Source organism: Pseudomonas sp. MF6394 (genome assembly GCF_002018845.1).
In the GTDB taxonomy this organism is placed as follows: domain Bacteria; phylum Pseudomonadota; class Gammaproteobacteria; order Pseudomonadales; family Pseudomonadaceae; genus Aquipseudomonas; species Aquipseudomonas lactis.
Window position 1 is genome coordinate 1 of the sequence record NZ_MVOJ01000017.1, and the last position, 57465, is coordinate 57465.

The window sequence follows — 57465 nt, forward strand, 5'->3', positions numbered from 1 at the left end:
TCCGGATGCGCCACCAACTTATCAATGTGCAACTCATCATTGTTCAACCAGGTCTCGGTCAGCACCCGATAATGCTCCATGTCGCGGCACCGCATGCGCAGGCTGTAGTCGAACGGCCCGCTGATCAACTGGCATTCGAACACCTGCGGGCAGGCTTTGACGCAAGCTTCGAAGGCCTTTTGCGCCGAGCGCCCGCTTTGGTTGGACAAGGCCACCTCCCCACCCCAGGCAGGGCTTAGGGGGGAGGGGCACCAAAAGGCGAGGGAATTGCTAACGGGGACAGATTTATTTGTTTAAGGCATCTTCAAAAAAAGACGATATGCTTTTCATGGATTTACGGGTTACATCTACTATTGATGCCATGGAAGTTCCACCTTTGTTTTGCGACTCCAGTACACCTAATACAATGATGTAGGCTACTATAAGTGCGTAATATGCGTGGGCATAGGTTTTTATCGACGCCTTGCTACTCCTAAATGGCGAAAATGCTTCCCCGTGAAAACGTTCGTGTCTGTATGTGGAGAGCAATATTTCCAGTAATGATGTCAGTTTTTCTTTTGGTAAAAGTAGGTTGGCTGGATTTGACAAATTTAAGGTTGAAGATGCGTCGTCGGGGTTTTTCGGGATTTTCTTTAATGGTGCAGATTGTCGAAAGAAAAGACACATTAGCCGGCCTGCGTTTCTCCTGTCCTCATAGTTTAGGCTTAAGAATAATTCCGGGGTGTCGGGGGCTGTAATTAGGAACTTTTTGCAAAAATCTTTATATCGCTGTTTTCCTAAACTGCGCTCTGCGCGCTTCTTCATGTGCTCGCTGTGTGGAGGATTGCTCTCTATTTGACAGTCCAATATGCGAGATGCCGCATAGTCAGCAGTTTGTTGCGGTATATGCTCTGATAGAAGCTCTGTAATGACAGTCCACTCAGTAGGATGAACGCTGAAAAAATGGTCTGCCATAGCTTGCATGCGTGAGCGGCTTGGTTTTTCAAAAATGTTTAAGTTTTGATCGATGACTTTGTAAAGGCTATCGAACGCCGCATCTGGACGTTGAGGCAGACAGTCTAAGCAGTCTAATATATGGCCTACTGCGGCATTAAAAGGTTCGTCTTTGTCATCTGGTTTGAGTTTGGCTGTAACAAATATTTGCTGAATATTATGTGTTGCCATCTTCTGTATTAAATCGCGCTCACAAGGGAATAATTCTACGGCAGGCCAGTTGTTATGGTTTGAAACGCGAATGGTGCTAGTGCTATCAGACATGGAATGAGATCCTCCGTGATTTATATGGAAATGTAGCGTGTTCGGTCCGTGTTTTGTAGTGTGCTTTTATCAGTGATAACTGTATTGTTTGTTTTGGTAGTCGGGTGATCGTCAAGCGTTAATGTTTTTTGTTTTTAGATGGTTGTTTTTTTAATTAGAAAGGGATGTCGTCGTCTTGCACGAAATAATCCAATTCGACTTCATATAGCTGAAGTTCGCGCTCTTCCCCAGTCTGGGAGGGAGGTGCTTTTAAGAACGTAATCTTGCCTTCCTCTATATCCAATATGAGTTGAGTCTCAAATGTATCTAAGCTTGCCGCTATGAGTCGGCGGCGTTTCCCTAAGAGTCCTAGAAGGTTGATTGACGTGCCTGATTTATGTTGTGATGCGCAACTCTCCAGCAATCTTATGAAGTCTGCGTAATTTTCTGCTACGGTCTCTAGTCCGGCTGCACGACTTTCTAAAATGAAAACAGTGTTCAAAAGATGTTCAACGATCTCCAGTGCGATTCGAATATCTAATGGTTTTGGTTGTTTTATTTCATGCGCAGCATCATTTCCTAAAAAGCGGATGGCGTGTAATCGTTTTTTATCGCCATTGGAAACATGGCCGGCTTTGAAAAGCTGGTCAATTCTTCGTTGTAGATTTGTGCCTGAGATATCAAGGTGATTACAAACTGCTTCAATGCAGGCCCTTAATCCAATGCTGCCCAATACGTTGTTATATTGGCTCAGTGCTTTCACGCTTTGTAGGTATATTGTGCTGATTAGCGGCGGGAGAAGGTGTGTGTGCGTTAATCCATGGTGATTTTTTACCACGCTGGGATAAACATCGAAAGATACCGCGTGATGGAGGCCGTTTTCATCTTCTTCTATTTCATCAAAGTCTTCATGTTTCATTTGAAAGGAGTAGGTATGACATCCTTGGCAGCGAATAATGCGCCAGCTATCTAACTCGTTAGCCCACCACTCTTCAACTCTGTTTGTCACTTCTGCGGAAATTTCATGCCGAGTGGAGCGGGCGCAAGAACGACAATCACTTTTCACAATCTCAAGGGCCGTCAAAGTAGAACCTCATATCCCGGGAGCTATACTTTATTCGAGTAATGGCCGTACGCTACTACCTGCGGTGCGGCTTGTCCAGCGCCAACTGACACAATGGTCGTAGATCGATAACAGGACTTTTGTTGCGTAGTTTTAGGAGCGCTGCATGCCATGGCGATGCCCCAAAGCAACTTTTGATTACTACGGGAAAGGAGTGGCTCAGGCCAAGTCAGTAGCGGTGTTTTTGACTACCGCGAGTTCCGGATGCGCCACCAACTTATCAATGTGCAACTCATCATTGTTCAACCAGGTCTCGGTCAGCACCCGATAATGCTCCATGTCGCGGCACCGCATGCGCAGGCTGTAGTCGAACGGCCCGCTGATCAACTGGCATTCGAACACCTGCGGGCAGGCTTTGACGCAGGCTTCGAAGGCCTTTTGCGCCGAGCGCCCGCTTTGGTTGGACAAGGCCACCAGCACCAGCAGCGACAGCCCCGGTGAGACCATCTGCACATCGATGATCGCCCCATACCCACGGATCACCCCGCGTCGCTCCAGTTTGCGCACCCGTTCCAGGCAGGGCCTGGGGGTGAGGTGCACCAGTGACGAGAGCTTTTCGTAGGTGATACGCCCCTGATGCCTGAGTACGTCGATGATCGCTTCGTCGATGCGATCCAGCGTAGGGGAAGAATGGGGTCCGTTGGCCTTGGTATCCATGAGTTCACTTCAAACGGTTGGAAAGAAATTGCTGCAAGCGTTCGCTGGTGGGATGGTCGAGGATCTCGGCGCCGCCGTGTTCCTCGACTCGGCCCTGGTGCAGGAACAGCACTTGGCTGGACACCTGGCGGGCAAAGCCCATTTCGTGGGTGACCATCAGCATGGTACGACCTTCCTCGGCCAACGTCTGTATGACTTTGAGCACTTCTCCTACAAGTTCCGGGTCCAGGGCCGAGGTGGGTTCATCGAACAGGATAATCTCCGGTTCCATTGCCAGCGCGCGCGCAATGGCCACGCGCTGCTGCTGGCCACCGGACAGGAACGCCGGATATTGGTCCGCCACGCGGCTCGGCAGGCCGACCTTGTCCAGGTACAGCCGCGCACGCTTCTCGGCTTCGGCGGCGCTCACGTTCAGCACCCGGCGCGGGGCCATGGTGATGTTTTCCAGCACGGTCATGTGGCTCCACAGGTTGAAGTGCTGGAACACCATGGCCAGGCGCGTACGCAGGTTTTGCAGTTGCGCCTGGTGCGGCGCACGGGTGCCGGCGCGGCCTGGTTGCATTTCGATGCTGATACCGTCCAGGGTGATCACCCCGGCGTCAGGCTGTTCCAGAAAGTTGATGCACCGCAGCATCGTGCTTTTGCCCGAACCGCTGGCGCCGATCAAGCTGATCACATCGCCCTGGCGTGCGTTGAGGGACACGCCCTTGAGCACTTCGTGTTCGCCGTAGCGTTTATGGATACCTTCGACTTGCAGCTTGATGGCCGCCGTGGCGGTGTTGCCGACGGGTACATCCATTGGATAAGCGGCCAGGGCCTGCGCGGACTGATTCATGAGTTAGCCTCGGGTAGGAACAAGAAAGCGCATCCAGCGACGTTCGGCCAGCCTGAACAGGCCCACCAGTGCAAAGGACAGCAGCATGTAGAGCAGGGCGGCGATGCCGAACGCCTGGAAGGTCAGGAACGTCTCGGCATTCGCATCGCGGGCGACCTTGAGGATGTCGGCGACGGTGGCGGTGAACGCCAGCGACGTGGCGTGCAGCATCAGGATCATTTCATTGCTGTAGGCCGGCAGGGCGCGACGCAAGGCGGCGGGCACGATCACAAACAGGTTCAGCCGCCAGCCGTGCAAGCCATAGGCGCGTGCCGCTTCGAGCTCGCCATGGGGGATGTTGCGGATCGCCCCGGCGAAGATTTCCACGGTATAGGCGCAGGTGTTGAGCACAAACGCCAACAGCGTGCAGTTCAGCGCATTGCGGAAAAACTGGTTGAGCAGGGCGTTGTCCTGCACCACTTCCAGGCTGTACAGCCCGGTGTAGCAAATCAGCAGTTGGATATACAGCGGCGTGCCACGGAACAAATAGGTGTAGACCTCCACCGGCCAGCGCAGCCAGAAGTGCTCTGAGACGCGTGCCAGCGCCAGGGGGATCGACAGGCCAAAGCCCAGCACCACCGAGATAATGAACAGCCACAAGGTCATGGCAACACCGGACACGCCGCTGCCATCGCTGAACAGGTAGGCCAGGCCGTATTGCTGGAACAGTTCGATCATCGCGCCATCCCCTTGATGCCCAGGTTATAGCGCCGTTCCAGGAGCTTGAAGATGCGGTTGGAGAGGGTGGTAATCAACAAGTACACCAGACCGGCGAGGATCAGGAAGTACAGCGGCTCACTGGTGGATTTGCCGGCGTTCTGCGCGGCCTTGACCAGGTCTGACAGGCCGATGATCGACACCAGCGCCGTGGACTTGAGCAGCACCAGCCAGTTATTGCCCAGGCCCGGCAGGGCAAAGCGCATCAGTTGCGGGAACAGCACCAGGTGAAAGCGCTGCCAGCGGCTCAGGCCGTAGGCGGTGGCGGCTTCCAGTTGGCCCGCCGGCACACTGAGGATCGCGCCCCGGAAGTTCTCGGTGAAATATGCGCCGTAGATAAAGCCCAGGGTGATCACCCCGGCGGTAAACGGGTCGATTTCAACGTAGTCCCAGCCGAACGCTTCGGTCAGGTCGTTGAGCCACAGTTGCAGGCTGTAGAAGATCAGCAGGATCAGCACCAGGTCCGGCACGCTGCGGATCAACGTGGTGTAGAGCGTGGCCGGCACGCGCAGCCATTTGGCGCTGGAGAGTTTGGCACCCGCGGCGACCAGGCCCAGGGTAAGGCTCAGGGCCAGGGCGAGGAACGCCAGCTTGAGCGTCATCCAGGCACCCTGGGCCAGCATGGGGCCGTAGCCTTGCAGGTTGAGGAGGTCGTTCATGGAAAGGAGATCTCTTTTTATGTAGGAGCGAGCTTGCTCGCGAAAAACTCAAGGGCGCCGCGTTCATGCTGGTTTAACGCGTTATCGTTGACGATTTTCGCGAGCAAGCTCGCTCCTACAGGGGATTTTGCTAGCGCGGGGATTACTCGTTGTAGATGTCCTGATCGCCAAAGTATTTCTTCTGGATCTGGGCGTAGGTGCCATCGGCCTGGACGGCGGCGATGCCCTTGTTGATCAGCTCGCGCAATGCCTGGTCGTTCTTGCGCAGGCCCATGGCAATGTCCAGGGGCAGGGTCGGGTCCTTGAAGGCCGGGCCGGTCTTGAAGTCGGCGCCTTCGGGCTTGGACAGGAAGTTGAGCTGGGCTTCGAGCTTGTCCGTCAGGGTGGCGTCGAGGCGGCCGTTTTGCAGGTCGGCGTAGTTCTGTTCCTGGGACTGGTACGCCTTGATCTGTGCACCGAGCTTGGCCAGGTGCGTGCGGGCATAGGCTTCCTGCAACGAGCCTTGCAGCACGCCAACTTGCTTGCCGTTGAGCGACTCGGGGGTATCACCGAAGGTGGCGTTTTTGCGGGTGATCACCGAGGTGGGGCTGAGGAACAGGCGGTCGGTGAAATCGATGACTTTCTCGCGGGCCGGGGTTACGGCCATGGAAGACATGATCGCGTCGAACTTGCGCGCACGCAGGGCCGGGATCATGCCGTCGAATTCGTTGTGCACCCAGGTGCATTTCACTTCGAGCTTGGCGCAGATGGCGTTGCCCAGTTCGATATCGAAGCCTTGCAGGCTGCCATCGGCGGCGACGGATTCGAAGGGCGGGTATTCGGGGAACACGCCAAACCGGATTTCTTTCCAGTCTTGGGCGTGGGCAGCAGTGGCGCACAGTGGCAACAGCAACGCAGCGAAGAGTGATCGCAGAGGAGTCATGTGTCGGTCCCTATATTTTGTAATTGATGTCAGGGGCAGTGAATAACTGGGAGCAGAGAATGCTTCATGATGGTGCGTTTTTTGTGTCGTTTACCCCCTGTGCAAAGCGCAAATTGCGCTGTTAAAACAAGCAATGCAGCGGAATCGGCTGCGGCACCGGCAAAATCGGCTTTCAACCTGTGTAAATCTGGCCTGCCTTGGGCGCAAAGCGGCAGGCCAGAGCGGTCTCAGGCGCGCTTTTTATGCTGTGCCAAAGGTTGCTGGGCCAGGCGTGCAAACAGGTCTTTCGGGTCGGCCAGGTCTGGCACCAGCTCCAGCTCACTGCCCACTTCCAACGCCTTGGCCACGTCCAGTACATAGCGCAGGGCCGAGTAGTCTTCGATGGCGAAACCCACCGAGTCGAACAGGGTGATTTGGCGGTCATTCTCGCGGCCGGGCTGTTGGCCATTGATCACTTGCCACAGCTCGGTGACCGGCGAATCTTCCGGCATGTGCTGGATTTCGCCTTCGATGCGGCTTTGCGGTTCGTACTCGACGATCACCCGGGCGCGCTCGACGATGCGTCGATCCAGCTCGGTCTTGCCCGGGCAGTCACCGCCCACGGCATTGAGGTGCATGCCCGGCTCGATCATCTCGTCAGTCAGGATGGTGGCGTAGGCTTTGTCGGCCGTAACGGTGGTGACAATGTCCGCGCCTTTGACCGCCTCGGCGACGCTGGCGGCCAGGATCACCTTGATAGCCGGGAACGCCTTGAGGTTGGCGGCGAGCTTGGCGGTGGCCTGGGGGTCGATGTCGAACAGGCGGATTTCAGTAATGCCGAGCATGGCGTGGAAGGCCAGGGCCTGGAACTCGCTCTGGCAGCCGTTACCGATCAGCGCCATGCTGCGGCTGTTGGCGCGGGCCAGGTAGCGGGCGACCAGGGCCGAGGTGGCAGCGGTGCGGATCGCGGTGGTGAGGGTCATTTCCGCCAGCAGCACCGGTTTGCCGGTGTCGACGTCGCCCAAGGCACCGAACGCCATCACGGTGAGCATGCCGGCCAGGGTGTTTTTCGGGTGGCCGTTGACGTATTTGAAGGCGTACAGCGAGGCGTCGGATACCGGCATCAACTCGATCACGCCATCCGGTGAGTGGTTGGCCAGGCGCGCGCATTTTTCGAACTCCTGCCAGCGCAGGTAGTCGGCGCGAATGTAGTCGGCCATCTCGGTGATGCAGGTTTGCAGGCCTTTTTGCGAAACCAGGTAGCTGAGGTCGTTGACGTCGATATAACGGGTCATGGCAAGACTCCTTATTGAAATGAGGGACGGGCCGGCAGATGCACTTCGGCCAGCATGCAGCGGGCACTGCCGCCGCCGATGCGTTCGATGTTGTCAATGTTCACCACCACCGGCCGCGTATGGCGCTCCACGTGCTGGCGCTGCGCCGGATGCAGGGCGCCCCAGGCACTGGCGGACATCACCAGCAACGGCTGGCCGTCCCGGTCGTGGACTTCCAGCATGTTGCCGGCGAAGGCTTCCAACTGTTCAAAATCCAGGCTGAGGATGTCCTTGCCGGTGTCGCGCAGGGAGCGCTCCAGGGCCAGGCGCTCGCTGTCGTCGGGCAGGGCTTGCAGGCACACCACCGCGAGGTCACGGCCAACGCTCATCATCACGTTGCTGTGATAGATGGGGGCCTGGTGGCGGTCCAGGGCGTGGAACACGCAGAGTTGGTAATCGAGGCGTTCGGCAAACTGGCGCAACGCCGCGTGGTGGGTGCGCCCCGAATGGCAGGCGTAGCTGATGCGGTGCTGGCGGTCGAGCACCATGCTGCCGGTGCCTTCCAGGAAGATGTTCTGTTGTTCCAAGTGGCTGAGGTCGATGGTGGTGTGGATTGCAAAGCGTTGCTCCAGGACTTGCAGCACGCCCTTGTTGCGCTCCAGTCGGCGGTTCTGGCCTTCCATGGGGTAGAGCACCAGGCTGCCGTCGGCATGGCTGCTCCACCAGTTGTTGGGGAAGATCGAGTCGGGCGTGTGGGGCGCCGGCGTGTCCTGCACCACCAGCACCTCCACACCCTGCTGGCGCAGGGTGTCGACATAACCGTCGAACTCCTCCAGCGCTTTGTGCTGTGCACTGAGCGGGTCCAGCGGCGGGCGTTGGAAACGGTTGTTGATCGCGGTATCCGGGTTGAAGGCAAAGCGCGCCGGGCGGATCATCAGGACGGTGTTGGTGGTTTGCATGGGGGCACGGGTCCGTTGGGGATCTTGTGCCGCTATTTTGTGCGTTGTGGGGAAAGGATCCCGGCTGAAACAGCGGGGTGGCTCAGCCAAGAAAGCTGAAAACGGGAGTGGCGCAGCCGAATCGGCTGTCGGATTGAAATGTGGACCAATGTGGGAGCGGGCTTGCTCGCGAATGCGGTCTGTCTGCACTGAATCTGGTGACTGACACTCCGCATTCGCGAGCAAGCCCGCTCCCACATTGGTATTGTTGTGGCTGTTATAGCGCTGTCAGCCAGGAGGAACCATGTCTACCGCTGTTCGCCTTGCCCAACCCTCAGATGCCGAGGGCATCAGTGAAGTCATCCTGGCTGCGCTGCACAGCAGCAACGCACGTGATTACCCCGCAGATGTGATTGCGCGGGTTGCCAGCAACTTCACCCCCGACGCGGTGCTGGCGTTGCTCCAGCGGCGGGTGGTGCTAGTGGCAACGGAGGATCAACTGATCGTCGCTACGGCGGCGCTTGATGGCAATGTGGTGCGCTCGGTGTTCGTCAACCCGGCGCTGCAAGGGCAGGGCATCGGCCGGTTATTGATGATCGAGATCGAACTGCGCGCCCGTGAAGCCGGCGTGACGGTCTTGAGCGTGCCGTCCTCGCTGACGGCGCAAGCCTTCTACGCCAAGCTGGGCTTTCACAACGTGCGTGACGTGTACCACGGCAACGAGCGCACGTTGGTGATGGAAAAGGCGCTGTTGTCCCGCCACCCCATCGGGCCGTATCGCGACCGTGAGCATCGTGCCCAAGTGATTGAGTTATGGCAGCAGGCGTTTGGCTATGACACGGCCCATAACCTGCCGAGCCTGGCGATTGATAAGAAACTGGCGGTCAATGACGGGTTGTTCTTTGTTGCCACCGACAACAAAGCTGTGATCGGTACCATCCTCGCCGGCTATGACGGGCATCGTGGCTGGTTGTATTCGGTGGCGGTACATGCCGACTATCGGCGCCATGGCCTGGGATCGTCGCTGGTGCGCTATGCCGAACAGGCATTGACGGCGCTGGGTTGCATGAAGATCAACCTGCAGATCACCGGCGGCAATGACGCGGTGGTGGGGTTTTATGAGGCGCTGGGGTATGGGGTGGAGCCGAGGATCAGTATGGGCAAGAAGATTGCCGAGAATATTGCGCCACGCTCTTGAAGGCGCAGAAACCAGTGTGGGAGCTGGCTTGCCTGCGATAGCGGTGTGTCTGTAGCCAATATGCTGGCTGACAGATCGCTATCGCAGGCAAGCCAGCTCCCACAGGGTTTTGTGGTGCAGCTGGCTTTTGTGGCTATCAGACCTTGACGATCCAACCCGCTGGCGCTTCCACGTCACCGGTCTGCACACCGGTCAGCTCTTTGTAGAGCTTCTGGGTGATCGGGCCCACTTCGGTCTCGCTGTGGAACACGTGCAGCTTGCCGTTGTACTGGATGCCGCCGATCGGCGAGATCACCGCAGCGGTACCGCAGGCGCCGGCTTCCTTGAATTGGTCCAGCTTGTCGATGAACACTTCGCCCTCGACCACTTCCAGGCCCAGGCGGGTCTGGGCCAGTTCGATCAGCGACAGGCGGGTGATGCCTGGCAATACCGAAGGCGAACTCGGCGTGATGAACTTGTTGTCGTGGGTGATCCCGAAGAAGTTGGCCGAGCCGACTTCTTCGATTTTCGAATGGGTCATCGGGTCCAGGTAGATCGCGTCGGCGAAGCCGAATTTCTTCGCTTCCGAACCGGGCATGAGGCTGGCGGCGTAGTTGCCACCGACCTTGGCGGCACCGGTGCCTTGCGGTGCGGCGCGGTCGTAGCCGGAAATCTGGAAGTTGTGCGGCACCAGGCCGCCCTTGAAGTAGGCACCGACCGGGATGCAGAACACCGAGAAGATGAACTCCGGCGCGCTACGCACGCCGATGTTGTCACCGGTGCCGATCACGAACGGGCGCAGGTACAGCGCGCCGCCACTGCCGTACGGCGGGATGAAGCGCTCGTTGGCCTTGACCACTTGCTTGCACGCGTCGATGAACGCGTCGGTCGGCACTTGTGGCATCAGCAGGCGGCCACAGCTGCGCTGCATGCGGGCGGCGTTCTGGTCAGGGCGGAACAGGTTGATCGAACCGTCCTTGCAACGGTAGGCCTTCAGGCCCTCGAAGCATTGCTGGCCATAATGCAGGGCAGTGGAGCCCTCGCTGATGTGCAGCACATTGTCGTCGGTCAGGGTGCCTGCTTGCCATTCGCCGTTTTTCCAGACCTGGAGAAACCGCTTGTCGGTCTTGATGTAGTCAAAACCCAGCTTGTCCCAATTGATGCTCTCGTTACCCATGACACCCTCTATCTCTGGTCAAGTCGGATTTTTTTCTGGATGGGCGAACAATACTGCATTCACAGGGCTGTTCGCATCCCCTGTAGGAGCGAGCTTGCTCGCGAAGAACGCAAAGGCGCCGCGTTTAATCTGCTGGCCCGCGTTATCGTTGGCGATTTTCGCGAGCAAGCTCGCTCCTACAGGGGGTTGTGTTTTTACAGGTGCAACGCGTGGCCCAACGCCCGCAACGCCGCTTCCTGCACCGCTTCACCCAGGGTCGGGTGGGCGTGGATGGTGCCGGCCACGTCTTCCAGGCGTGCGCCCATTTCCAGGCTCAGGCCGAACGCGGTCGACAGCTCGGATACCCCAGCCCCCACGGCTTGCCAGCCAACAATCAGGTGATTGTCACGCCGCGCCACCACCCGCACGAAGCCGGCTTTGGACTCCAGCGTCATGGCCCGGCCATTGGCGGCGAACGGGAAGCTCGACACGATGCAGTCCAGGCCGGCCGCCTTGGCCTCGTCCGGTGTCTGGCCGACCACCACCAGTTCCGGGTCGGTAAAGCACACCGCGGGTATCGCCGCCGGGTTGAATTTGCGGGCTTTGCCGCTGATCAGTTCGGCAACCATTTCGCCCTGGGCCATGGCCCGGTGCGCCAGCATCGGCTCGCCACTGAGGTCGCCAATGGCATACACGTTACGCATGCTGGTCTGGCAGCGGCTGTCGATCTTGATCGCCGCGCCGTTCATGTCCAGGTTCAGCGCTTCGAGGTTCCAGCCTTGGGTGTTGGGTTTGCGCCCCACGGCTACCAACACCTGATCGGTGTCCAGCGCCAGGGTGTCGCCGTTGGGCGCACGCACTTGCAGTTTGCCGTCGGTAAAACCGGTGACGCTGTGTTCCAGATACAGCTTCACGCCGAGTTTCTTCAGGGATTCAGCCACCGGCAGGGTCAGTTCGGCGTCGTAGGCCGGCAGGATGTGCGCTTGGGCCTCGACCACACTGACCTCGGCACCGAGCTTGCGGTAGGCGATACCCAGCTCCAGGCCGATATAGCCACCGCCCACCACGATCAGGCGCTTGGGCACGCGGGTCGGTGCCAGGGCCTCGGTGGAGGAGATGATCGGCCCGCCAATCGGCAGCATCGGCAGGTTGACGCTCTTCGAGCCGGTGGCCAGCAGCAGGTGTTCGCACTGGATGCGCTGCTCGCCCACCTCGACGGTCTTGCCGTCGATGACCTTGGCCCAGCCATGGATCACCTGCACCTTGTGTTTTTTCAGCAGTGCGGCGACGCCGGTGGTCAGGCGGTCGACGATGCCGTCTTTCCATTCCACGCTCTTGCGGATGTCCAGGGTCGGCACATCCACTTCAATGCCCAGCTGCGAGCCCTGGCTATGGTGCACGGTTTGCTGGAATTGTTCGGCCACATGGATCAGCGCCTTGGAGGGAATGCAGCCGATGTTCAGGCAGGTGCCGCCCAGTGCCTGGCCTTCCACCAGGATGGTCGGGATGCCCAGTTGGCCTGCGCGAATCGCCGCCACATAACCGCCAGGGCCGCCGCCGATAATCAGCAGCGTAGTGTGCAATGTCTGAGTCATGCCCTTACTCCAGGAACAGGCTGGCGGGTTGTTCGAGCAGGCCGCGAATGGCCTGGATGAATTGCGCCGCGTCCATGCCGTCGACCACGCGGTGATCGAAGGAGCTGGAGAGGTTCATCATCTTGCGCACCACGATCTGGCCCTTGATCACCATCGGCCGCTCAACAATGCGGTTGACGCCGACGATGGCCACTTCCGGCAGGTTCAGCACCGGCGTGCTGACGATGCCGCCCAGAGCGCCAAGGCTGGTCAGGGTAATGGTCGAACCGGACAGCTCTTCACGGCTGGCCTTGCCTGTACGTGCGGCATTGGCCAAACGTGCGATTTCTTCGGCAGTGCCCCACAAGCTGCGGGCTTCTGCATGGCGTACCACCGGCACCATCAGGCCCACGTCGCTCTGGGTGGCGACGCCCACGTGCACGGCGCCGAGGCGCGTGATGACCTGGGCTTCGTCGTCGTAACGGGCGTTGATCTGCGGGAAGTCGCGCAAGGCGACAACCATGGCCCGCACGATAAACGGCAGCAGGGTCAGCTTGCCGCGTGTCGCACCGTGCTTCTCGTTGAGGTGCACGCGCAACTCGTCGAGGGCGGTGACGTCGATCTCTTCCACGTAGCTGAAATGCGCGGCGCGGCGGGTGGCGTCCTGCATGCGCTGGGCGATCTTGCGGCGCATGCCGATCACCGGGATCTGGTGTTCATCGTTGCGCTCGGCGTAAGGGTTGGCGGCGCTGGCACCCGTTGCCGGGCCCTGGCGCAAGTAAGCCTCCAGGTCTTCATGCAGAATCCGGCCCGCAGGCCCGGTGCCCTGCACCAGGCGCAGTTGAATCCCGGCATCCAGCGCGTGTTTGCGCACGGCAGGGGAGGCCAATGGGCGTTCGCTGGCTTCACGGGCCACGGGGGCTTGCGGTGCTTTCACTACAGGAGCGGGCTTGCTTTCTACCGGCGCTTGTACCGGTTTGGCTTCTGCCACAGGCGGGGCGACCTTCGCAGGTTCGGCAACCACCGGCACATCCTTGGTATTGCCTGCGCCTTCCACTTCAATGCTGATCAAAATACTGCCCACTGCCATGACCTCACCCGGCTCACCGCCCAGAGAAATCACCTTGCCATGGACCGGCGACGGAATATCCACCATCGCCTTGTCGGTCATTACGTCCGCCAGCACCTGGTCTTCAACCACCAGGTCGCCGACCTTTACATGCCATACCGACAATTCAACTTCCGCGATGCCTTCGCCAATGTCCGGCATCTTGATAACGTGCGTGCCCATTCAGACCTCCATGACCCGTTTCAACGCCGCGCCCACTCGGGACGGCCCTGGGAAATACGCCCACTCCTGCGCGTGCGGGTAGGGGGTGTCCCAACCGGTGACGCGTTCGATCGGCGCTTCCAGGTGGTGGAAGCAATGCTCTTGCACCAGCGAAACCAACTCGGCACCAAAGCCGCAGGTGCGCGTGGCTTCATGCACCACCACGCAACGGCCGGTCTTTTTCACCGACTTGACGATGGTCTCCAGGTCCAGCGGCCACAGGCTGCGCAGGTCGATGACCTCGGCGTCGATGCCGCTTTCTTCAGCGGCGACTTGCGACACATATACGGTGGTGCCGTAGGTCAGCACGGTCACGGCCGAGCCTGGGCGCACGATGGCGGCCACGTCCAGGGGCACGGTGTAGTAACCGTCCGGTACCTGGGCTTGGGGGTGTTTGGACCACGGCGTTACCGGGCGGTCGTGGTGGCCATCGAACGGGCCGTTATACAGGCGCTTGGGTTCGAGGAAGATCACCGGGTCATCGTTTTCGATGGAGGCAATCAGCAGGCCCTTGGCGTCATAGGGGTTGGACGGCATCACCGTGCGCAGGCCGCACACTTGCGTGAACACCGCTTCGATACTCTGGCTGTGGGTCTGGCCGCCATAGATGCCGCCGCCGCAGGGCATGCGCATGGTCAGTGGCGCGGTGAATTGACCGGCCGAGCGATAACGCAGGCGCGCCGCCTCGGAAATGATCTGGTCGGTGGCGGGGTAGACGTAGTCGGCGAACTGGATTTCGGCCACCGGGCGCAAACCATAGGCGCCCATGCCCACGGCCACACCGTCGATGCCGCTTTCCGAGATGGGCGCGTCAAACACCCGCGAGCTGCCGTACTTGGTCTGCAAGCCTTCGGTGCAACGGAACACGCCGCCGAAGTAGCCGACGTCCTGGCCGAACACCACCACGTTGTCGTCACGTTCAAGCATCACATCCATGGCCGAGCGCAGGGCCTGGATCATGGTCATGGTGGTGGTGGTCATGGCGGTTTCCAGTTCGATACTGTTGTTGTGGTCGTTCATGTCACACCCCCAGCTCTTGACGCTGGCGCTTCAAGTGCTCCGGCATCTCTTTATAGACATCCTCGAACATGGTCGCGGCGCTTGGAATCTGGCCACCGGCCAGGGTGCCGTACTGTTCGGCTTCCTTCTGCGCCTTGACCACTTCGGCTTCAAGTTCGGCACTGACCGCCGCGTGTTCCTCTTCGGACCACTGGCCAATCTTGATCAGGTGCTGCTTGAGGCGGGCAATCGGGTCGCCCAGGGGGAAGTGGCTCCAGTCGTCGGCGGGACGGTACTTGGACGGGTCATCGGAGGTGGAGTGTGGGCCGGCGCGGTAGGTGACCCATTCGATCAGGGTGGGCCCCAGGTTGCGGCGCGCACGCTCGGCAGCCCAGGCCGAGGCCGCGTACACGGCGATAAAGTCGTTGCCGTCCACGCGCAGGGAGGCGATGCCGCAACCGACGCCGCGTCCGGCGAAGGTGGTGGCTTCACCGCCAGCGATGGCCTGGAAGGTGGAAATCGCCCACTGGTTGTTGACCACGTTGAGGATCACCGGCGCGCGGTACACGTGGGCGAAGGTGAGGGCGGTGTGGAAGTCCGATTCAGCAGTGGCGCCGTCACCGATCCAGGCCGAGGCGATCTTGGTATCGCCCTTGATCGCCGAGGCCATGCCCCAGCCCACGCCCTGGACGAATTGGGTGGCAAGGTTGCCGGAAATAGTGAAGAAGCCCGCCTCCTTGACCGAATACATGATCGGCAACTGGCGGCCCTTGAGCGGGTCGCGCTCGTTGGACAGCAGTTGGCAGATCAGGTCTACCAGCGGCACGTCGCGAGCCATCAGGATGCTTTGCTGGCGGTAGGTGGGGAAGCACATGTCGTCGATATTCAAGGCCAGGGCCTGGGCGCTGCCGATGGCTTCTTCGCCAAGGCTTTGCATGTAGAACGACATTTTTTTCTGACGCTGGGCGACCACCATGCGGTTGTCGAAGATGCGCGTCTTGAGCATGGCGCGCATGCCGCGGCGCGTGATCTCGGTGGAGACACCCTCGGCCCACGGGCCCAGGGCCTGGCCCTGGTCGTCGAGCACGCGGATCAGGCCCTTGGCCAGGTCGGCGGTGTCGGCCGGTTCTACGTCGATGGCGGGTTTGCGTACCAGGCCGGCGTCGGTCAAGCGCAGGTAGGTGAAGTCGGTCTTGCAACCTGGGCGGCCCGAGGGTTCGGGAACGTGCAGGCGCAACGGTGCATACGGCTGGGTCATGGCTTTCTACGCTCTATCTTGTGAATTTCTTGTAGTGGGCGCGCTAGCTGACAGTCAGTCTTCGGGTAGAAGAAATCTTGTCCTACAACAATCATAGGCGTGGCGTAGAAGAATATTTATCTGTGTTTCGTTGCGCTGCCGGCCATTTGCGGATAAAAAAACTGCATAAACATAATAAACAGGTGATTTTGTCTCATGCGCAAACTGGACCGTACCGATATCGGCATTCTCAACGCCCTGCAGGAGAATGCCCGGATCACCAATGCCGACCTGGCCCGCTCGGTCAACTTGTCGCCCACGCCGTGTTTCAACCGGGTCAAGGCGATGGAAGAACTGGGGTTGATTCGGGAGCAGGTCACGCTGCTGGATGCTGATTTGCTGGGGCTGCACGTGAATGTGTTCATCCATGTGAGCCTGGAGAAACAGAACGAGCTGGCGCTGCAGCAATTTGAAGGGGCGATCTCGGACCGACCGGAGGTGATGGAGTGTTACCTGATGGCGGGTGACCCGGACTATTTGATCCGCGTGTTGGTGCCCACGATTCAGTCGCTGGAGCGTTTCATGATGGATTTTTTGACCAAGGTGCCGGGGGTGGCGAACATTCGCTCCAGCTTTGCCTTGAAGCAGGTGCGCTACAAAACCGCATTGCCATTGCCAGCCAACGGCATCAGCCTGGGTTCCTGATTCAATACGGGGCAAAATGTGGGGCTTGCCTGCGTGCCAGCCGACGTCAATCTACCTGACACTCCACGATCCAACTGTGGGAGCTGGCTTGCCTGCGATGACGGCCTGCCAGCCTACACCTATGTACCTGACACCCCCGCAATCCAACTGTGGGAGCGGGCTTGCTCGCGAAGGCGGTCTGACAGTCAACACAGTTGGATTGTGTACATAGCCATTGCTGCGGTAACGGCCACTTAGGGTTCCGCTCTGACAGCGGGTCACTTTTGGAAAAGAGCCCGGAATGCCGGCCCAGCCAAAAGTAACCAAAAGGGCTCTTGCCCCACCACTCGGCACCTCGCTTGGGCTCGGTGTGCCCGTAATCCGCCAGTGATTTGGGGGGCCGCCGCCACGCGCCATCCATGGCGCGGGGCGGCTAAACCGGCGTCCCTGCCGGTTTACCCCCCAAATCCCTGTCGAATTCCGGCCAGCGTGGTTTGACGGGGCGCCTAAGATCAAGATCAAAAGCAGAGCAAGAGCAAGAGCGACTCGCTTCGCATCGTGGTTACCGTTGATCGCTACAACGCTGTGCTTCTAGAGTTGGTTGAGGGGGATTTTCAGGTAGGTCACGCCGTTTTCTTCCGGCGGCGGCATATTCCCCGCCCGCACATTTACCTGTATCGCCGGCAGCAACAACGTCGGCATGCCCAATCCAGCATCGCGCTGGGTGCGCATCTGTACGAACGCCGCTTCATCCACGCCGTCATGCACATGGATATTGCCCGCCCGCTGTTCCGCCACGGTGGTCTGGCACTTCGCCTCTCGACCCTCGGGTGGGTAGTCATGACACACGTACAGCTTGGTGTCTGAAGGGAACGCCAGCAGCTTGCGCATCGACGCGTACAACTGCCGCGCATCACCGCCGGGGAAGTCGCAACGGGCGGTGCCGACGTCGGGCATGAACAGGGTGTCGCCCACCAGGATCAAGCGGCCGTCGATCAGATAGGCCATGTCGGCGGGGGTGTGTCCGGGCACATGCAACGCCTGGGCCTTCAAGTTGCCGATATGAAAGATCTCATCCGGCGCAAACAGGTGATCGAACTGCGAGCCGTCCACTCGAAATTCCGGCTCCAGGTTGAACAGGTTCTTGAACACCCCCTGCACCTTGCTGATGGATTCGCCGATCGCGATCTTGCCGCCCAAGGTGCGACGCAGGTAGGGCGCGGCGGACAGGTGGTCAGCATGGGCGTGGGTTTCCAGCAGCCACTGCACGTGCAGGCCATGCTCTCGCACAAAGGCAATCACCTTGTCGGCCTGGGCGGTGTCGGTGCGCCCGGACGCCGGGTCGTAATTGAGCACCGAGTCGACGATGGCACAGGGGCCGCCATCGGCTTCATAGACGATATAGGTGTAGGTCGACGATGCGTCATCCAGAAAGGCTTGAATCAACGCTGGCATGGCGGCCGCCTCTGTTAGGAAAAAGTGCTGAAGAAAAAAGTGGTTACAATCAGTTTACGTTTACACATAATGTTTTGAGCTTAAGTGACATAAAGGACCCGAGGCAAATGGAATCTACGTTGAGTGAGGGCGAGGTCGCCCAGTTGCGTGCATCGGCGTCCAAGGCCTGTGCCTTGCTCAAGGCCCTGGCCAATGAAGACCGCTTGTTGATCCTGTGCCAGTTGACCCAGGGCGAGCGCAACGTCGGTGAGCTGGAAGCCTTGACCGGCGTACGCCAGCCCACCCTGTCACAACAGTTGGGCATCTTGCGCGATGAAGGGTTGGTCGCCACCCGTCGGGAAGGCAAATACATTTTTTACGGGCTGGCCAGCCATGAAGTGATTCAAGTGATGAAGACCCTGTCCGGCCTGTATTGCGGCGCGGTCATAAAAAGCTGGGCGTGACGCCATCCGGCAGCGACCCTTGTGTGCATTGACTCAAAAAGGCAGTAGACAATGACCGAACAACACTGGGGACCCACCATCAGTGGCGATATCGTAGTCATCGGCGGCGGCTCGGCAGGCATCGGCCTGCTGGCCAGCCTGCTCAAGCGCGACCCGCACCTGAACATCACCCTCATCGAACCTAACGACTACCACTGCTACCAGCCGGCCTGGACCCTGGTCGGCGGCGGCGCCTACGACCTGCAAAAGACCCGCCGGCCCCTGGCCGATGTGCTACCCAATGGCGTTAGCTGGGTGCAGGCCGCCGTCAGCGAACTGCTGCCCGATGAGAACACCCTGGTGCTCGACAGCGGCCAGCGCGTCACCTGGAAGAACCTCATCGTCTGCCCCGGCCTGCGCCTGGCCTGGGAAAGAATCGAAGGCCTGCAAGACACCTTGGGCCAACACGGCGTCACCTCCAACTACAGCTATGAGCACGCCGCGTACACCTGGCAGTTGGTGCAGCAGCTCAAGGGCGGCAAGGCGTTGTTCACCCAGCCGGCCATGCCGATCAAATGCGCCGGCGCGCCGCAAAAAGCCATGTACCTGTCCTGCGACCACTGGCTCAAGCAGGGCAACCTCAAACACATCGACGTCGAATTCAACCTGGCCGGTGCCGCGTTGTTTGGTGTGCCGACCTTTGTGCCGCCTTTGATGAAGTACGTCGAAAAATACAACGCGCGCCTGGCGTTCAATTCCAACCTGGTGAAAGTCGATGGCCCGGCGCGCAAAGCCTGGTTTGAAGTCAAAGACGCCGAAGGCAACGCGACGGTCGAAGAGAAAACCTTCGACATGCTCCACGTCGTACCGCCGCAGGTCGCCCCGGATTTTATCCGCGAAAGCCTGCTCGCCGACGCCGCCGGCTGGTGCGAAGTGAACCCACACAGCCTGCAGCACCTGCGCTACCCGCACATCTTTGGCCTGGGCGATGTATGCGGCACCACCAACGCCAAGACGGCGGCAGCGGTGCGCAAGCAAATCGTGGTGGTGGCCGAAAACCTGCTGGCCCTGCGCAAACAGGCACCTTTGCCGCTCAAGTACGACGGCTACGGTTCCTGCCCACTGACGGTGGAGAAGGGCAAGGTGGTGCTGGCCGAGTTTGGCTATGGCGGCAAGTTGCTGCCGACTTTTCCCCTTGATCCTACTCGGGCACGCCGTTCGATGTGGTTCCTCAAGGCCACGCTGCTGCCGTGGTTCTACTGGAACGGCATGCTCAAGGGCCGCGAGTGGCTGACCCGCCTGAGCAAGGTGGACTGAATGCTGCTCGCCAGTCTGTTAGGGGTATTGATGGGCCTGGTCATGGGTTTGACCGGCGCGGGCGGCGGCATCCTCGGAGTGCCGGCGCTGGTGCTGGGGCTGGGCTTGACCATGACCCAGGCCGCGCCCGTGTCATTGCTCGCGGTGGGCGCAGCGGCAGCGGTGGGGGCCATCGATGGTTTACGCCATGGCCTGGTGCGTTACCGCGCGGCACTACTGATCGCGTTGCTCGGTGCACTGTTTTCGCCGCTGGGCGTGTTCGTCGCCCACCAACTCTCGGAACCGGTGCTGATGGGCCTGTTCAGCGCGCTGATGGTGCTGGTGGCCTGGCGCATGCTGCAACGGGAAAAGCGCGAGGCCGGGCCGAGTGACCATGGCGCGGCGTCGTGGGGCCAGAAGAATTGCATGCTCAACCAGCAGACCGGGCGCCTGGCCTGGACCGCCAAATGCAGCGCCACCCTCGCAGCGTTGGGCGCGGTGACCGGCGCCGTGTCGGGTTTGCTGGGCGTGGGTGGCGGCTTCCTGATTGTACCGGCGTTCAAGCAACTGACCGACGTGCAGATGCGCGGCATCGTCGCCACTTCCTTGATGGTGGTGAGCCTGCTGTCGCTGATCGGCGTGGCCGGTGCCTTTCATGCGGGCGTGAGTATCGAGCCAGTGGGTTGGGTGTTTATCGGCGCGAGTATCGTCGGCATGTTGGCGGGACGGCGGTTGTGTTCGGTGATCCCCGCGCGGGCCTTGCAAGTGGGGTTTGCTAGCCTGTGTGTGGTGGTGGCAGTCGGTATGTTGCTTAAAGCCTCTCTCTAAGAACGGCATGGATTGCAGTGTGGGAGCGGGCTTGCTCGCGAAGGCGTCGTGTCAGTCAATGCATCAGCAACTGATCTACCGCATTCGCGAGCAAGCCCGCTCTCACATTTAGCTGTGTCTGCCTGGGGATCAAATGCGTCCACGAGATGGCAAGATGAACGCCTCTCAGGTTACTGTTCCTCTGTGTAACGGATTCACCGGCCTTGCACCCCGGCTTACCAAGGTCACCGAATGGATAAATACACCCCCCACACCTGGCAACCCCACGAGCGGCCGAGCCTGCCTGGCTCGCCCTCGACGCCGCTGCACCCTACGCATAAGCGCTGGCTCTTCGCGATGGTCGGCGTGCTGGTGGCAATTACCGGCGGCCTGGGTAACGCCCTGGTTATCGCCAACCTGCAATACCTGCAAGGCGCCCTGGGCGCGACCACCGCGGAAATGGCCTGGCTGCCCGCCGCCTATGTGATGACCAACGTGTGCATGAACCTGCTGCTGGTGAAGTTTCGCCAGCAGTTCGGCCTGCGCGCGTTTACCGAGGTGTTCCTGGTGCTCTACGCGCTGGTGACCTTCGGGCATTTGTTCGTCAATGACCTCAGTTCGGCGATTGCGGTACGGGCCGCCCATGGCATGGTGGGTGCGGCGCTGAGTTCGTTGGGCTTGTACTACATGATCCAGGCATTCCCGGCCAAGTGGCGGTTGAAAGCCCTGGTGCTGGGGCTGGGCACCGCGCAGTTGGCGTTACCGCTGGCGCGGCTGTTTTCCGAAGACTTGCTGCAAATCGCTGAATGGCGCGGGTTGTATTTGTTCGAGCTGGGCCTGGCGCTGATCTGCCTGGGTTGTGTGTTCCTGCTCAAGCTGCCGCCGGGCGATCGCTTCAAGACCTTTGAAAAACTCGACTTCCTGACCTTTGCCATCCTCGCCAGCGGCGTGGCCTTGCTCTGCGCAGTGCTGTCTTTGGGGCGCATCGACTGGTGGCTGGAAGCGCCGTGGATCGGCGTGGCCTCGGCCTGTTCCCTGGTGCTGATCATGGCCGGGCTGGCCATCGAGCATAACCGCAGCAACCCCATGCTGATGACGCGCTGGCTGGGCAGCGGCGTGATGATCCGCCTGGCGCTGGCGGTGGTGCTGATTCGCATGGTGCTGTCCGAGCAATCCACCGGTGCGGTGGGGTTCATGCAGATGCTGAACATGAGCTACCAGCAGATGCATACCCTGTACGTGGTGATGCTGGCCGGCGCGATTGCCGGGCTGGTGGTCAGCGCGCTGACGATCAACCCGGCGCACCTGCTGATGCCGCTGATCATCTCCCTGGCGCTGATGGCGACAGGTTCGGTGATGGACAGTTTTTCCAGCAACCTGACCCGCCCGCAGAACCTCTATATCAGCCAGTTCCTGCTAGGCTTCGGCGGTACGTTCTTCCTGGGGCCGACCATGGTGCTGGGTACCAAGAATGTGCTGACCAACCCACGCAACCTGGTGAGCTTCTCGGTGATGTTCGGCATCTGCCAGAACCTCGGTGGCCTGATCGGCGCGGCGTTGCTGGGCACCTTCCAGATCGTGCGCGAGAAGTACCATTCGAGCATGATCGTCGAGCACCTGACCCTGATCGACCCGCTTGTGGCGGCGCGGGTGCAGAGTGGTGGGGCGGCCTATGGCAAGATCGTCGCCGACCCGGAACTGCGCAACCTCATGGGCATCCGCAGCCTGGCCACGGCGGCCACCCGTGAGGCGAACGTCATGGCTTACAACGATGTCTTCATGCTGATCGCGATTATCGCGATCCTGACCATGCTGTGGATCTTCACCCGCAGCCTGTGGCTGATGAGCACTACCAAAGCAACTCCTCCTGTTCAACCCAGCGGCGCGACTTCATGACCGAACCTTCAACCACCACCACGACCGCCATTGCCGCCACGCCGGAAGGCAGCACGCCACCGGGCGCGGTGCCCACCCAGTTACGGCCTTTGCGCGTGCGTATCATCTCGTCCCTGGGCTTTGCCGCCATCGCCATCATCGGTGTGCTGATCGTGCTGTACGCCTGGCAACTGCCGCCGTTCAGCAGCGCGGTGGAAACCACCGAGAACGCCTTGGTGCGGGGGCAGGTGACGATTATCGGCCCGCAGCTCAGCGGCTATGTGTTCGAAGTGCCGGTGCAGGACTTCCAGTACGTCAAGACCGGCGACCTGCTGGTGCGCCTGGACGACCGCATCTACAAGCAACGCCTCGACCAGGCCCTGGCGCAACTGGCGGTGCAGAAGGCCTCGTTGGCCAACGTGGTGCAGCAACGCAACAGCGCTGAAGCGACCATCAAGCTGCGCCAGGCCGCGTTGGTCGACAGCCAGGCCCAGGCACGCAAGAGCACTGCGGACTTGCGCCGCAATGAAGAGCTGATCAGCGATGGTTCGGTGTCCAAGCGCGAACTGGACGTGACCCGTGCCGCCAATGCCCAGACCATTGCCGCCGTGGCCCAGGCCCAGGCCAGCCTGGAAATTGCCCGCCAGGATTTGCAGACGGTGATCGTCAACCGCGGCTCCCTGGAGGCCGCTGTCGCGAGTGCCGAGGCGGCGGTGGAACTGGCGCGCATCGACCTGTCCAATACCCGCATCACGGCACCACGGGATGGCCAGCTCGGGCAGATCGGCGTGCGCCTGGGCGCTTACGTCAATTCCGGCGCGCAACTGATGGCGCTGGTGCCCAAGCAGTTGTGGGTGATTGCCAATATGAAAGAAACCCAGATGGACAATGTGCAGGTCGGCCAGCCGGTGACGTTCACCGTAGATGCGCTGAACCACCGCAAATTCCATGGCACGGTGCAGCATATTTCCCCGGCGACCGGTTCCGAGTTCAGCCTGTTGCAGGCCGACAACGCCACCGGCAACTTCGTCAAGATCGCCCAGCGGGTGCCCGTGCGCATCACCGTAGACCCGGACCAGGCCGAGAGTGAGCGCTTGCGACCGGGGTTGTCGGTGGTGGTGAGTATCGACACGGCGGGGCGCCTGAAAAACAGCCCACCCTGACTTTGACGCATCCTCTGACTGTAGGAGCGAGCTTGCTCGCGAAAAACGTCAACGATAACGCGTGTTTTCTGAATGAACGCGGCGCCTGTGAGTTTTTCGCGAGCAAGCTCGCTCCTACAGTTCAGGCATTTGGAGTGTATTTCAGGTTGAATGCCAGGTGGGTTGACTGGTCTTGCTCCAGCAGTTTCAGGCCAGGCCTGCCTGGCAGGTGATGGGCATTCACCGGATGGCTCACCGGCTCGATGCAAAAAAAATCCAACCCCGGCGGGCAGTACAGCAGGAAGTAATCGGCGCCGCTGGCCTGGCATTCAAGGCGGTAGCCAAGCTCCGGTTGCTCGATCAGGCAGTGCCCATCCCAGCCGCAAAAGCCGTTGTCCACCAGCCCGTCTGGCAGTTCCTTCAGTTGCCGGAAATCCCAATCTTCTGGAACCGATGCCAACCCTGTGGGCAGCTTGGCTGCATCACTCCTCCACACCTGCCCAGCCCTGGCCTGCAGCCGCGAACCCGGCCGACGCGGCAAGTACGGATGCAAGCCCAGCCCATGCCACGCCGGTTGCTCGGCCAGGTGAGTCACGCACAAATCGATATTCAACTCACCGTTGTTCAAGCGCACCCGCTGACGGGCGTGATAGGCGAAGGGCGTTTCGCAGCGCAACTCCAACACCACTTCATGTTCTGACTGGCTTATCACCTGCCACGGCTGCTGCCAGGCCGAGCCGTGAATCGGCAGGGGATCAGTCAGGCTATTGGCTGCCAGTGCCAGCCAGCCACCGGGGTTGTCGAACCCACCTTGGGCGATGCGGTTGGACCAGGGCGCTAATGGATAACAGCCCAGCTTGCCCGGCAGCCCGGTATTGATCGCCTGTGCATCGCTGTGCCGTAACAGCGGTTGCCCGGTGGCGCGTACCGTCCAGTTGACGAGGCTGCCGCCGATGGCGGGGGCGAGCACCAGATGGGTGAATTGATCAGTAAGCTCAATCACGATTGACCTGCCCTCTGTAGTCAAAACAAACAGCGCCGATCAAAGGTGGGAGCGGGCTTGCTCGCGAATGCGGAGTGTCAGTCACCGAATCTTCCAACTGAAACACCGCATTCGCGAGCAAGCCCGCTCCCACATTTTGACTTTTTGTGATCTCAAGGTCGGTTTACAGCACCAAATGGGGCAACCACAGCGACAACGCCGGGATGTAGGTCACTGCAATCAGCACCAAGAACAACACCGCATAAAACGGCAGCAGGGCCTTCACGGTTTTTTCAATGCTGGTCTTGCCCACCGCCGCGCCGACGAACAGCACCGCGCCCACCGGCGGGGTAATCAGGCCGATGCCCAGGTTCACCAGCATGATCATGCCGAAGTGCACCGGGTCGACGCCAATGCCCAGGATCACCGGCATCAGAATAGGCGTGAGGATCAGAATCAGCGGTGCCATGTCCATCACCGTGCCGAGCAACAACAGCATGACGTTGATGCACATCAGGATCACGTAGCGGTTGTCCGACAGGGTCAGGAACAGCGTGGTGATCTTCGCCGGGATCTGCATCAGGGTCATGATGTAGCCGAAGCTGGCGGCGAAGGCGATCAGGATCATCACGATGGAAATGGTGCGCACCGTGCGATGCATCAGCTTGGGCAGTTCGCGCCATTTGTAGTCGCGGTAGATGAACATGGTCACGAAGAACGCCCACAACACTGCAATCGCCGCAGACTCGGTGGCGGTGAAGATGCCCGAGAGGATGCCGCCCAGGCTGATCACCATGGCCATCAAGCCCCAGAGCGCATCGGCGGCGATCTTCAGCGCCTGCTTCAAGGGGATGACTTCGCCTTTGGGGTAGTCGCGCTTTTTCGCGAAGATCAGGCACAGCACCATCAGGCACGCGCTCATCATCAGGCCCGGCACCACGCCGGCCATGAACAGCGAGGCGATGGAAACCGTGCCGCCCGCTGCCAGGGAGTACAGCACCGAGTTATGGCTGGGCGGCGTCAGCAGCGCCTGCACCGAACCGCTGACGGTCACTGCAGTGGCGAATTCGCGTGGGTAACCACGTCGTTCCATTTCCGGAATCAGCACCGAGCCGACCGAGGCGGTATCGGCCACGGACGAACCGGAAATCGCGCCAAAAAACGTCGAAGCCATGATATTGACCAGCGACAACCCACCGCGCACAAAGCCCACCAGCACGCCGGCAAAGGCCACCAGGCGCCGCGACATGCCGCCCTCGGCCATGATCGCCCCGGCCAGCACGAAGAACGGAATCGCCATCAGCGAAAATTTGTTCACCCCACCGGCAATCTGAATCATCAGGGCCTGGAACGGAATGTCGATCCACCACGCGCCAATCAACGCCGACAGCCCCAACGCATAGGCCACCGGCATGCCAATCAGGATCAAGGCTACAAAGCTGCCCAACAGAATCAATGCGTCCATATCAGGCAGCCCCTTCGTTTTCTTCAACCAGGTCGAAACGTACGACCTTGCGGTTGCTCTGGTCACCGAGCAGCAGCTTTTCGACCACGAACACCAGGGTCAGCACGCCGCCAATCGGGATCGGCATATAGGTAATGCCCACGCGCAGGGTAGGGATGGCGCTCATGAACTGGTTCCAGGTGGACAGGCACAGCTTGGCGCCCCAAATCGTCATGAATACGCAGATGGTGCCCATCAGCAGTTGCGAGAGGATGCCGACGAAACGGCGTTGGGCGGGCGGCAAGCGGTCAGTGAACATCGCCACCGACATGTGCGCACCGGCACGATAACTGGCAGCGGCGCCGATAAAGGTGAACACCAGCATCAGCAGGATGGCGGTGGGCTCCGGCCAGCTGGAACCGGTGCCGAGGGCGTAGCGGGTGAAGATACCCCAGGGGATGATCAAGGCGACCCCCAATACCGAAAGGCCGGCGACCCAGATGCAGGTCATGTAGAGGCGGTCATTGAAGCGCAGCAGTAAAGTCTTCATGGCGTTCACCGTGACCGGGCGCGTCGATACCGACCGCGCCGGGCCTTATGCAGGGGCAGGGGAGGTTATTGAACCGCGTCGATGCGCTTGATCATGTCCGCGTATGGCTTGCCGTACTTGGCACGCACCGCGGCGGTCGCCTCATAGAAGGGCTTTTTATCGACCGTGATGAACTCCACGCCGGCCTTCTTGAGTTTCTCTTCACTGCTGGCGGACTTGGCGTCCCAGAGCACGCGCTCATCGGCCTGGGCGGCCTTGGCGGCGGCCTTGACCATGTCCTGTTGGGCGGGATTGAGCTTGTTCCAGGTGATTTTCGACATCACGATAGGTTCAGGCAGGATCAGGTGTTCGGTGAGGGTGTAGTACTTGGCGTTCTGGAAGTGGTTGTGTTCCAGCAAGGTCGGCGGGTTGTTTTCCGCGCCGTCGATGACCCCGGTCTGCAGGGCGCTGAAGATCTCGCCGGTGTCCATGGCAATGCCGTTGGCGCCCATGGCGTTGAAGGCTTCGATGAAAATCGGGTTGCCTTGCACGCGGATCTTCATGCCCTTGAGGTCTTCGATCTTGCGCACCGGTTTTTTGGTATAGAGGTTGCGCGTGCCGCCATCCATCCAGGCCAGGGCCACCAGGCCGAACTCGGAGTTGGTGATCTTGGCGAGGATCTCGTCGCCGATCTCGCCATCGATGACCTTGCGCATATGTGCCTGATCGCGGAACACGAACGGCAGGTTGAACACGTTCACGTCCGGCACCACCGGGCCGACGATACCGAGGCTGACGCGGGTCATCTGCACGGCGCCGACCTGGGCCTGTTCGACCACTTCCTTCTCGGAGCCCAGCACACCGCCGGGGAAGTACTTGAAGGTCAGCTCGCCGTTGCTCGCCTTGGTCAGGGCCTTGCCCATGTTCTCTTCGGCGACCACGGTGGGGTAGCCGGCGGGGTGGATGTCGGCAAACTTGATTTCCAGCGCGTGGGCGGCGCTGCAGAGGGTGAAGATTGCAGCGGCGAGCAAGGTGCGTTTGAAGTCCATGGAAGTCACTCCTGTCTTGTTATTGTTGTATTCAAGGCACAGCGATTAAACGATGAAGCGGGGTTCGGGCAGCCCTTGGACGCCGGGGTTGAGGGCGAACACGCCTCCGGACAGCGACTGTTCACTCGGGTCGTCACGGATGGAGGTGACGTACAAAGTGTCCAGGCGGCTGCCACCGAAGGCGCACATGGTGGGTTTTTTCACCGGCACGCTCAGGGAGCGGTCCAGGCGACCGTCGGGGGTGAAACGGTGAATCAGCCCGGGGTCGTTGGCGCAGATCCAGTAGCCGCCCTCGGCGTCCACGGCCGCACCGTCGGGACGCCCGGGGAAGTCGTTCATATCAATGAATACGCGGCGATTGGACGGCGTGCCGGTCTCGATGTCGTAGTCGAACGCCCAGACCTGTTGCACCTTCGGGTGCGAATCGGAGGCGTACATCGTGCGGCCATCGGGGCTGAAGGCCAGGCCATTGAGGGTGATGAACCCGTCCAGTTGCGCGTGGGGCGCAGCCCCGGACGCATAGCGATAAAGGACGCCCTCGGCGGCGTTCAAGCCCATGTCCAGCACCATGCTGCCGGCCCAGAAGCGGCCCTGGCGATCGCAGCGGCCATCGTTCAAACGCATGTCCGGGCGTGAATGCTCGATGCTGGCCAGCGGCGTGGTGTCGAGGCTGCCGTCGTTGTGGGGCGTGAGCTGGAAGAAGCCAGTTTCCATGCCGGCCACCCAGTTACCCGTGTTGGTGCGGGCAATACAGGCGAGCATTTGCGGGGCTTTCCACGCCGCCAGATGGCCGGTGGCGGCGTTCCAGCGTTGCAGGCCGCCGTTGGGGATATCCACCCAATACAGCGCGTTTTCTTCGGGCACCCACACCGGGCATTCGCCCACGGCGTTACGGGCGTCGACAATCAATTCAGCACGCATGGTCATTCCCTTGGGTTGCTGGGCACTCAGTCACCGAACGGCCCCGCCGCGCAGAACGCACCGCCCTGGTAGACCTTGGCCGGGTCATCGGCGGCCACGGGCGGTTGGGCTTCGACCTCGGCGCGGAACACTTCGGAGCTGTCCTTGGGCGCAAAGCCCAGATGCGCGGCGTAGCGGTTGTCCCACCAGGTATCGAGGTTGGCCGACATGCCGTACACCACGGTATGGCCGACGTTGGGCGTGTACAGCGCGCGTTCGAGCAGTTGGGTCAGGTCGTCGAAGCTCAGCCAGGTGTGCATCATCCGGCGGTTCTGCGGTTGCGGGAACGAGGAGCCGATACGGATGCTCACGGTCTCGATGCCGTAGCGGTCGAAGTAGAAACTGGCCATGTCTTCGCCGTAGGATTTGGACAGGCCGTAGTAACTGTCCGGACGGCGAGGGGAGTGGGCGTCGAGTTGTTCACCCTGTTTGTAGAAACCGATCACGTGGTTGGAACTGGCGAAGATCACCCGCTTGACCCCGTGGCGGCGGGCGGCTTCGTAGATATGGAAAATGCCACTGATGTTCGCGCCCAGCACCTCTTCGAACGAGCGCTCCACGGACACGCCGCCAAAGTGCAGGATAGCGTCGACGCCCTCTACCAACTGATGCACGGCGTGTTTGTCGGCCAGGTCGCAGGTTTGCACTTCTTCGCGAGCATCGGTGGCGGGGGCCATTTCAGCGATATCCGAAAGGCGCAGCACCTGGGCATAAGGCCGCATGCGTTCACGCAGGACTTTGCCCAGGCCGCCGGCGGCACCGGTAAGCAGCAGGCGGTTGAAAGGAGTGGGAGTGGTGAGGGTCATGGGCCTTCCAGATTTTTGTTGTAGGTTGTCGTATGACTATAGGGAAATAGTGTTAGGGATTCCTGGTGTTGTCAACTTCCTTCCAGGCGCATGAGATCAAATGTGGGAGCTGGCTTGCCTGCGATAGCGGTGAGTCAGAAAAGAATGTGGTAACTGACCCGCCGCTATCGCAGGCAAGCCAGCTCCCACATCGATATGTGGCACCTTTGAGATCGGATTTGCCTTTGGAGCTACAGCAACGAAATCGGATAGCTGATAAAAATCCGGTTCTCATCGAACTCGTTATTGCTGAAGTCCCGGCGCATGGTCGAGTTGCGCCACTTCACATTGAGGTTCTTCAGCGCACCGCTCTGCACCGTGTAGGCCAGCTCCGACTCACGCCCCCATTCCTTGCCGTCGGTGATCGCCCCGGTGTGTACGTTGCTGCCGCTGATATAGCGGTTCATCAGGGTCAGCCCCGGAACCCCGAGCACCACAAAGTTAAAGTCATGGCGCACCTGCCAGGACTTTTCCTTGGCGTTGTCGTAGCTGGCGTTGTAGCTGTCGTTGGCCAGGGTGCCGCCGCTGGTGCCGTTGATGCGCATCCAGGCGCTGTCGCCACTGAGTTTTTGCAGGCCAACGTAGAAGGTGTGGCCGTTGTATTTGGCTGAGAGCAGGGCGAACAGGGTTTTGTTATCGAGGTCGCCGGCCAGGGCGCTGCCGTCTTCCTTGCCGTTGAAGAAACCGAGGTTGGCCCCCAAGGTCCAGTCGCCCACCGGCTGGCTGTGGGTGAGGTTGAGGTACTGCTGCTGGTAGATATCAGTCAGTTCGGCGTACCACAGGCCGACCTGGGTATGTTTGTCATTGAAGGTGTATTCGCCGCCACCGAAGTTGAAACGGTCCGAGGTGAACGCGGCTTTGCCGTTCATGAACATGTCTTCCATGCTCGCGTCGTTGCGCGGGCTGTTGCCGCGAAACTGGCCACCGTAGAGCGTCAGGCCGGCGATTTCATTGGAGGTGATTTGGCCGCCGCGAAAGGTCTGGGGCAGGGAACGGCCATCATCGGAACGCAGGATCGGCAGCACCGGCATCCATTCGCCAACCTTCAACTCGGTTTTCGACAGCCTGGTTTTCAGTGCGACACCCAGGCGCCCGAAATTGTCGGCGGGGCGGCCATCGTCATGTACCGGTAGCAGTTGCGTGCCGGCGGTGCCTTTGCCGCCATCGAGCTTTTGCGAATACAGGCCCAACACGTCTATCCCGAAGCCGACCGTGCCCTGAGTAAAGCCGGACTTGGCATCGAGGATAAAATTCTGCGTCCACTCTTCGGCCTTGCCCTGGGGGTTGGTCGGGTTGGTGAAGTTGCGGTTGAAGTAGGCATTACGCAGATTGAGCGTGGCCTTGGCGTCGTCGATAAAGCCTTCGGCATGGGCACCCAGCGGCAGGGTGACGGCCAGGCTGCCGAGACCGAGAAGGCCCAGGCGCGTGCAGGAATGGCGGGCGGATTGACTCACAGTGAGGCTCCCTTTGTTTTGTTGTTTTTATTATTTGTTATACGTCGTCGTACAACATTGAGCGCGATATTTGCGAGGTTTTCTGGGCGTGTCAAGCAGAAGTTATACGATGACTTGGGTGAAACGATTCAACGCAGCGGCACGGTCGCCCCCTGTAGGAGCGAGCTTGCTCGCGAAAAACGTCAACGATAACGCGTGCTTCCTGAATGAACGCGGCGCCTGTGAGTTTTTCGCGAGCAAGCTCGCTCCTACATGGATTGCATTGCAACGCAGGTTTCAGTCAGCCATCACCATCGGCGGTAACGTTCCAAGCAGGGAAACCGCCGCCACCGCTGCAAGGCCCAGCAGCCACTCCATCATCACACTGGCTTTCAAACTGCCCAGGCGTTGCTCGCATCGCTTGATACGCAACCGGTTCAGCAGCGCCAACCCCAGCATGCCCAGTACCAGCCCCACCTTGATCAGCAAAATCAAGGCAAACCCTTGGAAGAACGGTGTGGGCCACAGTTGTCCGGTGAGCACGCGTACGTTGATCAGACCGGTCACCAGCAGGCCGCCGACCAGGCCATATCCCACACCACTGAAGCGACGCAAAATCGGCTCCAGGCGCTGGCCTTGCGCATGCCTGAAGATCAGCACCAACACCAGCAACCCCCCGAGCCAGGCCCCAACGCACAGCAGGTGCACCACCTGGTTGAGAATCAGCAACTGTCCACTCAGCCCGTCAAGCATGGCGCCGTGACCTACGGGTGCCAGGGTTGCCAGCAGCATGGCGAGCAGCGGCAAGCGCAAGGACGGCCAGGGCTTGATCAGCACGATCACCAGCAGCAGGTTCAGCAACAGATGCCAGGCCCATACCTGGCCAAAAAAGGTCTTGCCCAGCACCAACTGGAGGGTGGCCGGTTGTAGCGCCGCGTCCCAACTGCCTGCCATGCTGGCGGTGATCAACAGCAACCACACAACCCCGGTGACGAGCCCCAACCCCGCCAGACCGCGGGTGATGCGCAGCAGTTGCCGGTCCAGTGTCGGTTGCACATGAGCGCCGAGCAGCCAGGGCCTGAACACCCAGGCCCCGAACATCAACAGCACGACGATGAAATGCAGGAAGCGGCACAGCACCAGCAGGGTTGCCATGGGTTATTGGCCGACCTTGAAGCCGTAAGTGCCTTCGCTTTTGTGAGTGTCGACGGACACTGCATGCCATTCGACTTTATAGGTGCCGCTTGCCAGCGCAGCGGCAGGCGTGACCACCAGGGTTTTCTTGTCGGCGTCCGGGGTTTCCAGGCCCTTGATCGCAATTTCGGTGCCGTCCTTGCTCAGGGACACCTTGGTGAAGGTGGCTTCGACGCCTTCGCTGAAGGTCAGGCGCAGGTCTTTCGGCGCGGCGACGGTGCTGTCAGCCGCAGGCTCCGCGCTCTTGAGGTGGGCGTGGGCAAACGCCGTGGAGGCGCCCAGCAGGGCAGTGAACAGGACAGCAGCGGTCAGGGACTTCTTGAGCAACATTGTTCAATACCAATCAGAGGACAGGAGCCGGCAGTGTACGAAGTTTCGGCTTGGCCTGTCGCCCCGATCTAGAGCCGGTGGTAGTCTTTAGGCCGTGTTGTTGTCAGGGAGCCCTTATGGGCAATCACAAGATCGGAATTCGTCGGGTCAACGTCGAGAAAATCCTGCTGGCGGCGGAGAAGGTCTTCGCCAACAAGGGCTATGGCAGCACCGCCATGGCCGACATCGCCGAAGAAGCGCAACTGCCGCGCTCCAACCTGCATTACTACTTCACCACCAAGGGCGAGCTGTACAGCGCGGTGCTGTTCGACCTGCTGGAGTTGTGGAAGCAGGACGCCCTGAGCTTTGAAACCTTCGACGACCCCCGTGTAGTGCTCAGCAGCTACATCCGCGCCAAGATGCAGCGCTCGCGCACGCGCCCCTATGGCTCCAAGGTCTGGGCCAATGAAATCATCCACGGCGCGCCCACACTCGGTGAAGCCCTGGATGAAAGCCTGTACGACTGGGCCAAGATGAAGGAAGCGAAGATTCGCCAATGGGTGCAAGACAAACGCATCCTGCCGGTGGAACCGTCGAGCCTGCTGTACATGATCTGGGCCTCGACCCAGCACTATGCCGACTTCGACCACCAGGTGAAGATTTTGAATGATCACCAGCCGTTGTCGGACAGGCAGTTCGAGAAGGCCATTCAGACCGTGACCGGTGTGATTTTGCGCGGGATTGGCTTGGAGCCTTGAGCCTTATAGTGAGGCTCAGGGCCGTATCGCAGCATAGGTATCTACACAATTTTGGTGCGACGCCGGATCTGTGGCGAGGGAGCTTGCTCCCGTGACGGCCCTGCAGCCGACGCTTATCTATCTGACGCGCCGTAGTCCAAATGTGGGAGCTGGCTTGCCTGCGAAGACGGCCTAACAGTCAACACAGTTGGACCGTGTACATATCCATTCCTGCGGTAACGGCCACCTAGGGTTCCGCCCTGACGGCGGCTCACTTTCGAAAAGCGCGAAAGTAAGCAAAGCGCTCTTGCCCCACCACTCGGCACCTCGCCTAGGCTCGGTGTGCCCGTAATCCGCCAGTGATTTGGGGGGCCGCCGCCACGCGCCATCCATGGCGCGGGGCGGCTAAACCGGCATCCCTGCCGGTTTACCCCCCAAATCCCTGTCGAATTCCGGCCAGCGTGGTTTAACGGGGCGCCTAAGATCAAGAGCAGATCAAGAGCGACTCGCTTCGCATCGTGGAGTGTGTGGCCGGGCGCGGTCAACTGTGGGAGCTGGCTTGCCTGCGATAGCGACCTAAAGAACTACACTGCCTCCCGATAAGGATTGCGCGGGTCCTGCGTCCAGTTCAAAAACGGCTTGCCGGTATCGATCGGCACCATCTCGATGCAGTCGGCCACCGGGCAAGTGATCTGGCACAGGTTGCAGCCCACACACTCATCGTCGATCACCTCATACAGATGCGTCCCATCGGCCTGCTTCAAGCTGGCAATGGCCTGGTGCGAGGTGTCCTCGCAGGCGATATGGCAACGCCCACAGCCAATGCACGCCTCTTGATCAATCTTGGCGATGACCTGGTAGTTGATGTCCAGGTACTTCCAGTCCGTGGTATTGCCCACCGCCCGCCCGGAAAACGCCTGCAGGTTGGCATGGCCCTGGCTGTCCATCCAGCGCGACAAGCCGTCCTTCATCTCTTCAACGATGCGAAACCCATGCAGCATCGCCGCCGTGCACACCTGCACCGCGCCGCAGCCCAGGGCAACAAACTCCGCCGCATCCCGCCAGGTGCCGATACCGCCGATGCCGCAGATCGGCAGGCCGTGGGTCTGTGGGTCGCGGGCGATTTCGGCAACCATGTTCAACGCAATCGGCTTGACCGCCGAGCCGCAGTAACCGCCATGGGTGCTCTGGGTGCCGACCACCGGCAGCGCGACCATACGCTCCAGGTCCACGCTGGTGATGGAGTTGATGGTGTTGATCAGCGACACCGCATCGGCGCCGCCGCGATAGGCCGCCCGCGCCGCCACGCGGATGTCGGTGATGTTCGGCGTGAGCTTGACGATCACCGGCAGCGAGCAATACGTCTTGCACCAGCGCGTCACTTGCTCCACGTACTCCGGCACCTGGCCGACGGCGGCGCCCATGCCCCGTTCGGGCATGCCGTGGGGGCAGCCGAAGTTCAGCTCAATGCCGTCGCAGCCGGTCGCCTCCACCAAGGGCAGGATGTTTTTCCAGGACGCTTCGACACAGGGCACCATCAGCGAGACGATCAGCGCGCGGTCCGGCCAGTCCTTTTTCACCTGGGTGATTTCCCGCAGGTTGATCTCCAGGGAACGGTCGGTGATCAGTTCGATATTGTTAATGCCCAGCACTTCACGGTTGGCGCCATAGTGCGCGGAGTAGCGCGACGACACGTTCACCGCTGCCGGGTCTTCCCCCAGGGTTTTCCACACCACGCCACCCCAGCCAGCCTCGAACGCACGCACCACGTTGTAGGCTTTGTCGGTGGGCGGCGCGGAGGCCAGCCAGAACGGATTGGGCGCTTTGATACCGGCGAATACAATCGAGAGATCGGCCATTACGCAGCCTCCACAGTCAGCATGAGTTGGGCATGCATGGCTTCGGCGGCCCGCTTGCCATGTTGTACCGCCTGCACGGTGAGGTCCTGGCCGAGGCTGACGCAGTCGCCGCCGGCATACACCCCTGGGATGCTGGTGCGCAGTTGCTCATCGACGAAGATGCGCTCGCCGACGCGATGCAGTTGCTGGGCCAGCGGATCGTGCAGGGCGTCGTTGTCGAAGCCTTGCCCGATCGCCTTGAAGATCGCGTCGGCAGCCAGTTCGAAGGTTTCCCCGGTCGGCAGCAGGCGACCGTTTTCCAGGCGGGTGCGGGCAAAGCGCATGCCGCGCACGCGGCCTTGGTCGTCGAGTAGCACCTCGTCGGGTTGGGCCCAGGTCAACAGCCGGACTTGATTGGCCTTGGCGATGTCCTGTTCGTGGTGGGTCGCGCCCATGTCGGCCAGGCCACGGCGGTAAACCAGGTTGACATCGCGGGCACCGAGGCGGGCCATCTGCACGGCCATGTCGATGGCGGTATTGCCGGCGCCGAGCACGATGCAGCGGTCGGCCAGGGGCAGTTGGGTTAGGTCATCGGCCTGGCGCAGTTCGCGGATATAGTCGGTGGCGGCGAGCAGGCCAGGGGCGTCCTCAAAGGGCAGGCCCAGCTGTTTGCTGGCCGCGAGACCCAGGCCGAGGAACACCGAATCGAACTGCTGGTGCAGTTCGCTCAAGGTCAGGTTGTCGCCCAGGCGCTGGCCGTGGCGAACCTCGATGCCGCCAATCTGCAGGAGGAAATCCAGCTCCTTCTGGGCAAAGTCGTCCACCAGTTTGTATTTGGCGATTCCGTATTCATTCAGTCCGCCGGCTTTTTCCCGCGCTTCGAAAATCACCACGTCATGACCGTGCAAGGCGGCGCGGTGGGCGCAGGCCAAACCGGCAGGCCCGGCACCGACCACGGCGATACGCTTGCCGGTGGGCGCGGCGCGTTGGAACGGGTGCTCGCTGAAATGCGCATTGTCGATGGCGTAGCGTTGTAGCAGGCCGATCAGCACAGGGGCGCATTCTTCGGCGTTATTGCGTACGCAGGCTTGTTGACAGAGGATTTCCGTCGGGCACACCCGCGCGCAACTGCCACCGAGGATGTTGGCCGAGAGGATCTTCTGCGCGGCGCCTTGTACGTTGTCGGTGTGGATATTGCGGATGAACGACGGAATGTCGATCTCGCTGGGGCACGCATTCACACAAGGCGCGTCGTAGCAGTACAGGCAGCGCGAGGCTTCCAGTTGGGCCTGGCGGGCGTTGAGCGGCGGTGCCAGGTCGGTGAACTGGCTGGCGAGGGTGGCCCCGTCTTCGCGGGGGTGGGGGAGGTGGGTCAGGGTCTGGATCACGGTGTCGGCCTCACGGTTATTGAGGTGCTGCCTCTGATGGGCATTGGTTTTTTGTTGCCTGTACTGGCCTCTTCGCGAGCAAGCCCGCTCCCACATTCCACCGCATTTGTCCTGTTGAAATGGGATCAAATGTGGGCGCGGGCTTGCTCGCGAAGGGGGCTTCAGCGGTTCACGGCCACCGGCTTGGAAAGCGCGGCCCGCTTGCTCAACTGCTCGAACACCGACGGATACGCCGGCCGCTCTACATACCGTCCGGCGCCTCGCTCGGCGCGCAGGTCACCATCGGCCCACACCAGCTTGCCCTGGCTGATGGTGTGGCTGGGCACGCCGCGCACGGTCTTGCCTTCGAAGATGTTGAAGTCCACCTGCTGATGGTGGGTCTTGGCCGAAATGGTCCGGGTGCCCTCCGGGTCCCATAGCACCAGGTCGGCATCGGCGCCTACGCGTATCGCGCCTTTGCGGGGGTAGAGGTTGAAGATTTTTGCGGTGTTGGTGGAGGTCAGCGCGACAAATGCCTGCATCGACAAACGCCCGGTATTGACGCCTTCGTGCCACAGCAGCGCCATGCGGTCTTCAACGCCGGCGGTGCCGTTGGGGATCTTGCTGAAGTCATCACGCCCGGCGGCTTTTTGCTCGGCGCAGAAGCAGCAGTGGTCGGTGGCGGTGGTGTGCAGGTTGCCCGCTTGCAGGCCATGCCACAGTGCCTCCTGGTGCCCGCGCGGGCGGAATGGCGGGCTCATCACGTAGCCAGCGGCGGTCTGCCAGTCGGGGTGCTGGTACACGCTGTCATCGAGCAACAGGTGGCCGGCGAGTACTTCACCGTACACTGCCTGGCCCTTGCCTCGGGCATAGGTGATTTCATCCAGGGCTTCCTTCGTCGACACATGCACCAGGTACAGCGGCGTGCCGATGGTCTCGGCAATCCGGATGGCGCGGCTGGCCGCTTCGCCTTCCACTTGGGAGGGGCGCGACAGCGGATGGGCTTCCGGCCCGGTGATGCCCTGGGCCATCAACTTGCGTTGCAGGTGATACACCAGCTCGCCATTTTCAGCATGCACGGTGGGCACCGCGCCGAGTTCCAGGCAGCGTTCGAAACTGGCAACCAAGGTGTCGTCGGCCGCCATGATCGCGTTCTTGTAGGCCATGAAATGCTTGAAGCTGTTGATGCCGTGATGGCTGACCAACTCGGCCATTTCCTCGCGTACCTGTTCGCTCCACCAGGTGATCGCTACATGAAACCCATAGTCGGCGGCAGACTTTTCGGCCCAGCCGCGCCACTGGTGGAAAGCTTCCATCAGCGACTGCTGCGGGTTGGGAATCACGAAGTCGATGATCGACGTGGTACCACCGGCCAAGCCTGCCGCCGTGCCACTGAAAAAGTCTTCACTGGCCACGGTGCCCATGAAGGGCAGTTGCATATGGGTATGGGGGTCGATGCCGCCCGGCATCAAGTATTGGCCGCTGCCATCGAGTACTTCGCAGCCTGCGGGAATATCCAGATTCGTGCCAATGGCGCGAATTAGACCCTCTGCACATAACACGTCGGCGCGGTAACTTTCATCATGGGTAATAACGGTGGCGCCACGGATCAACAGCGACATGTCGAGTTCCTCACAGGCTTGACCGGCTTGTGCCAGTTCTAAGTGTTGTAATACTGCGTACCGATGACGGGTTAATTCCTGTCATCGGTGACAGGAATAGAAACTAGCCCGAGTTTTTCGAATGAGCAAGAAGATTTTTCGCAAGCCTTTATAGTTTTTATCTTATTGATATACATAAGAAAAATACTATTTTCACCAAAATGAAGCACGCCCACCCTGTTTTGACGCACTTGACAGGTTCTTGATCTGATCAATATTTCTTATTGCAAATCAGGCGCTTGAGATATGCCGCTTGACGGCGTCGAGAAATAAAAATAATTGTGATGCACCAGATTGAGACCTGAGGGTTCGAGCAACGTGTGAGTTGTTTAGCCTGACGCAGACGGCAAGTACCGCAGGCTCAATTGGAAAGCTGATAAACATCAGTACGTTATATAAGCGGTACGGGCTCAGAGGCGGTTGTCGGCACGGTTATTGAGTGCACGGGCAGTTGGCCGGAACCCTGGATGTCATGTTGTCGATGCGGTACTCCGGCCACCTGAACCTAGCGTGCAGGTGAGCAACAATAATTTTAAAAAAACCGTGGAGCGGCCATGCAACAGAACAGATCGCAAGTCATCGAGCGCAACGGCCTGTACGAACTCGACGCCGGCCCCGACGTCCTCGACAGCCCTCGCTACAACCACGACATGGCACCTACCAAAGTGCACGAGCGCACCTGGAACAAATGGCACATCACCGCGCTATGGGTCGGTATGTCGATCTGCGTGCCCACCTACACCCTGGGCGGGGTGCTCACTGCCTATTTCGGGCTGTCGGTGGGGGAGGCGCTGGTAGCGATCCTGCTGGCCAATATCGTGGTGTTGATCCCGCTGACCCTCAACGCGTTTCCCGGCACCAAGTACGGCATTCCGTTTCCGGTGCTGTTGCGTTCGTCCTTCGGCATCCTCGGCTCCAACGTACCGTGCCTGATCCGCGCGCTGGTGGCCTGCGGCTGGTTTGGTATCCAGACGATGTTCGGCGGGCTGGCGATCCACCTGTTCCTGGGCTCGATTTTCGACGGCTGGAAAGCCCTCGGCGGTACCGGTGAGGTGATCGGTTTCATGCTGTTCTGGTGCCTGAACCTATGGGTGGTGCTGCGTGGCGCCGAGTCGATCAAGCGCCTGGAAACCTTGTCGGCGCCGCTGTTGGTCGCCGTGGGCGTTGGGCTGTTGGTATGGGCGATGCCGAACGTGTCCCTCAGCGAGCTGATGGCGATCCCACCCAAGCGCCCCGAAGGCGCCAGCCTCACCGGTTACTTCATGGCGGGGCTTACGGCGATGGTGGGTTTCTGGGCCACGTTGTCGCTGAACATTCCCGACTTCAGCCGCTACGCCAACAGCCAGAAAGACCAGATTCTGGGGCAGATCTTCGGCTTGCCGTTGACCATGTTCCTGTTCGCCGCCCTCGGCGTGGTCATGACCGCCGCCTCGGTGAAACTGGTGGGGGTCAGCGTCTCCGACCCGGTGAGCCTGATCGGTCATATCCAGAGCCCGGTGTGGGTGGCCATCGCCATGGCGCTGATCATCGTCGCCACTTTATCCACCAACACCGCGGCGAACATCGTCTCGCCCACCAACGACTTCCAGAACATCGCCCCCAAGCTGATCAATCGCACCACGGCGGTGATTCTCACCGGCCTGGTAGGGCTGGCGCTGATGGCCCATGAACTGCTGAAAAAACTCGGGCTGATCGTCTCGGACGTGAGTCTTGAAACCGTGTATTCCAATTGGCTGCTGGGTTATTCGAGCCTGCTGGGGCCGATTGCCGGGATCATGGTGGTGGACTACTTCATTACCCGCAGACAACAGTTGGACCTGGCCGGCCTGTACCGCGATGACGTGTACCCGGCCTGGAACTGGAGCGGCTTTGTCGCCTTTGGTGTACCGGTGGTGCTGACGTTGCTGTCGCTGGGCAGCGATGCGTTCAGCTGGTTCTACAGCTACGGCTGGTTCACCGGCTCGGCGTTGGGCGGGGTGTTGTATTACGGGCTCAATGCCAAGCGCGCTAGCAGTCCACTCACCGCCAAATCCCCGTTGTAAACACGGTTCAGGTGGGAGCTGGCTTGCCTGCGATAGCGGACTATCAGTTAAAACCGTGTCGCCTGACACACCGCTATCGCAAGCAAGCCAGCTCCCACAGTTGACCGCGTTAATTCATAAGAACCTGTAGCCTGAGGAGACCCCCATGAACGCTGCCCTCGACGTTCTGCAATCGACCCATCAGCACATCAACCGCGACCGTCTGTGGCAGTCGCTGATGGACCTGGCCAAACTTGGCGCCACCCCCAAGGGCGGTGTGTGTCGCCTGGCCCTCACCGACCTCGACCGCAAGGCTCGCGATCTCTTCGTGCAGTGGTGTGAAGCGGCCGGTTGCACGGTGACCATCGACGGCATCGGCAATATCTTTGCGCGCCGCCCCGGTCGCAATCCCGACCTGCCACCGGTGATGACCGGCAGCCATATCGACACCCAGCCCACCGGCGGTAAGTTCGACGGTTGCTTCGGCGTGCTGGCCGGTGTGGAAGTGCTGCGCACCCTTAACGACCTCAAGGTGGAAACCGAGGCGCCGCTGGAAGTGGTGGTATGGACCAACGAAGAAGGCTCGCGCTTCCCGCCGTGCATGATGGGCTCAGGCGTGTTTGCCGAAAAGTTCACCCTGGCCGATACCCTGGCCAAAGTGGATGCCGATGGGGTCAGCGTGGGGGATGCGTTGAACGCGATTGGCTATGCGGGAACGCGGCCGGTCAGCGGGCATAAGGTCGGCGCGTATTTCGAGGCGCATATCGAACAAGGGCCGATTCTGGAGGATGAACACAAAACCATCGGCGTGGTGCTCGGCGCCCTCGGGCAAAAGTGGTTTGACCTGAAGCTGCGCGGTGTTGAGGCCCATGCCGGCCCTACACCCATGCACTTGCGCAAGGACGCCCTGGTAGGCGCGGCCGCAGTGGTGGCCGCCGTGAACGCGGCGGCGTTGGCGCACCAGCCCCATGCATGCGGCACGGTGGGTTGCCTGCAAGCGTATCCGGGATCGCGCAACGTGATTCCCGGTGAAGTACGCATGACCCTGGATTTTCGTCACCTGGAACCGGCACGGCTGGACTCGATGATTGCCCAGGTGCGCCAGGTGATCGAGGACACCTGCGCCAAACATGGCTTGAGTTTCGACCTGCAGCCCACGGCGGACTTCCCGCCGCTGTACTTTGACAAAGGCTGTGTGGAGGCGGTGCGCGATGCGGCGAATGGCTTGGGCTTGTCGAACCTGGATATCGTCAGCGGGGCAGGGCACGATGCGATCTTCGTGGCTGAGCTGGGCCCGGCGGGGATGATCTTTGTGCCGTGTGAAGGCGGCATCAGCCACAACGAAATCGAAAATGCCGCGCCGGATGACCTGGCGGCAGGGTGTGCGGTGTTGTTGCGCGCCATGCTAGCCGCTTCAGCGGCCATCGCCAGCGGCAAACTCGCGGCCTGAAATACGCTAAAAATGTAGGAGCGAGCTTGCTCGCGAAAAACGCCAACGATAGCGCGTGCTTCCTGAAGAAACGCGACGCCTGTGAGTTTTTCGCGAGCAAGCTCGCTCCTACAGGGTATTAGCCCGGTTGCCAGCCGCCACCGAGTGCGGTCAAAAGTGCCACACTCGCCTGCAATTGCCGGGTCTGCACTGCCTGCAACGTCCTCTGTGCCTGCAAGGCGGCGGTTTGGGCGGTGACCACGTCCAGGTAACTCACCGCACCGGCCTGATAGCTGTTCATCGCCAAGGCCTGGGTATGTTGCGCTGCCTCTGCCGCCGCTTGCTCGTCCTCGGCTTGCTGCTGCAGATCTCGCAGTTGCGCGAGGTTATCTTCCACCTCGCGCACGGCTTTCAATACGTGGCTACGGTACTGTGCCGAGGCCTCCTCGAACTCGGCCTTGGCCTGGTGTTCGTTGGCGCTCAAGCGCCCCCCGTCGAAGATCGGCAGGTTCATCAGCGGTCCCAGTGCCCAATACCGGCTGCCGGCGGACAGCAGGTTGCCGACGCCTTGGGTCTGCCCGCCCAGCACACCGGTCAAACTGAAATCCGGAAACCACGCCGCCTTGGCCACGCCGATAGTTGCATTGGCCGCAAACACGCGGCGTTCAGCGGCGGCAATGTCCGGGCGACGCTGCAACAGGTGGCTGGGCAACTGCGCTGGAATGCCGGGCAACGCCATTAATTGCGAGCTGGGCGGCAATGAAAAATCACTGGCCGTCACGCCCACCAATTCGCCGATGGCATGCTCGGCGAGGTTGCGTTGACCACGCACTTCATCCAGCTGCGCCTTGGCTTCGGCCAGTTGGTTTTGTGCGCGGGTCAGGTCCAGTTCCGACGCAATCTGGCCTTCATAACGGCTGCGGGTCAGTTGCAGCGCCTGGCTGAAGTCCTGCAACGAACGGTCCAGGATTCGGCGCTGTGCATCCAGCCCATTGAGCTGCACATACAGGCTCGCCAACTGCTGTTGCAGGCTCAGGCGCACCACCGCCAGATCATCAAAGGACGCTTGCGCCTGGGCATCGCCCGCAGCGACCTGGCTGCGGATTCTGCCCCACAGGTCGAGGTCGTAACCCAGCGAGAACCCAGCGGTATTGCTGTTGTACACCGACGGCTGTGTCGTGCCGCGCAACGGTCGTGAATCCGATTGACGCTGGCGTTGCGGTTGCGCGCTGGCGGTGATTTGCGGGAAAAGGCCCGCGTGCAGTTGACTGGCATAGGCCTGGGACGCATCGAAGTGCGCCAGCGCCGCGGCCAGGTCCGGGTTGGCCTTGAGCAGTTGCTGTTGCAGCGCGTTCAGGCGCGAATCGTGGTAGAGCTGCCACCACTGGGGCGCCAATTGGTCCGACGGTTGCGCGCTGTGCCAGGGGCCATCGCTGGTTTGTTCGCGGTAGTGGGCGGGCAGGTCAATTGACGGCACTGTATAGGTGGGCGCCATCGAGCAACCCTGCAACGCCAGCAGCACCAACGCCGCCAGCGGCTTAAGCTTTGGGTGCATGGGCACCTCCGGTGGCGTCTGCCAGTTGCACCGGGTCGCCTTCACGCAGGGCGTCGGGCGGGTTGTCGATAATACGGTCAGCAGGTTTCAGGCCTTGGTCGATCACCAGGCGCTCGCCGAGGTCCAGGCCAATATGAATGTCTTGCAGGTGCACATGGTTGCGCCCGTCCAGCACCGCCACCTGGGTGCCCTGGGCGCGGAAGATCAAGGCGCTGGCCGGGATGCTTACACCATGGGTGTCAGCCGGAATCGGCAGGGTGACTTCGGCGTAATCGCCCGGCAGCAGTTCGCCGTTGGGGTTGTCGGCGACGAACTGGGCGAGCAGGGTGCCGGAGCGGCGGTCGATGGCGGTGGAGTCACCGATCAGGCGCGCCTTGAAGTGCTCGCCGGGGTGCTCGGGGACGGTCAGTTCGGCCTCAAGGCCTGTATGAATGACCGCTGCATAGTTCTGCGGTACCGGCACATACAAACGCAGTTGGTGGGTGTCGGCAATGTTGAACAGTTCCGGATCGCTGGCGTTATCGGCCTTGATCAACTGGCCGATGTCCGTGTTGCGGGCGGTGATGGTGCCAGCGAACGGCGCGCGAAGGGTCTTATAGCTTTCCAGGGCGCACAGTCGCGCATAGTCTGCTGCAGCGGCTTCGGTGTTGGCCTTGGCGGCTGCGGCGTTGGAGGTTTTTTCATCGGCATCCTGGCGCGATACCGAATGGCTGGCCAGCAGGTTTTGCCAGCGGGTCGCGGTGGTGGCTGCCAGGTGTGCATTGGCTTGTTGCTGGATCAGGCGCGCATGGGCCTGGGCCAGTTGTTGGTCAAGGTCGGGGCTGTCGATTTCGGCGAGGAGTTGCCCGGCCTTGACCTGGGCGCCAATGTCGACTTTCCAGTCCTTCAAGTAGCCGCTGACCCGTGCATGGATCGCCGCCTTGCTCCACGCCTCCAGGTGGGCGGGCAGGCGCAGGGTATCACCGGCGGCGTTTGGCTTGGGCTGGAACACCATCACCTGGGGGACAGCGGCGGCTTCGGTCCAGGCAGTGACCGATTGTTCGTGCAGCCTGCGCGCATGCAGGCCGCTGGCGACCAACAGGGCAGCCAGCGTCAGGCCACCGACACCCATGAGCATCAGACGCTTGCGCGAGGGTTTTTGATCAGGCGACATGGGGCGTTTCTCCAGCAGTTGCGCGAGTAGGGTGACGGCCGTGGACCAGGCTGAAGACCACGGGAACAAACAACAAAGTGGCGATGGTGGCGAAGATCAAACCACCGATGACCGCTCGACCGAGCGGGGCGTTCTGCTCCTCGGAAATCGCCAGGGGCAGCATGCCGATGATCATCGCCAGGGCGGTCATGCACACCGGGCGAAAGCGTGTGTAGCCGGCTTCCAGCGCGGCTTTCAACGCATCGCCATGTTCGGCCAGGCGCTCACGGCAGAAGCTCACCACCAGGATCGAGTTGGCGGTGGCCACGCCCATGCACAAGATGGCGCCGGTGAGTGCCGGTACCGACAACGAGGTGCCGCTGAGGAACAGCATCCACACGATGCCCGCCAATGCTGCCGGCAACGCCGTGATGATCACAAAGGGATCGGCCCACGACTGGAAGTTGACGACGATCAGCAGATAGATCAGCACCACCGCGCCGAGCAACCCGAAGCTCAAACCACTGAACGCCTCATGCAGCGCATCGATCTGCCCGTGCAGGCTGATGGTCGCGCCTTTGGGACGCATGGACGCCGTGTCATCCAGCACCTTTTGCACATCGCGGGCGACGCCGCCGAGGTCGCGGCCTTGCACGTTGGCGTACAGGTCCAGGGTCGGTTCAATGTTGTAGTGGGTCACCACGGCCGGGCTTTGTACCCGGGAGATGGTTGCCACACCGCCGAGAATTTGCGCCTGCCCATTGGCCCCCGTCACCGGCAGTGCTTCCAGGGACGGCAGGCTGTCGAGACGGTACTGCGGGGTGGCGGCGACGATGGAGTAAGACACGCCGTTGGCCGGGTTGAGCCAGAAGGTCGGCGCGGTTTGTGAGCTGCCGGCGAGGGAGGCGACCATGCTGTTGGTGACGTCACGCTCGGTGATACCCAGGCCATTGGCGCGCATACGGTCCACGTTTACTTGCAGCGAGGGGTAGCCGGTGGACTGCTGGATGCGCAGGTCGGCAATCCCCGGTACATGCTGCAGGCGCCGTTCAAGTTCGACGGCATAGGTGCGGTTGTCTGCGTCACTGCGCCCGGAGATTTTGACGTCCAGCGGGGCGGGGGCACCGAAGTTGAGGATCTGGCTGCTGATGTCGGCGGGCAGGAACGCAAAGTGGCTACCGGGGAAACTTTGCGGCAGGGCTTCGCGCAGTTTTTTCACATAGTCGGCGGTAGGTGCGTGGTGCGTTTTCAAGCTGACTTGAATATCGCCATCCTGCGGGCCGATGGTGCCGCTGCTGCTGTAGGCCATGTCGATGCCGCTGAGCGGAATGCCGATATTGTCGACGATGGTGTCCAGTTCTTCGGCGGGGATGACCTCGCGGATCCGTGCTTCGATGCGGTCGAACGCCGCGGCGCTTTCCTCGATGCGCGTGCCCAGGGGCAAGCGCACATGCAGGGCCAGGGCACCCGCATCGGTGGCCGGGAAAAAGTCCTGGCCCAGGCTCGGCAACAGCAGGAACGACGCCAATACGCACGCCAGGAACCCGACAATGAAGCGCTTGCGTGCGCCCAGTGCCAGCGTCAGCAGGCCATGGTAGGTGTCACGGATATTGGAAAAGTGCCGCTCGAAACCCTGCTGAAAATTCAGCACCGATTGCAGCAACGCATTGCGCGGTTTCAGGTGCTGTTCACCCTCGTGGTGGTTGATGAATGCATCTTCCGGATGATGCCCCGCGCCTGGCTCGGGCCTATGTGGTTTGAGCAAAAACATCGCCAGCGTCGGCACCAGGGTGCGCGAGAGAATGAACGAACTGGCCATGGCGAAGATCACCGCCAGCGCCATGGGCCGGAACAGGTAACCGGCGATGCCTTGCAGCAAAAACATCGGCACGAACACGATGCAGATGCACAGCAGTGAGACGAACGCCGGGCCGACGATTTGCGCGGCGCCGTCGAGAATCGCGGTCTTCACCGCCTTGCCTTGCTCCAAGTGCCAGTTGATGTTTTCGATGGTCACCGTGGCGTCATCCACCAGGATGCCCACGGCCAACGCCAGTCCGCCCAGCGTCATGACGTTGAGGGTTTGCCCACTGACGGCCAACAGCGCGATGGCCGACAGCACCGCCAGGGGAATCGAGGCGGCGATGATCAAGGTCGAGCGCCAACTGCCGAGAAACAGCAGGATCATCGCACTGGTGAGCAATGCGGCAATGATGCCCTCCTGGGCCACGCTGCCCACCGACTGTTTGACAAATACCGAGGCATCGCCCAGCAGCGAGGTTTTCAATGACGGCGGCAGGGTTTCGTTGATGCGCGGCAGCATCTGGCGGATACCGTCGATGATCGACAGGGTGGAGATACTGCCGTTTTTCAGCGCCGGCATCAGCACGGCGCGATGGCCGTCGACCCGCACGATGTTGGTTTGCGGCGGTGAACCGTCGCGCACGTGAGCCACTTGGCCGATGGTGATCAGCGCCCCATCGACGGTCTTGATCGGCAAGTCGTTGAGCTCATCAATGGCCTTGGGGCTGTTGTTGAGCAGGATTGTGTATTCGTCGGGGCCAAGCTTGGCGGTGCCCACCGGAATGATCTGGTTCTGCAGCGCCAGGGCATTGCCCACATCCTGGGCCGACAAGCCTTTGGCGGCGAGGGCTTGGGGGTCGAGGTCCAGCGTAATCTGCCGTTGCTTGCCGCCCATCGGCGTGGGCATGGCCAGGCCGGGCAGGGCGCTCAAGGGCAGGCGAATATTGTTCTGCACCAGGTCGCGAATTCTGGCTTCCGACAGGCTGGGGCTGGAGAACGCCATTTGCAGGATCGGCACCGTGGAGGCGCTGTAGTTGAGGATCAGCGGCGGCGTGATGCCCGGCGGCATTTGCTTGAGCACGGTTTGTGACACCGCCGTGACCTGGGCATTGGCGGTACGGATATCCACGCCAGGCTGGAAGAAGATCTTGACGATGCCCATGCCGGGCAGTGATTGCGACTCGATATGTTCGATGTCGTTGACGGTGGTGCTCAGGGAGCGTTCGTAGGTGTAGATCACCCGGCCGGCCATGGCGTCCGGGGACAGGCCGTTGTACTGCCAGACCACGGCGACCACGGGAATGCCGATATCGGGAAAAACATCCGTGGGCGTGCGCAGGGCCGCCATCGGCCCGATGATGCAGATGAATATAGCCAGCACGATGAAGGTGTACGGCTTTTGCAGTGCGGTCTTTACCAGCCCGAGCATGCGTGAGTCTCCGAGAAGAGCAGGATTGCAAACCCCGGCAGTCTTGCCCGACCCACCTAACACGCACCTTTCAGCCAGGTGAAGGAAGTTTTAGTTAACGGCTGAAGATCCTTTCATAGGGATTCATTTGTTCCAGGAGGGGCGGCTCATCAAGCTTGTCAGCCATCGGATACGACCTTTTCATTCATTCCCTTTGGAGCGCTGTCATGTCACTTAAACCACTGTTGTTAGTTCCCGTTCTTGGCTTTGTCTGCTTACTGTCGGCATGCGCTGGCCCGATCCCCAAGGCGGACCCCAGCCAAGCCTGGATCGGCTTGCAGGAAGAAGCGCCGAATGACCTGATGGCCGAGCGTGTCGATGGCAAACGTGTGGACGATGGGCGCTATTTTGAAGTGACCCCGGGGGATCATCGCCTGGACGTGACCTTATTTGAAGACGAGCCGGGTGACGACAACCAGCAGGACTGCCAGGGCCGCATCGAGTACAAGCATTTCAAGGCGGGTGAGCACTACACCCTGGTGGAGTCGAGCCTGGGCACCACGGTGCGCGCGTCGCTTGAGGACGGCCACGGCAAGGAAATTGCCGCAACCCAGGACTTCAATTGCATGCCTGGCTAGGCGTGATGCGCCGTCGCCTTGCGCGGCTCGGCGGGTTCAGCAGGTTTGACGTGGGGGTGATGATGCCGGCGCGTCACGCGCATGACCCCCCACAGCATGGCGGCGGCGACGGCCAGCCAACCACAGATCAACAGGAAAATCGTTGTCGCAAGGCTCATTCGGGCCTCCTTTCGCCCACTTGGGGCACACACAGTCTTCTCAATGGACAGTCTAGTCAGCTGACGGTTGCCTGCTATTGACCAATGGTCGAGTCCGTCCAACTTGTTTGCTCTATCGTCACCGCTTTATTGCACGCGTCGGCTATAGATATCTTGCGCCGCCCCCTGTAGGCGCGAGCTTGCTCGCGAAAAACGTCAACGATGACGCAGGCTTCCTGAATAAACGCGGCGCCTGTAAGTTTTTCGCGAGCAAGCTCGCTCCTACGGGATAGAGAAAGCGCGATTGGGCTATGATCGGGGCCTTTACCGGCAGTTGATCAAGAGAGTGAAAAAATTGCGCTTACGGTCGAACCTTAAAACTTCCTTGCTACTGGCCGTTGCCCTTGGGTTGGCGGCCTGTTCCAGCAACACTCCATCCAAACTGCCTGGCTTGCCCGAGCGCGTCGAACTCAATGGCGTGCCGACCTTTCGCAGTGAGGCTTATCAGAGCGGTCCTACGGCACTTGCCAGCATGCTGTCGCAACAAGGCATTGTCATGACACCGGGTTTGCTTGATAAGCCGCTGCGCCTGCCCGGCGCCGAGGCGGACCTTGAGCGCAACATGCAGGTGCTGGCGCGTGAGTACGGGCTGATGGTGTACCCATTGGACGCCAAGCTGACCGCCGTGCTGGCGCAGGTGGCGGCGGGTTACCCGGTGATGGCGCGGATCAACGCCAGCTATTGGTCCGGGGCGCGTTATGTTGCGGTGGTGGGGTTCAACCAGCAGAAGAGTACGGTGCTGTTGCGCTCAGGCAATGAGCGCCGCTTGAGCATGAGCTTCAGCGACTTTGAGTCGGCGTGGAAGGGCGCGGGCCATTGGGCCATCCTGACCCAGCGCCCGAGCCAGTTGCCCGCCAATGTGGACGCGCAACGCTGGCGCGATGCGGCCAATGCCACCGCGCCGGCGGGGCAGGAGCAGGCAGCGGCGCAGGCACTCAAGGTGCTGGCAGAAAAGAAGTGAAGCTCAAATAATGTGGGAGCGGGCTGTGGGAGCGGGCTTGCTCGCGAAGGCGCCGTACCAGTCGCTGAATGCTTAGGCTGACCCACCGCATTCGCGAGCAAGCCCGCTCCCACACTAAAAACGCATCGTTGCTTATCGACGTACTTCCGTAGCGGTCGCTCGATTCTTGAGGTTTTTATCGGCCTTGTAACGCAGCGCCACATCCGGCACTGCGCCGCCTTTGCCAGTTTCGACCCAGCTACGAATACGGCTGGCATCGGCAAAGTGGGTGAACTTGCCAAAGGCATCCAGGATCACTAGCGACACCGGGCGATTGCCCATGCTCGTCACCAGCACCAGGCAGTGGCCGGCCTGGTTGGTGAAGCCGGTCTTGGTCAGCTTGATATCCCAGTTGGCGCGGTTGATCAGGTGGTCGGTGTTGGAGAAGCCCAGGGTGTAGTTGGGCTTGCGGAACGACACGGTCTTTTCCTTGGTGGTGCTCAACTGGCTCAGCATCGGGAATTTGCGCGCATAGGCCAACAGCTTGCTCAGGTCGCGGGCGGTCGACACGTTATGGATTGACAGGCCGGTGGGCTCCACGTAGTGGGTGCTGGTCATGCCCAGGGATTTGGCCTTGGCGTTCATCGCCGCAATAAAGGCCGCGTAACCGCCAGGATAATGGTGGGCCAGGCTCGCAGCGGCGCGGTTTTCCGAAGACATCAGAGCGATCAGCAGCATTTCCTTGCGCGGCATCTGGCTACCGATCTTCACGCGGGAGAACACGCCTTTCATCTCGGGCGTGTCGGTGATGTTGATGTCGATGTACTCGTCCATATTCTGCTTGGCCTCGAGGACGATCAGGCCGGTCATCAGCTTGCTCACCGAAGCGATGGGCACCACCACGTCGGGGTTGCTGGAATAGATGACCTTATTGGTCTGCAAATCCACCAACATGGCGCGGCCGGAGGCAATCTGCAGCTTGGAGGCGTCACGCGGAGCCAGGGTGGTTTCGGCGGCGTGGGCGAAGGTGCCTGTCAAAGCAAAAAACAGGCTGACAATAGAAAGACGAATTTTCACGCGGATGAACTCGCTAAAAAGTAAGGAAATGCCGTTGTAGAACGGATCTTGTGACAAATGACGTTACATTTTAGGAGTATGGATCAGAAAGCGATAGAGAGCCTTTAAATAAAGGCTCTAAGCCGATGATTGGTTGAGGTTGTAGCGATTTTGTACCCATCACTGCGCGCTCAAGCTTTCCAACTTCTGATGGCCCGTGGTTGCCGAAAGCCATTTTGCATCTGGCCTCAACCGAGGAGCTCAGACATTGGCAAGGCCCAAGCGTTCGCCATCACCACCTGCGGCGATCCCGCTGCTGCCCAGCGAAGCGCGTCAGTCACCCGCGCCGCTATGGTGCTCTCCGAGACGCCTTTAGCTTAGGGCGCGAATAAAGCCTATGCATTGTAGCCGCAGGCTAGCATCGAGGAGAGCGAAAAAAAGGTGCAGATTGTATAGCTGGATCTAGAAAGGGCTGCAAATTTAAGGATCATCTTATGTCGCAGGTGAAATTATCGTGGTGATATGCGCGACTGAAATGTAAGTGGAGTTATTATGAAGAAGTGCGAGTGGTTTGTAAGCTCTATGTTTAGGGGGGTAGGCGCACGGGTATCAAATATAATGTTGGTGTCGTTGCTAGTGTTATCTGATTTGTCATTTGGGGGCGAAACTCCTAGGTGTGGAAATAACCCAGTGAGCGTGCCGTTGGAATTGGCATTTAATGGTCCAAACAATCTTCAGGTAGGCAGAGATGTACCTTTGGGGACAGTTATCTATGAGGAAACGATTTCTGCCGGAGAGGTTCTTTTTCTATGTAAAAACATAACTCATTCAATCGGGATTCAGGATGGTCCTGCGTCTATGCATGGGAACGAAAACACCTTCCCTCTATTGGGGAGCAAAAGTTTATCATGGAGAATTCGTTTGTCCGGCTCTCCGGAGGTTGAAGGCATTGCAACTCGCCCTTATGGCCCAGGCTTGATGTCAAATACTATCTACTCGCTGGGGCCGGGGGTATTTACTCTATACTTGGTCAAGGCTGGAGAGTTTACTAATGATACTGTTGTGCCGACAGGCATTATTGGTACGGTGCGCGGTGGCTCTGGGTATGGGAATACGCTCGGATTGCTCGCCAATATTAAAATTAGAAATGGAAGTCGCCCTATTGTTTCGTCTTGCAGCACTCCAGAGTTTATAGCGGTGAATATGGGGACGTATGTTTCATCGGATTTTGACAGTGGAGAAAGTAAAGCAGTTCCGTTTAGTATTAAGTTGAGTGAGTGTGATGATAGTGTGGCTATTGTTAAATACAGTTTTTTGCCAGCTACCCCAGTGCTCGATCAAAGTAAAGGCGTGGTTTCACTTAATCGAGGATCTACTGCCCGAGGAGTTGGACTAAGGATTACACGGGAGAATGGCGGTGCTGTTATTTTTGGCAACAGCTATCGTGTAGATGGCTTTACTTCTGGTCTTACAAATTTCGATATCCCGTTTCATGCGACGTATTCTCGATTAATAGGTGAGACATTAATATCGGGTACGGCTGATACTGAGTTGACATTTGTCATGACGTATCTATGAAAGTATGAATTCTTGGCTCGGACGGTGGGAGGGGGCGCCCTCTGTAATTGGATGGACTCGCCCAAGCCGAGGCGTCTATGCGCCACGGTGGCATTCTTATAGAAGCCAACGACAGCGAGGGCGAGCCCATGAAAAAGCATACGATGATCAATCAGTCTTTGTCAGCCGATGTATCTACTTGCGTAAACGTCGCGGTAGACCTTGCCAAAAAGGTCTTCCAAGTGGCCGGTGAGAATGCGCTCGGCCAGGTCATATTCGAGGATCGGATTAAGTCACGAGAGGCCTTTCAAACCTTTTTTCTTAAGCTTCCAGCAAACGTGACGGTGCTGGTGGAAACCGGGCCAGGTGCTCAGGCATGGACGCGATTACTGCAAGCACAGGGCAATTCTGTTCGCATCCTACCCTCTCAGCATGTGGCCAATCATCGCAGCGGCCCGAAAAATGATCGCAACGATGCATTGGCGATCCTGCGCGCCGGACGCGACTGTGCGATATCAGCCGTACCGGTCAAAAGGCCTGCGGCGCTTGCAATGCAAGCGTTGCATCGGGCTCGGCAGGGATATATAGGGCGACGTACGGCGGTCGGTAATCAGATGCGTGGCTTACTCCTGGAGCAGGAAGTTTCCATGCCCCAAGGCGAAATGGCCATCAGCCAACGTATCCTCGAATACTGGAAGACGCCACTCAGCCATTACCCGATTTACTGCGCGAACTAATCGCCGAACTGTTAGTTGAATGTGGTCATTTGGGCGAACGCGTCAACGTGTTGACCGGTCGGCTCGAAACAGCGGCGAAGAACGATGAGACAGCCAAGCGATTGATGACGGTGCGCGGAGTTGGCCCGATCATGGTCAGAGCACTGTTGGCCAAGCAGGCTGAGCCTGAACGCTTCGCAAATGCTCGACAGTTCGCTGCCTACTTCGGGCTGGTGCCCAGCCAGCACAGCAGCGGAGAAAAAATCCGGCTCGGCAAGATGGGCAAGAACGGTGATGCGTATTTGCGCAGCCTGGCGGTCCAGGGAGCCCGCGCCGTGTTAAGACACGTGCGACCGGATTCAGAGCAGTCCGACGACCAGCGGCTACAGCGTTGGGTATCTCGCCTAGGGCGCAAGGAGGTGGCGGTGCGTTTGGCCAACCGCAACCTGCGTATCCTCTGGCGGCTCTTGCAAAACGACCAGACTTTTCGACGTCAGCCAGGTAATAGTCAGGAGGCTGAGATGAGCCACGGATTTACAGAGTTCTGCCACCGGGCGTTTAGCCGCTCCAACCCGTGCTGACGAACATTGACCCCTGGTCAGACCGGCGTGAATTGATGCCTGCGCTCCTACCGGCCCTTGAGGCCTTTTTGTAATGGGCAGATCGCGAGCTGATCCAATGTTGGCCAGAAGCTGTTTGGAGCTTCCTCGGATAGGCCTGATACATAGAAGCAACCGGGTACCAATGTTTTAAAAGCGGGTTGAAAGTGGGGGCGAGTCCATACATAGGAGCGAGCTTGCTCGCTCCTACAAAAAGCCTTAACTGAACGGCATTATGCGCTAAGGCAGGGCTTTTTCATTACGCCTGGTTATTAACCGTGCAGGGTTTCCGCTGCATATAAGGTGTTTTCCAGCAGGCAGGCCCGGGTCATCGGCCCGACACCGCCTGGAACCGGCGTGATCCAGCCGGCACGGGGCAGCGCGGTTTCATACACCACGTCACCCACCAACTTGCCGTCTTCCTGGCGGTTGATGCCCACGTCGATGACGATGGCGCCTTCCTTGATCCACTCACCCTTGACCAGGCCTGGCTTGCCAGCCGCGACCACCACCAGGTCGGCGCGGCCAACGTGGCCGGCCAGGTCCTTGGTGAAGCGGTGGGTGACGGTCACGGTGCAGCCGGCCAGCAGCAGCTCCATGGCCATCGGGCGACCGACGATGTTCGATGCGCCCACCACGACAGCGTCCAGACCATATAGATCGACACCGGTGCTTTCCAGCAGCGTCATGATGCCTTTGGGGGTGCATGGGCGCAGCAGGGGAATGCGCTGGGCCAGGCGGCCGACGTTATAAGGGTGGAAACCGTCGACGTCTTTGTCCGGGCGGATGCGTTCCAGCAGTTTGGAGGCGTCCAAATGCTCTGGCAGCGGCAGTTGCAGGAGGATGCCGTCCATGGCCGGGTCATCGTTGAGGCTGTCAATCAGGTCGGTCAGGGCCTGTTGAGTGGTGTCCGAAGGCAAGTCGTAGGCCTTGGAAATAAAGCCGACCTCTTCACAGTCTTTACGCTTGTGCGAGACATAAACCTGAGAGGCAGGATCGCTGCCGACCAGGATCACCGCGAGGCCAGGCGTGCGCAGGCCTTGCTGGCTGCGCTCGGTGACTCGTTTGGCGATCTGCTGGCGCAGGCTGGCGGCGATTGATTTGCCGTCGATAAGTTGTGCAGTCATTACGCGTGATTAACCATCGAGAGGGGGAAGAAAAGTGCGCGCATTCTCGCACGCCAGGGCGCGAGGGCAAAGGCGCTTGGTCTGCAAATTGCCCTAAGCCCTTAAATAAAATCAGTTTTTTTCAAAAAAGATTTGACGGGTATCAGGACGCTCTATACTATTCGTCGCACTTGTCGGGCACAGCCTAGCACTGGTTAAGAAGGTCGAGCAGAATAGTTGTACTGCAAGGCTGGAAGCACTTAGTTTGTAATCCTCCAAGAGTACAGATTAATAAGGCGCCCGTAGCTCAGCTGGATAGAGCATCCGCCTTCTAAGCGGATGGTCGCAGGTTCGAGTCCTGCCGGGTGCGCCATTAGGCAGCTTTGGCACAAGTAGCGCTATATGGTGGGCGTAGCTCAGTTGGTAGAGCACGGGATTGTGACTCCCGTTGTCGAGGGTTCGATCCCCTTCGTCCACCCCATATTTTGAAAGGCGCCAGATTAATCGTCTGGCGCCTTTGCTTTAAGAGCTTCAAGCGCGGATGTGGTGGAATTGGTAGACACACTGGATTTAGGTTCCAGCGCCGCGAGGCGTAAGAGTTCGAGTCTCTTCATCCGCACCAATTAAAGCTTTGCTGTGCCGTCAGGCGGGGCAGGGCTCAACAAAGAAGTAGTTTGGTTTCTTTGTTAACGCAATATGGTGGGCGTAGCTCAGTTGGTAGAGCACGGGATTGTGACTCCCGTTGTCGAGGGTTCGATCCCCTTCGTCCACCCCATATTCGAAAGGCGCCAGATTTAACAGTCTGGCGCCTTTTTTGGTTTTGGCGGTTTGAGATTGGGTGGTCGCAGGTGCTGGGCTGCCCTGGCAGGGCGTGTCGTCGTATTTGTGTATCTCGATGATGCTGCGTTGCTTGCCTGTTCTGTTCGCAGGGCGGGCCGTCAGGGAGATGAATGGTTGTTCCTTCTATATATAGAGGGGCGGCGCAGAGCCCTGGCGCAATTTGGCTGTATTTGTCACCGGGGCGAGGTGCATCCGTGCCTTCGTACCGATAAATTGCCGGCTGTTTTCCGCTGTATTTTCAGTAGGGTGACTTCTTGAGTTTGACCCACTAGAATGCATGCCCTTGATTGGGGTCGGAAATGGCCGGCTAACGTCTGTGCAACGAGGAATATCCATGCAAGTTTCTGTTGAAAATACTACTGCTCTCGAGCGCCGCCTGAGCATCACCGTGCCGGCAGAGCGTATCGAGACTGCGGTCAACAAGCGTCTGCAGCAGACTGCCCAGAAGGCCAAGATCGCTGGTTTCCGTCCAGGCAAAGTGCCGATGAGCGAAATCAAGCGTCGTTTTGGTGCCGATGCGCGCCAGGAAGCTGTAGGTGACGTGATCCAGGCTTCTTTCTACGAAGCCGTTGTCGAGCAAAAGCTGAACCCGGCTGGCTCGCCTTCGATCGAGCCCAAGTCCCTGGAAGCGGGCAAGGACCTGGAATACGTTGCCGTATTCGAAGTGTTCCCGGAATTTGAAGTGGCCGGTTTCGACGGTATCGAAATCGAGCGTCTGAGCGCCGAAGTGGCTGATTCGGACCTGGACAACATGCTGGAAATCCTGCGCAAGCAGAACACTCGTTTCGAAGTGGCCGACCGTGCCGCCCAGAACGAAGATCAACTGAACATCGATTTCGTTGGCAAGGTTGACGGCGAAGTCTTCGCTGGCGGCTCCGCCAAGGGCACTCAGCTGGTGCTGGGTTCCAACCGTATGATCCCTGGTTTCGAAGACGGCCTGGTTGGCGCCAAAGCCGGCGAAGAGCGCGTTCTGAACCTGACGTTCCCTGCTGACTACCAGAACCTGGACCTGGCTGGCAAAGCCGCCGAGTTCACCGTGACCGTCAACAGCGTTTCCGAGCCTAAGCTGCCAGAGCTGAACGAAGAGTTCTTCGCCCAGTTCGGCATCAAGGAAACCGGCATCGAAGGCTTCCGCACCGAAGTTCGCAAGAACATGGAGCGTGAGCTGCGTCAGGCCATCAAGTCCAAGGTCAAGAACCAGGTCATGGACGGTCTGCTGGCCGCCAACCCGATCGAAGTGCCTAAGGCCCTGCTGTCCAACGAAGTGGATCGCCTGCGCGTTCAAGCGGTTCAGCAGTTTGGTGGCAACATCAAGCCTGACCAGCTGCCGGCCGAGCTGTTCGAAGAGCAAGCCAAGCGCCGCGTTGTGCTGGGCCTGATCGTGGCTGAAGTGGTCAAGCAGTTCGACCTCAAGCCAGACGAAGACCGCGTCCGCGAAATGATCCAGGAAATGGCTTCGGCCTACCAGGAGCCTGAGCAGGTCGTGGCTTGGTACTACAAGAATGAGCAGCAGATGAACGAAGTACGTTCGGTTGTGCTGGAAGAACAAGTTGTGGATACTGTTCTGCAGAAGGCTAAGGTGACCGATAAAGCGGTCTCTTACGAAGAAGCAGTCAAACCGGCGGAAGCAGCACAAGCCGACTGATTGTCCAACTCGTTGGAAATTCAACCATAAGCCAGCCTCGCGCTGGCTTATGCGTTTTCAAGACATGACTATTTGGGAGTAACTGCAGAGCATGTTCCGTAATTCCTATATTCAGCAGAACTCTGATATCCAGGCCGCAGGCGGCCTGGTCCCGATGGTTGTCGAGCAGTCCGCTCGTGGCGAACGCGCCTACGACATCTACTCGCGCCTGCTCAAGGAGCGAGTGATCTTTCTGGTTGGCCCGGTAGAGGACTACATGGCCAACCTGATCTGTGCGCAGCTGCTGTTCCTTGAAGCGGAAAACCCGGACAAGGACATCCATCTCTACATCAACTCGCCGGGTGGTTCGGTGACTGCGGGCATGTCGATCTACGACACCATGCAGTTCATCAAGCCAAACGTGTCGACCACCTGTATTGGCCAGGCGTGCAGCATGGGCGCCTTCCTGCTGACCGCGGGTGCCGAAGGCAAGCGTTTCTGCCTGCCGAACTCGCGCGTGATGATTCACCAGCCACTGGGCGGTTTCCAGGGCCAGGCGTCGGACATCGAAATCCACGCCAAGGAAATCCTCTTCATTCGTGAGCGTCTCAACACGCTGATGGCCAAGCACAGCGGGCGCACCCTGGAAGAAATCGAGCGCGATACCAACCGTGACAATTTCATGAGCGCTGAAGCCGCCAAGGAATACGGGTTGATCGACGCAGTGATCGACAAGCGCCCCGCATAATATAAGCCGCTCAAAATAGGGCTGGTCGGCATGTCCGACCACTGGCGGGCTTGAAAAAGCCCGCATAAGCCTTCATCTTGTGTTGCAAGCCTATCGGATTTGGATCGAACGAATGACTGACACCCGCAACGGCGAGGACAACGGCAAGCTGCTCTATTGCTCCTTCTGTGGCAAAAGCCAGCATGAAGTACGCAAATTGATTGCCGGCCCCTCGG

50 protein-coding genes, 4 tRNA genes and 2 pseudogenes (1 of these 56 only partly in view) are annotated in these 57465 nt (G+C 59.9%); 21 read left to right on the top strand and 35 right to left on the bottom strand.

Annotated features, from left to right (window positions below; genetic code table 11):
- From MF6394_RS18110 to ctlX, 10 genes and pseudogenes are all read right to left on the bottom strand, one after another.
- Positions 1-215, bottom strand: a pseudogene (locus MF6394_RS18110) (Lrp/AsnC ligand binding domain-containing protein); the annotation flags it as partial.
- Positions 216-285: 70 nt separating this feature from the next.
- Positions 286-1257 carry a hypothetical protein gene (locus MF6394_RS33895; RefSeq protein WP_138183554.1) on the bottom strand — a complete coding sequence of 324 codons (972 nt, stop codon included), beginning with the start codon at positions 1255-1257 and terminating at the stop codon, positions 286-288.
- Between the two features lie 154 nt (positions 1258-1411).
- Complete coding sequence (locus MF6394_RS18115; protein ID WP_138183555.1) at positions 1412-2320, bottom strand: DUF4145 domain-containing protein; 909 nt, start codon at positions 2318-2320, stop codon at positions 1412-1414.
- A gap of 198 nt (positions 2321-2518) precedes the next feature.
- On the bottom strand, positions 2519-3016 hold the full coding sequence (locus MF6394_RS18120; RefSeq protein ID WP_078467204.1) for an Lrp/AsnC family transcriptional regulator: 498 nt from the start codon (positions 3014-3016) through the stop codon (positions 2519-2521).
- Positions 3017-3020: 4 nt separating this feature from the next.
- The gene (locus tag MF6394_RS18125) at positions 3021-3851 is read right to left on the bottom strand and encodes an ABC transporter ATP-binding protein (protein WP_003192318.1); all 831 of its coding nucleotides are present in this window, start codon (positions 3849-3851) and stop codon (positions 3021-3023) included.
- Positions 3852-3854: 3 nt separating this feature from the next.
- Positions 3855-4568, bottom strand: a complete 714-nt coding sequence (locus tag MF6394_RS18130; RefSeq protein WP_044272478.1) for an ABC transporter permease — start codon at positions 4566-4568, stop codon at positions 3855-3857.
- The gene (locus tag MF6394_RS18135) at positions 4565-5266 is read right to left on the bottom strand and encodes an ABC transporter permease (protein ID WP_078467205.1); all 702 of its coding nucleotides are present in this window, start codon (positions 5264-5266) and stop codon (positions 4565-4567) included. The genes MF6394_RS18130 and MF6394_RS18135 overlap by 4 nt, the downstream gene beginning before the upstream one ends.
- 142 nt (positions 5267-5408) lie before the next feature.
- Positions 5409-6188, bottom strand: a complete 780-nt coding sequence (locus MF6394_RS18140; RefSeq protein WP_078467207.1) for an ABC transporter substrate-binding protein — start codon at positions 6186-6188, stop codon at positions 5409-5411.
- Between the two features lie 227 nt (positions 6189-6415).
- On the bottom strand, positions 6416-7462 hold the full coding sequence (locus MF6394_RS18145; RefSeq protein WP_044272485.1) for an ornithine cyclodeaminase: 1047 nt from the start codon (positions 7460-7462) through the stop codon (positions 6416-6418).
- An 11-nt stretch (positions 7463-7473) separates the two neighbouring features.
- A complete protein-coding gene (gene ctlX / locus MF6394_RS18150) occupies positions 7474-8400 on the bottom strand; it encodes a citrulline utilization hydrolase CtlX (protein WP_078467209.1) in 927 nt (308 codons plus the stop codon).
- Between the two features lie 283 nt (positions 8401-8683).
- Between ctlX and MF6394_RS18155 the strand changes: the two genes are divergently transcribed.
- Complete coding sequence (locus MF6394_RS18155; RefSeq protein ID WP_078467210.1) at positions 8684-9577, top strand: GNAT family acetyltransferase; 894 nt, start codon at positions 8684-8686, stop codon at positions 9575-9577.
- 136 nt (positions 9578-9713) lie between these two features.
- On the opposite strand, the gene MF6394_RS18160 is transcribed toward MF6394_RS18155, so the two are convergent.
- The 6 genes from MF6394_RS18160 to MF6394_RS18180 are packed head-to-tail and all read right to left on the bottom strand — an operon-like array spanning position 9714 to position 15873.
- On the bottom strand, positions 9714-10733 hold the full coding sequence (locus tag MF6394_RS18160) for a branched-chain amino acid aminotransferase (protein ID WP_044272491.1): 1020 nt from the start codon (positions 10731-10733) through the stop codon (positions 9714-9716).
- An 18-nt stretch (positions 10734-10751) separates the two neighbouring features.
- Entirely contained in the window at positions 10752-10901 is a 150-nt protein-coding gene (locus MF6394_RS34660; RefSeq protein ID WP_161952169.1) for a hypothetical protein, read from the bottom strand.
- Between the two features lie 26 nt (positions 10902-10927).
- The gene (gene lpdA / locus MF6394_RS18165; protein WP_069558980.1) at positions 10928-12307 is read right to left on the bottom strand and encodes a dihydrolipoyl dehydrogenase; all 1380 of its coding nucleotides are present in this window, start codon (positions 12305-12307) and stop codon (positions 10928-10930) included.
- 4 nt (positions 12308-12311) lie between these two features.
- A complete protein-coding gene (locus MF6394_RS18170) occupies positions 12312-13577 on the bottom strand; it encodes a dihydrolipoamide acetyltransferase family protein (RefSeq protein WP_069558979.1) in 1266 nt (421 codons plus the stop codon).
- Positions 13578-14636, bottom strand: coding sequence for an alpha-ketoacid dehydrogenase subunit beta (locus MF6394_RS18175; protein WP_078467211.1), 1059 nt, complete (start codon positions 14634-14636; stop codon positions 13578-13580).
- Position 14637: 1 nt separating this feature from the next.
- A complete protein-coding gene (locus MF6394_RS18180; RefSeq protein ID WP_078467212.1) occupies positions 14638-15873 on the bottom strand; it encodes a 3-methyl-2-oxobutanoate dehydrogenase (2-methylpropanoyl-transferring) subunit alpha in 1236 nt (411 codons plus the stop codon).
- 195 nt (positions 15874-16068) lie between these two features.
- Between MF6394_RS18180 and bkdR the strand changes: the two genes are divergently transcribed.
- On the top strand, positions 16069-16557 hold the full coding sequence (bkdR, locus tag MF6394_RS18185) for a Bkd operon transcriptional regulator BkdR (RefSeq protein ID WP_003174877.1): 489 nt from the start codon (positions 16069-16071) through the stop codon (positions 16555-16557).
- Positions 16558-17127: 570 nt separating this feature from the next.
- Here bkdR and MF6394_RS18190 read toward each other — a convergent pair.
- The gene (locus MF6394_RS18190) at positions 17128-17991 is read right to left on the bottom strand and encodes an MBL fold metallo-hydrolase (protein ID WP_044274646.1); all 864 of its coding nucleotides are present in this window, start codon (positions 17989-17991) and stop codon (positions 17128-17130) included.
- 107 nt (positions 17992-18098) lie between these two features.
- Between MF6394_RS18190 and MF6394_RS18195 the strand changes: the two genes are divergently transcribed.
- From MF6394_RS18195 to MF6394_RS18215, 5 genes are all read left to right on the top strand, one after another.
- Positions 18099-18434, top strand: coding sequence for an ArsR/SmtB family transcription factor (locus tag MF6394_RS18195; protein WP_003174875.1), 336 nt, complete (start codon positions 18099-18101; stop codon positions 18432-18434).
- Between the two features lie 51 nt (positions 18435-18485).
- On the top strand, positions 18486-19730 hold the full coding sequence (locus MF6394_RS18200) for an NAD(P)/FAD-dependent oxidoreductase (protein WP_044274645.1): 1245 nt from the start codon (positions 18486-18488) through the stop codon (positions 19728-19730).
- Positions 19731-20537, top strand: coding sequence for a sulfite exporter TauE/SafE family protein (locus MF6394_RS18205; RefSeq protein ID WP_069558764.1), 807 nt, complete (start codon positions 19731-19733; stop codon positions 20535-20537).
- 231 nt (positions 20538-20768) lie between these two features.
- Positions 20769-22412, top strand: a complete 1644-nt coding sequence (locus tag MF6394_RS18210; protein ID WP_003192300.1) for an MFS transporter — start codon at positions 20769-20771, stop codon at positions 22410-22412.
- A complete protein-coding gene (locus MF6394_RS18215) occupies positions 22409-23554 on the top strand; it encodes an HlyD family secretion protein (protein WP_003192298.1) in 1146 nt (381 codons plus the stop codon). Before MF6394_RS18210 ends, MF6394_RS18215 begins: the two co-directional genes overlap by 4 nt.
- Before the next feature lie 121 nt (positions 23555-23675).
- Here MF6394_RS18215 and MF6394_RS18225 read toward each other — a convergent pair whose 3' ends face one another.
- The 9 genes from MF6394_RS18225 to copC all read right to left on the bottom strand — a co-directional run bounded on the left by MF6394_RS18225 (position 23676) and on the right by copC (position 32299).
- Positions 23676-24536, bottom strand: coding sequence for an aldose 1-epimerase (locus MF6394_RS18225; protein WP_078467214.1), 861 nt, complete (start codon positions 24534-24536; stop codon positions 23676-23678).
- Positions 24537-24699: 163 nt separating this feature from the next.
- Positions 24700-25980: a TRAP transporter large permease gene (locus MF6394_RS18230; RefSeq protein WP_078467215.1), complete on the bottom strand. Its 1281-nt coding sequence runs from the start codon at positions 25978-25980 to the stop codon at positions 24700-24702.
- 1 nt (position 25981) lies between these two features.
- Positions 25982-26509, bottom strand: coding sequence for a TRAP transporter small permease (locus MF6394_RS18235; RefSeq protein ID WP_078467216.1), 528 nt, complete (start codon positions 26507-26509; stop codon positions 25982-25984).
- 65 nt (positions 26510-26574) lie between these two features.
- On the bottom strand, positions 26575-27537 hold the full coding sequence (locus MF6394_RS18240; RefSeq protein ID WP_078467217.1) for a TRAP transporter substrate-binding protein: 963 nt from the start codon (positions 27535-27537) through the stop codon (positions 26575-26577).
- A 45-nt stretch (positions 27538-27582) separates the two neighbouring features.
- The gene (locus tag MF6394_RS18245; protein ID WP_078467218.1) at positions 27583-28458 is read right to left on the bottom strand and encodes an SMP-30/gluconolactonase/LRE family protein; all 876 of its coding nucleotides are present in this window, start codon (positions 28456-28458) and stop codon (positions 27583-27585) included.
- Between the two features lie 26 nt (positions 28459-28484).
- Positions 28485-29303 (bottom strand): NAD-dependent epimerase/dehydratase family protein, encoded by an 819-nt coding sequence (locus MF6394_RS18250; RefSeq protein WP_044274639.1) that lies wholly within the window; start codon positions 29301-29303, stop codon positions 28485-28487.
- A gap of 230 nt (positions 29304-29533) precedes the next feature.
- Positions 29534-30796, bottom strand: coding sequence for an OprD family porin (locus tag MF6394_RS18255; protein ID WP_078467219.1), 1263 nt, complete (start codon positions 30794-30796; stop codon positions 29534-29536).
- Between the two features lie 276 nt (positions 30797-31072).
- Positions 31073-31930 carry a copper homeostasis membrane protein CopD gene (gene copD / locus MF6394_RS18260; RefSeq protein WP_047711211.1) on the bottom strand — a complete coding sequence of 286 codons (858 nt, stop codon included), beginning with the start codon at positions 31928-31930 and terminating at the stop codon, positions 31073-31075.
- 3 nt (positions 31931-31933) lie between these two features.
- Positions 31934-32299: a copper homeostasis periplasmic binding protein CopC gene (copC, locus tag MF6394_RS18265; RefSeq protein ID WP_047711210.1), complete on the bottom strand. Its 366-nt coding sequence runs from the start codon at positions 32297-32299 to the stop codon at positions 31934-31936.
- Between the two features lie 116 nt (positions 32300-32415).
- On the opposite strand from copC, the gene MF6394_RS18270 reads away from it, so the two are divergent.
- On the top strand, positions 32416-33036 hold the full coding sequence (locus MF6394_RS18270) for a TetR/AcrR family transcriptional regulator (RefSeq protein WP_069558757.1): 621 nt from the start codon (positions 32416-32418) through the stop codon (positions 33034-33036).
- A 563-nt stretch (positions 33037-33599) separates the two neighbouring features.
- Here the strand turns inward: MF6394_RS18270 and preA are convergent.
- The 3 genes from preA to hydA all read right to left on the bottom strand — a co-directional run bounded on the left by preA (position 33600) and on the right by hydA (position 37842).
- Positions 33600-34874, bottom strand: coding sequence for an NAD-dependent dihydropyrimidine dehydrogenase subunit PreA (gene preA / locus MF6394_RS18280; RefSeq protein WP_003192280.1), 1275 nt, complete (start codon positions 34872-34874; stop codon positions 33600-33602).
- Positions 34874-36241, bottom strand: a complete 1368-nt coding sequence (locus MF6394_RS18285) for an NAD(P)-dependent oxidoreductase (protein ID WP_057711264.1) — start codon at positions 36239-36241, stop codon at positions 34874-34876. The genes preA and MF6394_RS18285 overlap by 1 nt, the downstream gene beginning before the upstream one ends.
- Before the next feature lie 161 nt (positions 36242-36402).
- The gene (gene hydA, locus MF6394_RS18290; RefSeq protein WP_078467221.1) at positions 36403-37842 is read right to left on the bottom strand and encodes a dihydropyrimidinase; all 1440 of its coding nucleotides are present in this window, start codon (positions 37840-37842) and stop codon (positions 36403-36405) included.
- A 593-nt stretch (positions 37843-38435) separates the two neighbouring features.
- Between hydA and MF6394_RS18295 the strand changes: the two genes are divergently transcribed.
- Positions 38436-39923, top strand: coding sequence for an NCS1 family nucleobase:cation symporter-1 (locus MF6394_RS18295; protein ID WP_056787992.1), 1488 nt, complete (start codon positions 38436-38438; stop codon positions 39921-39923).
- 145 nt (positions 39924-40068) lie between these two features.
- Positions 40069-41352: a Zn-dependent hydrolase gene (locus MF6394_RS18300; RefSeq protein WP_044274631.1), complete on the top strand. Its 1284-nt coding sequence runs from the start codon at positions 40069-40071 to the stop codon at positions 41350-41352.
- Between the two features lie 118 nt (positions 41353-41470).
- Here the strand turns inward: MF6394_RS18300 and MF6394_RS18305 are convergent, their stop codons facing one another.
- From MF6394_RS18305 to MF6394_RS18315, 3 genes are read right to left on the bottom strand one after another with little or no spacing between them, the layout of a single operon-like run.
- Positions 41471-42886: an efflux transporter outer membrane subunit gene (locus MF6394_RS18305; protein WP_078467222.1), complete on the bottom strand. Its 1416-nt coding sequence runs from the start codon at positions 42884-42886 to the stop codon at positions 41471-41473.
- Positions 42870-44039 (bottom strand): efflux RND transporter periplasmic adaptor subunit, encoded by a 1170-nt coding sequence (locus tag MF6394_RS18310; protein WP_078467223.1) that lies wholly within the window; start codon positions 44037-44039, stop codon positions 42870-42872. The genes MF6394_RS18305 and MF6394_RS18310 overlap by 17 nt, the downstream gene beginning before the upstream one ends.
- Positions 44029-47250 carry an efflux RND transporter permease subunit gene (locus tag MF6394_RS18315; protein WP_078467224.1) on the bottom strand — a complete coding sequence of 1074 codons (3222 nt, stop codon included), beginning with the start codon at positions 47248-47250 and terminating at the stop codon, positions 44029-44031. Before MF6394_RS18315 ends, MF6394_RS18310 begins: the two co-directional genes overlap by 11 nt.
- A 206-nt stretch (positions 47251-47456) precedes the next feature.
- Here MF6394_RS18315 and MF6394_RS18320 point away from each other — a divergent pair, with 206 nt between their 5' ends.
- Positions 47457-47867: a PA0061/PA0062 family lipoprotein gene (locus MF6394_RS18320; protein ID WP_003192269.1), complete on the top strand. Its 411-nt coding sequence runs from the start codon at positions 47457-47459 to the stop codon at positions 47865-47867.
- On the opposite strand, the gene MF6394_RS34320 is transcribed toward MF6394_RS18320, so the two are convergent.
- Positions 47864-48025 carry a hypothetical protein gene (locus MF6394_RS34320; RefSeq protein ID WP_164692270.1) on the bottom strand — a complete coding sequence of 54 codons (162 nt, stop codon included), beginning with the start codon at positions 48023-48025 and terminating at the stop codon, positions 47864-47866. The genes MF6394_RS18320 and MF6394_RS34320 overlap by 4 nt on opposite strands.
- 334 nt (positions 48026-48359) lie before the next feature.
- On the opposite strand from MF6394_RS34320, the gene MF6394_RS18325 reads away from it, so the two are divergent.
- Entirely contained in the window at positions 48360-49025 is a 666-nt protein-coding gene (locus MF6394_RS18325; RefSeq protein ID WP_078467250.1) for a peptidase C39 family protein, read from the top strand.
- 132 nt (positions 49026-49157) lie between these two features.
- Here MF6394_RS18325 and pbpG read toward each other — a convergent pair whose 3' ends face one another.
- Entirely contained in the window at positions 49158-50081 is a 924-nt protein-coding gene (gene pbpG / locus MF6394_RS18330) for a D-alanyl-D-alanine endopeptidase (RefSeq protein ID WP_078467251.1), read from the bottom strand.
- A 669-nt stretch (positions 50082-50750) separates the two neighbouring features.
- Here pbpG and MF6394_RS18335 point away from each other — a divergent pair.
- Both MF6394_RS18335 and MF6394_RS18340 read left to right on the top strand, forming a co-directional pair.
- Positions 50751-51638 (top strand): fimbrial protein, encoded by an 888-nt coding sequence (locus MF6394_RS18335; RefSeq protein ID WP_161952170.1) that lies wholly within the window; start codon positions 50751-50753, stop codon positions 51636-51638.
- 128 nt (positions 51639-51766) lie between these two features.
- Positions 51767-52914, top strand: a pseudogene (locus MF6394_RS18340) (IS110 family transposase).
- 290 nt (positions 52915-53204) lie between these two features.
- Here the strand turns inward: MF6394_RS18340 and folD are convergent.
- Positions 53205-54059 (bottom strand): bifunctional methylenetetrahydrofolate dehydrogenase/methenyltetrahydrofolate cyclohydrolase FolD, encoded by an 855-nt coding sequence (gene folD, locus MF6394_RS18345; protein WP_047711205.1) that lies wholly within the window; start codon positions 54057-54059, stop codon positions 53205-53207.
- Positions 54060-54334: 275 nt separating this feature from the next.
- On the opposite strand from folD, the gene MF6394_RS18350 reads away from it, so the two are divergent.
- The 7 genes from MF6394_RS18350 to clpX all read left to right on the top strand — a co-directional run.
- A tRNA-Arg gene (locus MF6394_RS18350) sits at positions 54335-54411 on the top strand.
- 32 nt (positions 54412-54443) lie between these two features.
- Positions 54444-54519: transfer RNA gene (locus MF6394_RS18355), tRNA-His, on the top strand.
- A gap of 56 nt (positions 54520-54575) precedes the next feature.
- Positions 54576-54660 (top strand) — tRNA-Leu (locus tag MF6394_RS18360).
- Positions 54661-54737: 77 nt separating this feature from the next.
- Positions 54738-54813: transfer RNA gene (locus tag MF6394_RS18365), tRNA-His, on the top strand.
- A gap of 399 nt (positions 54814-55212) precedes the next feature.
- Positions 55213-56523, top strand: coding sequence for a trigger factor (tig, locus tag MF6394_RS18370; protein WP_014718988.1), 1311 nt, complete (start codon positions 55213-55215; stop codon positions 56521-56523).
- A gap of 91 nt (positions 56524-56614) precedes the next feature.
- The gene (gene clpP / locus MF6394_RS18375; protein ID WP_003192255.1) at positions 56615-57250 is read left to right on the top strand and encodes an ATP-dependent Clp endopeptidase proteolytic subunit ClpP; all 636 of its coding nucleotides are present in this window, start codon (positions 56615-56617) and stop codon (positions 57248-57250) included.
- 112 nt (positions 57251-57362) lie between these two features.
- Positions 57363-57465, top strand: the start of a protein-coding gene (clpX, locus tag MF6394_RS18380; RefSeq protein WP_078467226.1) for an ATP-dependent Clp protease ATP-binding subunit ClpX. The gene runs 1181 nt beyond the window's last position; the window shows 103 of its 1284 coding nt (coding positions 1-103); it begins with the start codon at positions 57363-57365; its stop codon lies beyond the right edge, outside the window.

Excerpts from the sequence above, each read along its gene's own strand:
- ctlX (WP_078467209.1), bottom strand. The coding sequence starts at position 8,400 with ATGCAAACCACCAACACCGTCCTGATGATCCGCCCGGCGCGCTTTGCC.
- copC (WP_047711210.1), bottom strand. The coding sequence starts at position 32,299 with ATGTTGCTCAAGAAGTCCCTGACCGCTGCTGTCCTGTTCACTGCCCTG.
- MF6394_RS18190 (WP_044274646.1), bottom strand. The coding sequence starts at position 17,991 with ATGCCAGCGTTGATTCAAGCCTTTCTGGATGACGCATCGTCGACCTAC.
- hydA (WP_078467221.1), bottom strand. The coding sequence starts at position 37,842 with ATGTCGCTGTTGATCCGTGGCGCCACCGTTATTACCCATGATGAAAGT.
- MF6394_RS18180 (WP_078467212.1), bottom strand. The coding sequence starts at position 15,873 with ATGACCCAGCCGTATGCACCGTTGCGCCTGCACGTTCCCGAACCCTCG.
- MF6394_RS18240 (WP_078467217.1), bottom strand. The coding sequence starts at position 27,537 with ATGGACTTCAAACGCACCTTGCTCGCCGCTGCAATCTTCACCCTCTGC.
- preA (WP_003192280.1), bottom strand. The coding sequence starts at position 34,874 with ATGGCCGATCTCTCGATTGTATTCGCCGGTATCAAAGCGCCCAATCCG.
- MF6394_RS18270 (WP_069558757.1), top strand. The coding sequence starts at position 32,416 with ATGGGCAATCACAAGATCGGAATTCGTCGGGTCAACGTCGAGAAAATC.
- MF6394_RS18315 (WP_078467224.1), bottom strand. The coding sequence starts at position 47,250 with ATGCTCGGGCTGGTAAAGACCGCACTGCAAAAGCCGTACACCTTCATC.
- clpP (WP_003192255.1), top strand. The coding sequence starts at position 56,615 with ATGTTCCGTAATTCCTATATTCAGCAGAACTCTGATATCCAGGCCGCA.
- MF6394_RS18300 (WP_044274631.1), top strand. The coding sequence starts at position 40,069 with ATGAACGCTGCCCTCGACGTTCTGCAATCGACCCATCAGCACATCAAC.
- MF6394_RS18320 (WP_003192269.1), top strand. The coding sequence starts at position 47,457 with ATGTCACTTAAACCACTGTTGTTAGTTCCCGTTCTTGGCTTTGTCTGC.
- MF6394_RS34320 (WP_164692270.1), bottom strand. The coding sequence starts at position 48,025 with ATGAGCCTTGCGACAACGATTTTCCTGTTGATCTGTGGTTGGCTGGCC.
- MF6394_RS18130 (WP_044272478.1), bottom strand. The coding sequence starts at position 4,568 with ATGATCGAACTGTTCCAGCAATACGGCCTGGCCTACCTGTTCAGCGAT.
- MF6394_RS18155 (WP_078467210.1), top strand. The coding sequence starts at position 8,684 with ATGTCTACCGCTGTTCGCCTTGCCCAACCCTCAGATGCCGAGGGCATC.
- MF6394_RS18195 (WP_003174875.1), top strand. The coding sequence starts at position 18,099 with ATGGAATCTACGTTGAGTGAGGGCGAGGTCGCCCAGTTGCGTGCATCG.
- MF6394_RS18230 (WP_078467215.1), bottom strand. The coding sequence starts at position 25,980 with ATGGACGCATTGATTCTGTTGGGCAGCTTTGTAGCCTTGATCCTGATT.
- lpdA (WP_069558980.1), bottom strand. The coding sequence starts at position 12,307 with ATGACTCAGACATTGCACACTACGCTGCTGATTATCGGCGGCGGCCCT.
- bkdR (WP_003174877.1), top strand. The coding sequence starts at position 16,069 with ATGCGCAAACTGGACCGTACCGATATCGGCATTCTCAACGCCCTGCAG.
- MF6394_RS18295 (WP_056787992.1), top strand. The coding sequence starts at position 38,436 with ATGCAACAGAACAGATCGCAAGTCATCGAGCGCAACGGCCTGTACGAA.
- MF6394_RS18235 (WP_078467216.1), bottom strand. The coding sequence starts at position 26,509 with ATGAAGACTTTACTGCTGCGCTTCAATGACCGCCTCTACATGACCTGC.
- MF6394_RS18140 (WP_078467207.1), bottom strand. The coding sequence starts at position 6,188 with ATGACTCCTCTGCGATCACTCTTCGCTGCGTTGCTGTTGCCACTGTGC.
- MF6394_RS18160 (WP_044272491.1), bottom strand. The coding sequence starts at position 10,733 with ATGGGTAACGAGAGCATCAATTGGGACAAGCTGGGTTTTGACTACATC.
- folD (WP_047711205.1), bottom strand. The coding sequence starts at position 54,059 with ATGACTGCACAACTTATCGACGGCAAATCAATCGCCGCCAGCCTGCGC.
- MF6394_RS18210 (WP_003192300.1), top strand. The coding sequence starts at position 20,769 with ATGGATAAATACACCCCCCACACCTGGCAACCCCACGAGCGGCCGAGC.
- copD (WP_047711211.1), bottom strand. The coding sequence starts at position 31,930 with ATGGCAACCCTGCTGGTGCTGTGCCGCTTCCTGCATTTCATCGTCGTG.
- MF6394_RS33895 (WP_138183554.1), bottom strand. The coding sequence starts at position 1,257 with ATGTCTGATAGCACTAGCACCATTCGCGTTTCAAACCATAACAACTGG.
- MF6394_RS18205 (WP_069558764.1), top strand. The coding sequence starts at position 19,731 with ATGCTGCTCGCCAGTCTGTTAGGGGTATTGATGGGCCTGGTCATGGGT.
- MF6394_RS18245 (WP_078467218.1), bottom strand. The coding sequence starts at position 28,458 with ATGCGTGCTGAATTGATTGTCGACGCCCGTAACGCCGTGGGCGAATGC.
- MF6394_RS18170 (WP_069558979.1), bottom strand. The coding sequence starts at position 13,577 with ATGGGCACGCACGTTATCAAGATGCCGGACATTGGCGAAGGCATCGCG.
- MF6394_RS18200 (WP_044274645.1), top strand. The coding sequence starts at position 18,486 with ATGACCGAACAACACTGGGGACCCACCATCAGTGGCGATATCGTAGTC.
- tig (WP_014718988.1), top strand. The coding sequence starts at position 55,213 with ATGCAAGTTTCTGTTGAAAATACTACTGCTCTCGAGCGCCGCCTGAGC.
- MF6394_RS18250 (WP_044274639.1), bottom strand. The coding sequence starts at position 29,303 with ATGACCCTCACCACTCCCACTCCTTTCAACCGCCTGCTGCTTACCGGT.
- MF6394_RS18135 (WP_078467205.1), bottom strand. The coding sequence starts at position 5,266 with ATGAACGACCTCCTCAACCTGCAAGGCTACGGCCCCATGCTGGCCCAG.
- MF6394_RS18310 (WP_078467223.1), bottom strand. The coding sequence starts at position 44,039 with ATGTCGCCTGATCAAAAACCCTCGCGCAAGCGTCTGATGCTCATGGGT.
- MF6394_RS18120 (WP_078467204.1), bottom strand. The coding sequence starts at position 3,016 with ATGGATACCAAGGCCAACGGACCCCATTCTTCCCCTACGCTGGATCGC.
- MF6394_RS18215 (WP_003192298.1), top strand. The coding sequence starts at position 22,409 with ATGACCGAACCTTCAACCACCACCACGACCGCCATTGCCGCCACGCCG.
- MF6394_RS18125 (WP_003192318.1), bottom strand. The coding sequence starts at position 3,851 with ATGAATCAGTCCGCGCAGGCCCTGGCCGCTTATCCAATGGATGTACCC.
- MF6394_RS18175 (WP_078467211.1), bottom strand. The coding sequence starts at position 14,636 with ATGAACGACCACAACAACAGTATCGAACTGGAAACCGCCATGACCACC.
- MF6394_RS18305 (WP_078467222.1), bottom strand. The coding sequence starts at position 42,886 with ATGCACCCAAAGCTTAAGCCGCTGGCGGCGTTGGTGCTGCTGGCGTTG.
- MF6394_RS18145 (WP_044272485.1), bottom strand. The coding sequence starts at position 7,462 with ATGACCCGTTATATCGACGTCAACGACCTCAGCTACCTGGTTTCGCAA.